The organism is Albidovulum litorale, assembly GCF_025751495.1.
Lineage (GTDB): Bacteria > Pseudomonadota > Alphaproteobacteria > Rhodobacterales > Rhodobacteraceae > Albidovulum > Albidovulum litorale.
In genome coordinates this window covers 850001-904226 of sequence record NZ_JAOWKZ010000002.1, presented here as the reverse complement: position 1 = coordinate 904226, position 54226 = coordinate 850001, and the positions used below count along the sequence as shown (strand labels likewise).

59 protein-coding genes, 1 tRNA gene, 2 rRNA genes and 1 pseudogene (2 of these 63 cut by a window edge) are annotated in these 54226 nt (G+C 61.8%); 36 read left to right on the top strand and 27 right to left on the bottom strand.

The window, feature by feature from the left end:
• The 3 genes in view from OEZ71_RS10295 to OEZ71_RS10285 are tightly spaced (each overlapping or abutting the next) and all read left to right on the top strand, a layout consistent with a single transcriptional unit that may run on beyond the window.
• Nucleotides 1–575: the 3' portion of a 2-dehydro-3-deoxygalactonokinase gene (locus tag OEZ71_RS10295; protein ID WP_263739856.1), read on the top strand. Its footprint begins 340 nt before the window's first position; 575 of the gene's 915 nt are visible here — the last part of the coding sequence; the start codon falls outside the window, past its left edge; the stop codon is at nt 573–575.
• Complete coding sequence (locus OEZ71_RS10290) at nt 572–1180, top strand: 2-dehydro-3-deoxy-6-phosphogalactonate aldolase (protein ID WP_263739855.1); 609 nt, start codon at nt 572–574, stop codon at nt 1178–1180. The genes OEZ71_RS10295 and OEZ71_RS10290 overlap by 4 nt, the downstream gene beginning before the upstream one ends.
• A complete protein-coding gene (locus OEZ71_RS10285) occupies nt 1177–2025 on the top strand; it encodes an SMP-30/gluconolactonase/LRE family protein (RefSeq protein ID WP_263739854.1) in 849 nt (282 codons plus the stop codon). Before OEZ71_RS10290 ends, OEZ71_RS10285 begins: the two co-directional genes overlap by 4 nt.
• Before the next feature lie 135 nt (nt 2026–2160).
• Here the strand turns inward: OEZ71_RS10285 and OEZ71_RS10280 are convergent, their stop codons facing one another.
• Nucleotides 2161–3051 carry a LysR substrate-binding domain-containing protein gene (locus OEZ71_RS10280; protein WP_263739853.1) on the bottom strand — a complete coding sequence of 297 codons (891 nt, stop codon included), beginning with the start codon at nt 3049–3051 and terminating at the stop codon, nt 2161–2163.
• 243 nt (nt 3052–3294) lie between these two features.
• Here OEZ71_RS10280 and OEZ71_RS10275 point away from each other — a divergent pair, with 243 nt between their 5' ends.
• Both OEZ71_RS10275 and OEZ71_RS10270 read left to right on the top strand, forming a co-directional pair.
• Nucleotides 3295–4224, top strand: a complete 930-nt coding sequence (locus tag OEZ71_RS10275; RefSeq protein WP_263739852.1) for a dimethylarginine dimethylaminohydrolase family protein — start codon at nt 3295–3297, stop codon at nt 4222–4224.
• Nucleotides 4225–4286: 62 nt separating this feature from the next.
• Nucleotides 4287–5171, top strand: coding sequence for a LysR family transcriptional regulator (locus OEZ71_RS10270; protein ID WP_263739851.1), 885 nt, complete (start codon nt 4287–4289; stop codon nt 5169–5171).
• Between the two features lie 6 nt (nt 5172–5177).
• Here OEZ71_RS10270 and OEZ71_RS10265 read toward each other — a convergent pair whose 3' ends face one another.
• The 4 genes from OEZ71_RS10265 to gpmI are packed head-to-tail and all read right to left on the bottom strand — an operon-like array spanning nt 5178 to nt 9657.
• Nucleotides 5178–5663, bottom strand: a complete 486-nt coding sequence (locus tag OEZ71_RS10265; protein WP_263739850.1) for an RNA pyrophosphohydrolase — start codon at nt 5661–5663, stop codon at nt 5178–5180.
• Nucleotides 5660–7000, bottom strand: coding sequence for a S41 family peptidase (locus OEZ71_RS10260; protein ID WP_263739849.1), 1341 nt, complete (start codon nt 6998–7000; stop codon nt 5660–5662). Before OEZ71_RS10260 ends, OEZ71_RS10265 begins: the two co-directional genes overlap by 4 nt.
• 3 nt (nt 7001–7003) lie before the next feature.
• A complete protein-coding gene (locus OEZ71_RS10255) occupies nt 7004–8137 on the bottom strand; it encodes a murein hydrolase activator EnvC family protein (RefSeq protein WP_263739848.1) in 1134 nt (377 codons plus the stop codon).
• Nucleotides 8134–9657 carry a 2,3-bisphosphoglycerate-independent phosphoglycerate mutase gene (gpmI, locus tag OEZ71_RS10250; protein WP_263739847.1) on the bottom strand — a complete coding sequence of 508 codons (1524 nt, stop codon included), beginning with the start codon at nt 9655–9657 and terminating at the stop codon, nt 8134–8136. Before gpmI ends, OEZ71_RS10255 begins: the two co-directional genes overlap by 4 nt.
• 134 nt (nt 9658–9791) lie before the next feature.
• On the opposite strand from gpmI, the gene OEZ71_RS10245 reads away from it, so the two are divergent.
• Entirely contained in the window at nt 9792–10403 is a 612-nt protein-coding gene (locus OEZ71_RS10245; protein ID WP_263739846.1) for a LysE family translocator, read from the top strand.
• Between the two features lies 1 nt (nt 10404).
• On the opposite strand, the pseudogene OEZ71_RS10240 reads toward OEZ71_RS10245, so the two are convergent.
• From OEZ71_RS10240 to OEZ71_RS10215, 6 genes and pseudogenes are all read right to left on the bottom strand, one after another.
• A pseudogene (locus OEZ71_RS10240) lies at nt 10405–10488 on the bottom strand (23S rRNA (pseudouridine(1915)-N(3))-methyltransferase RlmH); the annotation flags it as partial.
• 31 nt (nt 10489–10519) lie between these two features.
• The gene (locus OEZ71_RS10235) at nt 10520–11119 is read right to left on the bottom strand and encodes a 2-hydroxychromene-2-carboxylate isomerase (RefSeq protein ID WP_263739845.1); all 600 of its coding nucleotides are present in this window, start codon (nt 11117–11119) and stop codon (nt 10520–10522) included.
• A gap of 70 nt (nt 11120–11189) precedes the next feature.
• Nucleotides 11190–11660 (bottom strand): 23S rRNA (pseudouridine(1915)-N(3))-methyltransferase RlmH, encoded by a 471-nt coding sequence (gene rlmH, locus OEZ71_RS10230; RefSeq protein ID WP_263739844.1) that lies wholly within the window; start codon nt 11658–11660, stop codon nt 11190–11192.
• Complete coding sequence (gene rsfS, locus OEZ71_RS10225) at nt 11660–12130, bottom strand: ribosome silencing factor (RefSeq protein ID WP_412175618.1); 471 nt, start codon at nt 12128–12130, stop codon at nt 11660–11662. Before rsfS ends, rlmH begins: the two co-directional genes overlap by 1 nt.
• 57 nt (nt 12131–12187) lie before the next feature.
• Nucleotides 12188–13447 carry a mechanosensitive ion channel family protein gene (locus tag OEZ71_RS10220; protein ID WP_263740000.1) on the bottom strand — a complete coding sequence of 420 codons (1260 nt, stop codon included), beginning with the start codon at nt 13445–13447 and terminating at the stop codon, nt 12188–12190.
• 729 nt (nt 13448–14176) lie between these two features.
• Nucleotides 14177–14908 (bottom strand): Crp/Fnr family transcriptional regulator, encoded by a 732-nt coding sequence (locus OEZ71_RS10215; RefSeq protein WP_263739843.1) that lies wholly within the window; start codon nt 14906–14908, stop codon nt 14177–14179.
• An 81-nt stretch (nt 14909–14989) separates the two neighbouring features.
• Here OEZ71_RS10215 and OEZ71_RS10210 point away from each other — a divergent pair, with 81 nt between their 5' ends.
• Nucleotides 14990–15370 carry a hypothetical protein gene (locus tag OEZ71_RS10210; protein WP_263739842.1) on the top strand — a complete coding sequence of 127 codons (381 nt, stop codon included), beginning with the start codon at nt 14990–14992 and terminating at the stop codon, nt 15368–15370.
• 110 nt (nt 15371–15480) lie between these two features.
• Nucleotides 15481–15975, top strand: a complete 495-nt coding sequence (locus OEZ71_RS10205; protein ID WP_263739841.1) for a Dps family protein — start codon at nt 15481–15483, stop codon at nt 15973–15975.
• Between the two features lie 55 nt (nt 15976–16030).
• Here OEZ71_RS10205 and OEZ71_RS10200 read toward each other — a convergent pair whose 3' ends face one another.
• A complete protein-coding gene (locus OEZ71_RS10200; RefSeq protein WP_263739840.1) occupies nt 16031–16840 on the bottom strand; it encodes a response regulator in 810 nt (269 codons plus the stop codon).
• Between the two features lie 98 nt (nt 16841–16938).
• Between OEZ71_RS10200 and OEZ71_RS10195 the strand changes: the two genes are divergently transcribed.
• From OEZ71_RS10195 to OEZ71_RS10180, 4 genes are read left to right on the top strand one after another with little or no spacing between them, the layout of a single operon-like run.
• A complete protein-coding gene (locus OEZ71_RS10195; protein ID WP_263739839.1) occupies nt 16939–17085 on the top strand; it encodes a NepR family anti-sigma factor in 147 nt (48 codons plus the stop codon).
• Nucleotides 17082–17645, top strand: coding sequence for an RNA polymerase sigma factor (locus tag OEZ71_RS10190; protein WP_263739838.1), 564 nt, complete (start codon nt 17082–17084; stop codon nt 17643–17645). Before OEZ71_RS10195 ends, OEZ71_RS10190 begins: the two co-directional genes overlap by 4 nt.
• A complete protein-coding gene (locus tag OEZ71_RS10185; protein WP_263739837.1) occupies nt 17642–19441 on the top strand; it encodes a sensor histidine kinase in 1800 nt (599 codons plus the stop codon). Before OEZ71_RS10190 ends, OEZ71_RS10185 begins: the two co-directional genes overlap by 4 nt.
• Nucleotides 19386–21050 (top strand): phospholipase D-like domain-containing protein, encoded by a 1665-nt coding sequence (locus OEZ71_RS10180; RefSeq protein ID WP_263739836.1) that lies wholly within the window; start codon nt 19386–19388, stop codon nt 21048–21050. The genes OEZ71_RS10185 and OEZ71_RS10180 overlap by 56 nt, the downstream gene beginning before the upstream one ends.
• Before the next feature lies 1 nt (nt 21051).
• Here OEZ71_RS10180 and OEZ71_RS10175 read toward each other — a convergent pair whose 3' ends face one another.
• Nucleotides 21052–22080, bottom strand: coding sequence for an AI-2E family transporter (locus OEZ71_RS10175; RefSeq protein WP_263739835.1), 1029 nt, complete (start codon nt 22078–22080; stop codon nt 21052–21054).
• A gap of 202 nt (nt 22081–22282) precedes the next feature.
• Between OEZ71_RS10175 and OEZ71_RS10170 the strand changes: the two genes are divergently transcribed.
• Nucleotides 22283–22480 (top strand): CsbD family protein, encoded by a 198-nt coding sequence (locus OEZ71_RS10170; protein WP_263739834.1) that lies wholly within the window; start codon nt 22283–22285, stop codon nt 22478–22480.
• A gap of 197 nt (nt 22481–22677) precedes the next feature.
• On the opposite strand, the gene OEZ71_RS10165 is transcribed toward OEZ71_RS10170, so the two are convergent.
• The 4 genes from OEZ71_RS10165 to OEZ71_RS10150 form a co-directional block, all read right to left on the bottom strand.
• The gene (locus OEZ71_RS10165) at nt 22678–23664 is read right to left on the bottom strand and encodes a DUF3618 domain-containing protein (RefSeq protein ID WP_263739833.1); all 987 of its coding nucleotides are present in this window, start codon (nt 23662–23664) and stop codon (nt 22678–22680) included.
• Nucleotides 23618–24022, bottom strand: a complete 405-nt coding sequence (locus OEZ71_RS10160; protein WP_263739832.1) for a phage holin family protein — start codon at nt 24020–24022, stop codon at nt 23618–23620. The genes OEZ71_RS10165 and OEZ71_RS10160 overlap by 47 nt, the downstream gene beginning before the upstream one ends.
• Nucleotides 24023–24027: 5 nt before the next feature.
• Nucleotides 24028–24588, bottom strand: a complete 561-nt coding sequence (locus OEZ71_RS10155; protein ID WP_263739831.1) for a hypothetical protein — start codon at nt 24586–24588, stop codon at nt 24028–24030.
• Nucleotides 24589–24710: 122 nt separating this feature from the next.
• Complete coding sequence (locus OEZ71_RS10150; protein WP_263739830.1) at nt 24711–24914, bottom strand: PLD nuclease N-terminal domain-containing protein; 204 nt, start codon at nt 24912–24914, stop codon at nt 24711–24713.
• Nucleotides 24915–25055: 141 nt separating this feature from the next.
• Between OEZ71_RS10150 and OEZ71_RS10145 the strand changes: the two genes are divergently transcribed.
• Nucleotides 25056–25229: a DUF1328 domain-containing protein gene (locus tag OEZ71_RS10145; RefSeq protein WP_263739829.1), complete on the top strand. Its 174-nt coding sequence runs from the start codon at nt 25056–25058 to the stop codon at nt 25227–25229.
• A 437-nt stretch (nt 25230–25666) separates the two neighbouring features.
• Here OEZ71_RS10145 and OEZ71_RS10140 read toward each other — a convergent pair whose 3' ends face one another.
• Both OEZ71_RS10140 and OEZ71_RS10135 read right to left on the bottom strand, forming a co-directional pair.
• Nucleotides 25667–26557 carry a PRC-barrel domain-containing protein gene (locus OEZ71_RS10140; protein WP_263739828.1) on the bottom strand — a complete coding sequence of 297 codons (891 nt, stop codon included), beginning with the start codon at nt 26555–26557 and terminating at the stop codon, nt 25667–25669.
• An 88-nt stretch (nt 26558–26645) separates the two neighbouring features.
• Nucleotides 26646–27872, bottom strand: coding sequence for a DUF2254 domain-containing protein (locus tag OEZ71_RS10135; RefSeq protein WP_263739827.1), 1227 nt, complete (start codon nt 27870–27872; stop codon nt 26646–26648).
• Nucleotides 27873–28000: 128 nt separating this feature from the next.
• On the opposite strand from OEZ71_RS10135, the gene OEZ71_RS10130 reads away from it, so the two are divergent.
• Nucleotides 28001–29143 (top strand): AI-2E family transporter, encoded by a 1143-nt coding sequence (locus OEZ71_RS10130; protein WP_263739826.1) that lies wholly within the window; start codon nt 28001–28003, stop codon nt 29141–29143.
• Between the two features lie 86 nt (nt 29144–29229).
• The gene (locus tag OEZ71_RS10125) at nt 29230–29721 is read left to right on the top strand and encodes a hypothetical protein (protein ID WP_263739825.1); all 492 of its coding nucleotides are present in this window, start codon (nt 29230–29232) and stop codon (nt 29719–29721) included.
• Nucleotides 29722–30024: 303 nt separating this feature from the next.
• Here OEZ71_RS10125 and OEZ71_RS10120 read toward each other — a convergent pair whose 3' ends face one another.
• Nucleotides 30025–30180 (bottom strand): hypothetical protein, encoded by a 156-nt coding sequence (locus OEZ71_RS10120; protein ID WP_263739824.1) that lies wholly within the window; start codon nt 30178–30180, stop codon nt 30025–30027.
• A 173-nt stretch (nt 30181–30353) separates the two neighbouring features.
• Between OEZ71_RS10120 and OEZ71_RS10115 the strand changes: the two genes are divergently transcribed.
• From OEZ71_RS10115 to OEZ71_RS10035, 17 genes are all read left to right on the top strand, one after another.
• On the top strand, nt 30354–32120 hold the full coding sequence (locus OEZ71_RS10115) for an SLC13 family permease (RefSeq protein ID WP_263739823.1): 1767 nt from the start codon (nt 30354–30356) through the stop codon (nt 32118–32120).
• Nucleotides 32121–32309: 189 nt separating this feature from the next.
• A complete protein-coding gene (gene atpD / locus OEZ71_RS10110; protein ID WP_263739822.1) occupies nt 32310–33710 on the top strand; it encodes a F0F1 ATP synthase subunit beta in 1401 nt (466 codons plus the stop codon).
• Nucleotides 33700–34089 carry a F0F1 ATP synthase subunit epsilon gene (locus OEZ71_RS10105; protein WP_263739821.1) on the top strand — a complete coding sequence of 130 codons (390 nt, stop codon included), beginning with the start codon at nt 33700–33702 and terminating at the stop codon, nt 34087–34089. The genes atpD and OEZ71_RS10105 overlap by 11 nt, the downstream gene beginning before the upstream one ends.
• Nucleotides 34086–34379: an AtpZ/AtpI family protein gene (locus tag OEZ71_RS10100; RefSeq protein WP_263739820.1), complete on the top strand. Its 294-nt coding sequence runs from the start codon at nt 34086–34088 to the stop codon at nt 34377–34379. The genes OEZ71_RS10105 and OEZ71_RS10100 overlap by 4 nt, the downstream gene beginning before the upstream one ends.
• Nucleotides 34380–34395: 16 nt before the next feature.
• A complete protein-coding gene (locus OEZ71_RS10095) occupies nt 34396–34674 on the top strand; it encodes an N-ATPase subunit AtpR (protein ID WP_263739819.1) in 279 nt (92 codons plus the stop codon).
• 2 nt (nt 34675–34676) lie between these two features.
• Nucleotides 34677–35381, top strand: coding sequence for a F0F1 ATP synthase subunit A (locus OEZ71_RS10090; protein WP_263739818.1), 705 nt, complete (start codon nt 34677–34679; stop codon nt 35379–35381).
• Between the two features lie 2 nt (nt 35382–35383).
• Nucleotides 35384–35659: a F0F1 ATP synthase subunit C gene (locus OEZ71_RS10085; RefSeq protein ID WP_263739817.1), complete on the top strand. Its 276-nt coding sequence runs from the start codon at nt 35384–35386 to the stop codon at nt 35657–35659.
• Nucleotides 35660–35663: 4 nt separating this feature from the next.
• Nucleotides 35664–36446, top strand: coding sequence for a F0F1 ATP synthase subunit B family protein (locus OEZ71_RS10080; protein WP_263739816.1), 783 nt, complete (start codon nt 35664–35666; stop codon nt 36444–36446).
• A complete protein-coding gene (locus tag OEZ71_RS10075; RefSeq protein WP_263739815.1) occupies nt 36436–37995 on the top strand; it encodes an alternate F1F0 ATPase, F1 subunit alpha in 1560 nt (519 codons plus the stop codon). The genes OEZ71_RS10080 and OEZ71_RS10075 overlap by 11 nt, the downstream gene beginning before the upstream one ends.
• Nucleotides 37982–38872 carry a F0F1 ATP synthase subunit gamma gene (locus OEZ71_RS10070; RefSeq protein ID WP_263739814.1) on the top strand — a complete coding sequence of 297 codons (891 nt, stop codon included), beginning with the start codon at nt 37982–37984 and terminating at the stop codon, nt 38870–38872. Before OEZ71_RS10075 ends, OEZ71_RS10070 begins: the two co-directional genes overlap by 14 nt.
• Before the next feature lie 212 nt (nt 38873–39084).
• Nucleotides 39085–40308, top strand: coding sequence for a thiamine pyrophosphate-dependent dehydrogenase E1 component subunit alpha (locus tag OEZ71_RS10065; RefSeq protein ID WP_263739813.1), 1224 nt, complete (start codon nt 39085–39087; stop codon nt 40306–40308).
• A gap of 34 nt (nt 40309–40342) precedes the next feature.
• Entirely contained in the window at nt 40343–41314 is a 972-nt protein-coding gene (locus tag OEZ71_RS10060) for an alpha-ketoacid dehydrogenase subunit beta (protein ID WP_263739812.1), read from the top strand.
• Nucleotides 41271–41639, top strand: a complete 369-nt coding sequence (locus OEZ71_RS10055) for a type II toxin-antitoxin system MqsA family antitoxin (RefSeq protein ID WP_263739811.1) — start codon at nt 41271–41273, stop codon at nt 41637–41639. The genes OEZ71_RS10060 and OEZ71_RS10055 overlap by 44 nt, the downstream gene beginning before the upstream one ends.
• Nucleotides 41629–42183, top strand: coding sequence for a hypothetical protein (locus OEZ71_RS10050; RefSeq protein ID WP_263739810.1), 555 nt, complete (start codon nt 41629–41631; stop codon nt 42181–42183). Before OEZ71_RS10055 ends, OEZ71_RS10050 begins: the two co-directional genes overlap by 11 nt.
• Nucleotides 42184–42206: 23 nt before the next feature.
• Nucleotides 42207–42773: a hypothetical protein gene (locus OEZ71_RS10045; protein WP_263739809.1), complete on the top strand. Its 567-nt coding sequence runs from the start codon at nt 42207–42209 to the stop codon at nt 42771–42773.
• 36 nt (nt 42774–42809) lie between these two features.
• Nucleotides 42810–44237 carry an MBOAT family O-acyltransferase gene (locus tag OEZ71_RS10040; protein ID WP_263739808.1) on the top strand — a complete coding sequence of 476 codons (1428 nt, stop codon included), beginning with the start codon at nt 42810–42812 and terminating at the stop codon, nt 44235–44237.
• Between the two features lie 11 nt (nt 44238–44248).
• Nucleotides 44249–45214, top strand: coding sequence for a hypothetical protein (locus tag OEZ71_RS10035; protein ID WP_263739807.1), 966 nt, complete (start codon nt 44249–44251; stop codon nt 45212–45214).
• Nucleotides 45215–45310: 96 nt separating this feature from the next.
• Here OEZ71_RS10035 and OEZ71_RS10030 read toward each other — a convergent pair whose 3' ends face one another.
• Both OEZ71_RS10030 and OEZ71_RS10025 read right to left on the bottom strand, forming a co-directional pair.
• Entirely contained in the window at nt 45311–47767 is a 2457-nt protein-coding gene (locus OEZ71_RS10030; protein ID WP_263739806.1) for a cation-translocating P-type ATPase, read from the bottom strand.
• Nucleotides 47768–48011: 244 nt separating this feature from the next.
• Entirely contained in the window at nt 48012–49073 is a 1062-nt protein-coding gene (locus OEZ71_RS10025) for a hypothetical protein (protein ID WP_263739805.1), read from the bottom strand.
• Nucleotides 49074–49122: 49 nt separating this feature from the next.
• On the opposite strand from OEZ71_RS10025, the gene OEZ71_RS10020 reads away from it, so the two are divergent.
• Both OEZ71_RS10020 and OEZ71_RS10015 read left to right on the top strand, forming a co-directional pair.
• On the top strand, nt 49123–49392 hold the full coding sequence (locus OEZ71_RS10020) for a hypothetical protein (protein WP_263739804.1): 270 nt from the start codon (nt 49123–49125) through the stop codon (nt 49390–49392).
• A gap of 19 nt (nt 49393–49411) precedes the next feature.
• The gene (locus tag OEZ71_RS10015; protein WP_263739803.1) at nt 49412–50389 is read left to right on the top strand and encodes a ribose-phosphate diphosphokinase; all 978 of its coding nucleotides are present in this window, start codon (nt 49412–49414) and stop codon (nt 50387–50389) included.
• Between the two features lie 153 nt (nt 50390–50542).
• Here OEZ71_RS10015 and OEZ71_RS10010 read toward each other — a convergent pair whose 3' ends face one another.
• Complete coding sequence (locus OEZ71_RS10010) at nt 50543–50668, bottom strand: transposase (protein WP_263739802.1); 126 nt, start codon at nt 50666–50668, stop codon at nt 50543–50545.
• Here OEZ71_RS10010 and OEZ71_RS20255 point away from each other — a divergent pair.
• On the top strand, nt 50627–50746 hold the full coding sequence (locus OEZ71_RS20255) for a transposase domain-containing protein (RefSeq protein ID WP_412175623.1): 120 nt from the start codon (nt 50627–50629) through the stop codon (nt 50744–50746). The two genes, OEZ71_RS10010 and OEZ71_RS20255, sit on opposite strands and share 42 nt — an antisense overlap.
• A gap of 123 nt (nt 50747–50869) precedes the next feature.
• Here the strand turns inward: OEZ71_RS20255 and OEZ71_RS10005 are convergent.
• The 4 genes from OEZ71_RS10005 to OEZ71_RS09990 form a co-directional block, all read right to left on the bottom strand.
• Nucleotides 50870–50946, bottom strand: a tRNA-Met gene (locus tag OEZ71_RS10005).
• Between the two features lie 91 nt (nt 50947–51037).
• On the bottom strand, nt 51038–52036 hold the full coding sequence (locus tag OEZ71_RS10000; RefSeq protein ID WP_263739801.1) for a DMT family transporter: 999 nt from the start codon (nt 52034–52036) through the stop codon (nt 51038–51040).
• A gap of 182 nt (nt 52037–52218) precedes the next feature.
• Nucleotides 52219–52333, bottom strand: a 5S ribosomal RNA gene (gene rrf, locus OEZ71_RS09995).
• A gap of 70 nt (nt 52334–52403) precedes the next feature.
• A 23S ribosomal RNA gene (locus OEZ71_RS09990) occupies nt 52404–54226 on the bottom strand; it runs 1013 nt beyond the window's last position.

The following is a 54226-nucleotide window of genomic DNA, read 5'->3' as shown; positions in this document are numbered from 1 at the left end:
TGAGCCAGTCCAACCCGCCGGATGTGATGCGGGGCGAGGAGACACAGATCGCAGGCTTCCTTGCAACCCATCCCGGCTGGGACGGTATCCTGTGCCTGCCCGGCACACACAGCAAATGGGTGGAGGTGAGCGCGGGCGAGGTGGTGTCGTTCCAGACCTTCATGACGGGCGAGCTCTTCGCCCTGATCGGCGGTCAGTCCGTTCTGCGCCACACCGTCGCCACGGACGGCTGGGACGAGGCGGCTTTTGCCGAGGGCCTCGACGATGCGCTGGCGCGGCCGGAACGGCTGGCCACCCATCTCTTCCGTCTGCGGGCGGCGGGGATTCTGGAAGGGCTCGACGGACACGCCGCGCGGGCGCGTCTATCGGGTCTTCTGATCGGGGCGGAACTTGCCGCCGCGAAGCCTTACTGGCTGGGACGGCAGGTGGCGATCCTCGGGGCCGAAACCGTCGCGTCGGCTTACCACACGGCGCTGGCCGCTCAGGGGCTTGCAGCCGAGGTCGTCGCGGGCCGCGATGCGGTCTTTGCGGGACTCACAGCGGCTGCCTCTGAACTCGCGGGGAGGCGGGCATGAGCCGGGCCATCATCGCCATCCTGCGGGGCATCACGCCCGATGAGGCGGTCGCGGTGACCGAGGCACTGGTCGGCGCGGGGATCACCCGGATCGAGGTGCCTCTGAACTCACCCGATCCCTATGACAGTATCGCCCGCATGATCATGGCGGCGGATGGGCGAGCGGAGATCGGGGCCGGAACGGTTCTGAATGTGCCGTCAGTCGAACGGCTGGCCGGTATCGGTGCCCGGATGATCGTTTCGCCCGACTGCAATCCCGAGGTCATCGCGGCGACGAAACGGATGGGGATGCAATCCTATCCCGGTGTCTTTACCGCCACGGAATGTTTCACAGCCCTGCGTGCGGGGGCCGATGGGCTGAAGCTGTTTCCGGCGAACCTGATCGGCGTTCAGGGCTTCGCCGCAATCAACGCGGTCCTGCCCGCCGGAACCCGGACATTTGCCGTGGGCGGTGTCGGTGCCGGGGACTTCGCTGAATGGCGGCAGGCCGGGATCGCGGGCTTCGGCCTTGGAACCGCGCTGTACCGTCCGGGCCTGCTGCCCGATGAGGTCGCGCGGCGTGCGGCCGGGATCGTCTCGGCCTATGACCGGGCCTGGGTCAAGTGACCGTCACCGTCTTCAGTCCGACAGTCTGCGCACTTGGCGAGGGGCCGCTCTGGCATCCGCTCAGGGGGCAGCTTTTCTGGTTCGATATCCTCGGCAAGAAGCTCCTGACCCGGACAGAGGCGGGGGATGAGCGGCATTGGCAGTTCGACGCCCATGTCTCGGCAGCCGGTTGGGTCGACCGCGACACACTGGTTATCGCCGATGAGACGGGCCTGTTCCGCTTCGATATCGAAAGTGGCGCGCAGTCCCGATTGGCCGAGATCGAAGCGGACCAACCTTTGACCCGTTCCAATGACGGGCGCGCCGATCCATGGGGCGGGTTCTGGATCGGCACGATGGGAAAGAAGGCTGAACCGGGCCTTGGAGCCATCTACCGATATTACCGGGGCGAGGTGCGGCGGCTGGTGGGGGATGTCACGATCTCCAACTCCATCGCCTTTTCCCCTGACCGCGTCTGGGCCTACTACACCGATACGCGGGCCGGGCGGATCATGCGGCAGAAGCTGAGCCCGCAGGACGGATGGCCTGTGGGAGAGCCGGACTTTTTTGCCGATTTGAGAGGTACAGCGATTGAGGCCGACGGATCGGTGGTGGACAGTGCAGGGTGCCTTTGGAACGCGCAATGGGGGGCGGGCCGCGTCGCGCGCTATGCGCCGGATGGGACACTCTTGTCGGTGGTCGAGGTGCCCACCCCGCAGATCTCCTGCCCGGCGTTCGGCGGCGCGGATATGAAGACCCTCTACATCACCACGGCAGCAACCGGGATCGACACGCCACCCGCCGGGGCGACCTTCCGCGTCAGGGTGGACACGCCCGGACAGGCCGAACACCGCGTCCTTCTCTGAGAAAAACTTCCCGAAATATTTTCGTGCCGAAGACGGAAGTTGTATCGGGTAACGGCGACGGTATCAGCATCGTGTTAACCAATCCCTGAACCAGCGAGCCGAACCGATGACGACAAATGGATTTGCACAAGACCGTCAGTCGTGCATGTCCGGCAGTTCCTCGCGCAGCCACGACCGGAACGCCCCCACGGCGGGATTGTCCGCCTTGTCGGTCGGCACCACGAGGAAATAGGATCGCGGCGAACGGATCGCGAGGTCGAAGGGCCTGACGAGTGTTCCGGCCTCCATCGCCTCGTGGCAGATGAACTCGTCCCCCATGGCGATGCCTTGCGCGTTCATCGCGGCGGCATAGACAAGATTCATGTCGGCAAAAACAATGCCCTCCTGCGCGGCCTCTTCCCCGACCCCGGCAAGGCGGAACCAGTTCCGCCAGTCCTCGCGTTCATGCAGATGCAAAAGGCCAGCCCGCAAGACGTCGCGCGGGCCGTTCAGACCGCCGAGACGATTGATGAGCGCGGGGCTGCAGAGCGGCGTAAACTCCACCTCTTTCAGGAGTTCCACCTGCATGCCGGGCTGGTTTCCAGTACCGAATGTCAGGAAAAGATCAACATCCGGGTTCGACACGTCGTCCAGCCGCCGGGGTGTTACGATCGATAGCGAGACATCGGGGAAGCCTTCGCGAAAGCGGCCGATCTTGGGGCAAAGCCAGGTCGCGGCGAAGCCCGGGGTGCAGCTTACCGTAAGGGCACCGGTGACCCCGCGCCCCGCATTCCGGGCCGCAGATCCGGCAATGGCCGAGAGCGCCCGGCGGATATCTGAGGCATAGGCCATGCCCTGCGGCGTCAGTTCGATCCTTGTGCCGACCCGGTCGAACATGCGGAACCCCATCTCACGCTCCAGAAGGCGCAACTGATGACTGACCGCGCTGCGGGTCAGGTTCAGCTCATCCGCCGCCTGCCAGACAGTGCCGTGGCGGGCGAAACTTTCCAGCGCGCGCAGCGCCTGGGTCGAGGGGATACGGGCCATTTCTCACTCCGGTTCCGACCAGAAAGTCTATCGTGGTGCTGGCAGCTTACCAGAGAAAAGGTGAATGAAATTTGTCAAAGCCAAGAAAAGGTTTCACACCCTCCCGGCTGAAAAGGGCCTATGATCCGGTCTGCAAAACGTCGGCGTTCTGTCGGCAAAACGTATGGCAACCGCGCCGTTCACACATCTGCAATCAACCGAGGCCCGTATCCGCCCGGCGTCTGAACCCTGAAGGAGCAATCCATGGCCCTTGACCGCCTGCCCCATGCCGAAGGCTTTACCCTGCAGCGCCGCAATCCCAAGGGCGGCACGAAACCGATGGCCTATTGGGGCCTTCAGAACGAAACCGATCCGCTGACCGATGTGCTTCTGGGCTCGCCCGCGCATCTTTTCCACCGCGCGACCTCCAGCTTGTCGCGCAAGCATCTGCGCGAGGCGCCCTGCAACATTCAGGTGGCGCAGGCCCAGCATGCGGAGCTTGTCTCGGCCTATGAGCATTTCGGTGTGAAAGTGCATATGCTGCCGGCGGAGCCCGAACTGACCATGCAGGTCTATTCCCGCGATTCCAGTTTCATGACGCCCTACGGCGCCGTCATCACCGCGATGGCCAACTGGTGGCGGCGGGGCGAGAATTATGCCGCGCTCCGCGCCTATGAGGCGATGGGCATCCCGATCTATGACATGGTGACGGCAGGCACGTTCGAGGGCGGCGATTTCAACGTGATCGAGGAAGGTTGCGTTCTGATCGGCTGCGGCGGGGCCCGCACGCAGGAGGAAGGCGCGCGTCAGGTGGCGTCGTGGTTCGAGAAGGAAGGCTGGGAAACCCGCATCGCCTTCATCGACGAATACTACGTCCATATCGACCTGATGGTGGTGCCAATCGCTGAAAAGCTGACCGCCGTCTGCCTGACCTGCACGGACCCGAAGATCGTCGACTGGCTGAAGGCTAAGGGGCATGAGATCATCGACGTGCCCTTCGCCGATACGATGGCGCTTGGCTGCAATTTCATGGCCTTGGGCAATGACAAGGTGATCGCGCCGACATCGTCCCAGGCGCTGATCGGCCAGTTGAAGGCGCGCGGGTTCGAGGTGGCGGCTGTCGATACCGCCGAGATTTCCAAGACCGGCGGTGGCATCCACTGCATGGCGCAGGCTTTGCGCCGGGCGGCGTAAACCGGTTGTGGCCCGGCCCGGCCCCGGGATAGGTTCGGGACCGGGACAGAGGCGGGCCGCGCATGATCGACAAGCTGGAAATGTTCATTGCCCTCGCGCGCGAGGGGCATTTCGGGCGCGCGGCCGAAAGCCTCGGGCTGACCCAGCCGACACTTTCGGCCGGGATCAAGGCGCTTGAGGCGCAGCTTGGCGTACAGCTTGTCTGGCGGGGGTCGCGCTACGGCGGGCTGACGCCCGAAGGCCAGCGCGTGCTCGTCTGGGCGCGCCAGATCGTCGCCGATACCCGCACCATGCGCGAAGAGATGCGCGCGGTCCGGCAGGGGCTTGCGGGCAATCTGCGGCTGGCGGTGATCCCGACGGCGCTGACCACGGTCGCCGATCTGACCGGCCAGTTCGGTCGCGCCCATCCGAATGTGCGCTTCACCATCCTTTCGCGGACCTCGGCCGAGATCCTCGCCATGATCGAGAACCTCGAAGTGGATGCGGGGATCTCCTACCTCGACAACGAACCGCTGGGCCGGGTCACCACGGTGCCGCTCTACCGGGAAAGTTACATGTTCGTCTGCGGGGCGGATTCTCCTCTGGCGGGGCGGTCGGAAGTCGGCTGGGACGAGATTGCGGACGAACCCCTGTGCCTTCTGACACCGGACATGCAGAACCGGCGCATCATCAACCAGCATTTTCAGGAGGCCGGGCGCAGCGTCACCGGGGCGGTCGAGTCTAACTCCACCGTGGTCCTGATGTCGCATGTCGTGACAGGACGATGGGTGACGATCCTGCCGGTGCAGATGGCCGAGTTCCTTGCCGCCGGGAAAGAGGTGCGGATCGTCCCGCTGAAGAGTGGAAAGACGCGCCACGCCGTCGGCCTGATCGCGCCGTACCGCGAACCGCATACGCCGGTCCTTGCAGCCCTTTTGCGCGAGGCGCAGAGGATATCCCAGATCTGATGCGGGTCAGGCGAGATGACTGCGAAAGGCAGCGATGACCTCTTCATAGACCGCGCGTTTGAAGGGGACGATGGCGCCGATCATCTCGTCCGCCGTCACCCATTTCCATTCAGAAAATTCGGGGTGTTCGGTCGCGATGTCGATCTGCTCGTCACGCCCAGTGAAGCGGAACAGGAACCAGCGCTGTTTCTGGCCGCGATAGCGGCCGCCCCAAATCCTGCCGACAAGTTCCGATGGCAGGTCGTAGGTCACCCAGTCGGGGGACTTGGCGATGAACTCCACAAGATCGCCGGTTACGCCGGTTTCCTCCCACAACTCTCGGAGCGCGGCCTTGCGGGGTTTTTCACCGTCGTCGATCCCGCCCTGCGGCATCTGCCAGGCCGCGACCTCGCTGTCCTTGCGCTGACCGGCAAAGATCAGGCCGGCGTCATTGATCAGCATGACGCCGACACAAGGTCTATAGGGCAGGCGCGCGGCCTCGTCCGGGGTCATTCTGCCGCAGCGATGGCCGACAGGCCTTTCAGGATGTCGATGGCGTAGGCGAGCTGGTAATCCTCCTGACGCAGCTTGGCGGCCTCTTCGGCCTTGAGCTGTTCCTCTTCGAGTACCCGCTTCTCATCCTCGGTCATCGAGTCGTTGGTGATCGCGCCGCGCAGATCGGCCTCGGACCGGCTGCGGCTTGCGGCGGAGCTTTCTTCCTCTTGCGTCGCATCGGCGGGTGCCGGCTGCGGCTGCTCGACGACGATGTCGGGCGAGATGCCCAGCGCCTGTATCGATCGGCCCGACGGCGTGTAGTAGCGCGCCGTCGTCAGTCGCATTGCGCCTTCGCCCCGGAGCGGGATCACCGTCTGGACCGAACCCTTGCCGAAGCTCTTGGTGCCGACGACGATGGCGCGGCGGTGATCCTGCAGCGCGCCGGTCACGATCTCGGAAGCCGAGGCCGAACCGCCATTGATCAGGACGACCATCGGCTTGCCTTCGGTCAGGTCGCCGGGTTCGGCATTGAACCTTTCGCTGTCCTCGGGATTGCGACCGCGGGTGGAGACGATCTCTCCCTTGTCGAGGAAGGCGTCGGAAACCTGAATCGCCTGCGTCAGAAGCCCGCCGGGATTGTTGCGCAGGTCGAGGACGAAGCCATTGACCTTGTCGATGCCGCCGGCCTCTTCGACCGCCTTCTTCAGCCCGTCGGCCATATTGTCATAGGTCTGGTCGTTGAAGGTGGTGACGCGCAGCACGACGGTGTCGCCTTCGGTCCGCACACGGGCCGCCGTCAGCTTGATCGTGTCGCGGATGATCGACACGTCGAACGGTTCGTCCGTGCCCTGACGGGCGACGGTGATGATGATCTCGGACCCGACCGGCCCGCGCATCTTGTCGACCGCCTCGTCAAGCGTCAGGCCAAGCACGCTTTCGCCATCGACATGGGTGATGAAATCGCCCGCCTGAATGCCCGCATCATAGGCCGGAGTGCCGTCGATCGGCGAGACGACCTTGATGAAGCCCTCTTCCTGCGTGACCTCGATGCCAAGCCCGCCAAATTCGCCACGGGTCTGCACCCGCATGTCGTCGAACTGGTCCGGGGGCAGATAGCTGGAATGCGGGTCGAGCGAGGTCAGCATGCCGTTAATCGCCGCTTCGATCAGTTTGCCCTCGTCGACCTCTTCCACGTACTGGCCGCGAATGCGTTCGAAGATGTCGCCGAAGAGGTCGAGCTGTTCATAGACGGTGGGCTTCTGCGCCTCTTGCGCAACCAGCGGGCCGGCCACCTGTGTCGTCAGCAGAATGCCGGCGAGGGTGCCACCGACGGCGGCCATCACGAATTTCTTCATCGGTCAGTCTTCCCTTGTCTCGATGAACCACGGGGCCGGGTCCACGGGCTCCTTGCCCTGTCTCAACTCTATATAAAGCGTTTCCGCGCGCGCTGCGCCACCGCCTTCTTGGTCTTGGGCAAGATTTGCCGCTGCACCGGTCGACCTGTCGCCCATGAACCCGACCGGGGCACCGGCCTCCAGCACATCCCCGGTTTCGCCGAAGACGGTGCCGAGCCCGGCAAGGATCAGAAGATACCCGGAAGCGGGCTCCACGATCATCACATTTCCGTAGTCGAGAAGCGGCCCCCGGTAGCGGATCGTCGCCGGCCAGGGCAGGGTCACGAGCGCGCCGGGATCGGTCGCGATGACCAGCCCCGGGCGGATGATGCCCGCTGCGTCGGCTTCACCCGGGCGGCGCAGGACCCAGCCCTGCACCGGCAGCGGCAGGGTGCCCATCGCACCCGCAAAATCCTCCATCGGCGCGCCGATATCGGTCTCCATCTGCGACAGACTGGCGGCGAAGACATCAAGGCTTTCGGCGCTGGCGACCAGAAGCGTCAGTTCTTCGGGGTCTTCCAGAAAACGCTGCGGCAGGTCGGTGCGGTCCTGTATGGCCTTCGACAGGGCGGCGCGCGCCTCTTGCGCCGCCGTCAGACCTTCCTTCAGGACCGACGCCGTCCTGGCCTCTAGCGCGCGCAGGTGCTGCAGCTCTTCCAGCCGGGTGCCGAGCGCCTCTGCCTCGGCCTCAAGCGCGGGGGTGACGGACGACAGGACCATCGCCGCGCGCGCGGTTGCCACCGGGCCGTCGGGATGCACGAGCAGGAGCGGTTCCTTCGCCCGCTCAATCTCGGCCAGCGCGGCCAGAAGCCCGCCGATGCGGGTCCGGTTCGCCGCCATGTCGGCCAGAATCTCCTCTTCGCGGGCCCGGGTCCGGCGGTCAGCGTCGCGAAGGCCTGCGAGCCCTGTCTCATAGGCGCGGATCGTGCGGGTCAGTGCGGCAACGCGGTCGCGCCCGCCCCCGGCCGTATCGAGCGTGGCGATGGCATCGCGAAGGGCTGCCGCCGCCTGCCCGGCATCAGCAATGGCGGGGTCCTCGGCCGCCCATGCCGGGGCAAGGCCAAGACACAGCGCGACGAGGGCGGGGCGCAGTATCATGCCCGTCCGATCAGGGTCCCGCCGGTCATCTCGGGCGGCAGTGGCAGACCCATGAGGTCAAGCAGCGTCGGCGCAAGGTCGGCGAGGCGGCCGTTGCGAAGCGTGGCGTCAGTGGGACCGCCGACCAGCGCGACGGGAACCGGATTTGTGGTATGCGCGGTATGGGGACCGCCGGTTTCGGGGTCGATCATCATCTCGCAATTGCCGTGATCGGCGGTGACGATCATCGCGCCCCCGGCCTTGCCGAGCGCTTCGACGACGCGGCCAAGGCCCCGGTCGACCTCTTCGACGGCCCGGATTGCTGCCTGCAGATCGCCGGTATGACCGACCATGTCGGGATTGGCATAGTTCACGACGATAAGGTCATAACCTTTGCCGATGGCCTCGACGAACTTGTCGCTGACCTCCGGCGCCGACATTTCCGGCTGCAGGTCATAGGTCGCGACCTTCGGCGAGGGGGCCATGAAGCGGTCCTCGCCCTCTTCCGGCACTTCCCTGCCGCCGTTCAGGAAGAAGGTGACATGGGGGTATTTCTCAGTCTCGGCGAGGCGGAACTGTTTCAGACCGTGGCTCGCGACCCAGGCGCCGAGCGTGTTGACGACAGGGCGTTTCGGGTAGGCGGCAGCCATGAAGGCGTCGTGGGTTTTCGAATAGTCGACCATGCCGAGAAGGGCCGCCCAATGTGGGCGGTCGCCCCTATCGAAGCCGGTAAAGTCGTCCTCACCCACAGCCAACAGGATCTCGCGCGCCCGGTCGGCGCGGAAGTTGAGGCAGAAAAACCCGTCACCGTCCTTCGCGCCCCGATAGTCGCCGATGACATTGGGTTGGATGAACTCGTCTGTCTCGCCACGCCCGTAGGCGGCTGCGACCGCGTCCGTGGCCGAACCGGCAGTCAGTCCCTTGCCCCGAACCATCGCCGCATAGGCGCGTTCGACCCTTTCCCAGCGGTTGTCGCGGTCCATCGCGAAATAGCGCCCGGTCAGGGTCGCGACCCGTGCACCCTTGGGCAGACGCCCTTGCAGATCGGCGGCGAACCCATCCGCCGATTTCGGCGCCACGTCGCGGCCATCGGTGACGGCATGGAGCGCCACGGGCACACCAGCGCCCGCGATCATCTCGCAGGCCGCGATAACATGGTCGATATGGCCATGCACGCCGCCGTCCGAAATCACGCCCATCAGATGCGCTGTTCCGCCATCGGCCTTGAGGCTTTGGATGAAGGCAGAGATGGTCGCGTTCGAAAAGAACGACCGGTCCTCGATCGCGAGGTCGATCTGGCCGAGATCCATGGCGACGACCCGGCCGGCGCCGATATTGGTGTGGCCGACTTCGGAATTGCCCATCTGGCCCGAGGGCAGGCCGACATCGGGCCCGTGGGTCACGAGCTGCGCGTGGGGGCAGGTTGACATGATCCGGTCAAAGGCGGGCGTGTCGGCCAGAGCGACGGCATTTCCGGCGGTCTCGGCACGCAAACCCCAGCCGTCGAGGATACAGAGGACGACGGGTTTCTTTGCGGTCATGGCACGGCCCCAGTTCGGTTCAGCGCGGTTCTACGCTGATGGCCCGAAAGGAGCAACCGGCTCCCGCCGCGGCGGCATTGCCTTGCCGGGTGAGATGAGCGACGATGCGCGGCCATAGCTGCCCCGAGGATCACATGGATATCACGGCCCTTGCCATCTTTGCCGGCGCGCTCATCGTTGCGGCCGGCTCCCCCGGCCCGAGCATCGCGGCGCTTGTCGCCCGGGTGATCGCGCGCGGGCCGCGCGATGTCCTGCCCTTCCTCGCGGCGATGTGGCTGGGCGAGGCGGTCTGGCTGTCGCTCGCGGTCTGGGGTCTGGCCTCGCTTGCGCTGACCTTCCACGCGGCCTTCATCGTGCTGAAATGGGTGGGCGTGGGATATCTGCTCTTCCTCGCGTGGAAGATGTGGCATGCCCCGGTCGCCTTGGCCGCCGATGCGCTTCCGCCACGCGGGTCAGGCGCCAAGATGTTCGCTGCAGGCCTAGCGGTGACGCTCGGCAATCCGAAGATCATGGTGTTCTACCTTGCCCTGCTGCCGGCCATCGTCGATCTGAAGGCGGTGTCGGTGATCGGCTGGGCGGAACTGACCGCGACGATGTTCGCCGTCCTGATCGCGGTCGACCTCGCTTGGGTGCTGCTGGCGGCACGCGCGCGACTCCTTCTGAAAAGCCCGCCTGCGGTTCGGCTTGCCAACCGCGTCAGTGCGAGCGTCATGGCAGGTGCGGCGACGGCGATTGCGACGCGATAATTCAGACCCGGCGATACTCTGCCCCGGCAAGGATCGACGTGGCGCGGTAGAGCTGTTCTGAAAGCATTACCCAAAGCATATGCGGCAAGTCGTTGGAAGCGTTCATAGCCGTTGGATCATGCAACACGCCCTGCCTTGACCCAGCTAATCGCATCCTCCAGCCGGTCATCGCCCCAGAAAAGTTCGCCATCGACGACGAAACTCGGCGCACCGAAAACGCCGCGTGCGCGCGCATCGTCAGTGGCGGCAAGGTAAGCGGCACCGATCTCATCCGACTGCGCGAGCGCGACGACCCGTTCCATATCCTGTCCGATGGACGCCAGCGACGCCGCTAGATTGGGTTCGCTGCCAGCCGCTTCGCCTTCGTTGAACCAACGGTCGTAGGTTGCGCATATATAATCGCGGCACCAACCCTCCTGCCGCGCCAGGACTGCGATTCGGTTGGCGAGGTCGAATTCTTTCAGCGGATACGGCGCGGGCAGACGTGGCGCGAGGCCGTATTTCCCGGCCCGTCTCTCGATGTCGCGCCACATATAGCGCGCCTTGACCGGTTTGTTTGCGAAGGGAATGTTGTCCATTTCGATCATGATCGCCCGAACGCTGAAGGGGCGCCAATCGAAAGACAGCCCCGTCCTTCTCTCGATTTCAGGCAGGCGCGACACGGTAAGGAAGCTGTAGGTGCTCCCGATGGAAACCCAGAACTCGGCGGTTTTCATGGCTCATGATCTCCCTTGGCCGGTGCGCGTGCGGGCCAATCTGACGCTCTGCAATATTCCGGGCCTTGTATCACACTCGATGATAGGGTGCCCCGGCAAGGATCGATGCGGCCCTGTAGAGCTGTTCTGAAAGCATCACGCGCACCAGCATATGCGGCCAGACCATCGGACCGAAGGATATCGCCTGCTCTGCCTCGGCGCGCAGTCCCGGCGCGATCCCGTCTGCCCCGCCGATGACAAAGGCCACATCCTGACGACCCGCATCGCGCCAGCGGGCGAGCATCGCGGCGAAGTCGGGTGAGGAAAGCATCTTCCCGCGCTCGTCCATCGCGACGAGAAGCGCACCCGAAGGGGCCGCGCGCATCAGGAGCGGCGCCTCGGCCTCCATCCCGCCGCCCTTCTTGTCCTCGACCTCATGAACGGAAACCGGGCCGAGGCCAAGGGCCCGGCCCGTCCGGTCAAACCGTGTCAGGTAATCGTCGATCAGCGCGCGCTCGGGCCCGGCCCTGAGCCGGCCCACCGCACAGATATGGACCCGCATCAGACCTTGCGGGCTTCGGCCCCGCTGGCGGGCATCCACATCTTTTCAAGCTGGTAGAACTCGCGCACTTCGGGGCGGAAGACGTGGACGACAACGTCGGTCGCGTCGATCAGAACCCAGTCGCCCTGCTCCTTGCCTTCGATCTTGCAGGTCCGTCCGTATTCCTGCTTCAGCCGGTCCACCAGCTTTTCAGCGATGGCGCCAACCTGACGCGAGGAGCGGCCCGAACAGATGACCATGTGATCGGCAACGGAAGAGCGGCCGCGAAGGTCAATGACCACCACGTCCTCGGCCTTGTCGTCGTCGAGAGAAGAAAGAATCCGAGCGAGCAATTCGTCGCTCTGGACCTCAACGGGCGTCGCCGTCATCGGCACCGGCCCTGCGGCATTGGAACGCGCCGCCTTTGCAGTCTGAAACAGGACATTGTCCTCCTGGGTTGCGCGCCGATCCCGGGCCCCGGCGCAGGGCATGGATCTAAAGTAACACCGCAATTGTAAAATCTCAATGTGGCGGGTTTCAGGCGGCGGTCAGTCCTTGCCAGCCCCGGTTGCCGGCGATGGCATCGTGCCGCCCAGCACCTTGACTTCGCGCTGCGGGAACGGGATCGAGATGCCGTGTTCCTGAAACGCGTCCCAGAGCGCAAGGTAGACATTGCCACGGATATTGGTCAGCCCGTCGGTCGGATCGGTGATCCAGAAGCGCAGGATATAGTCGACCGAACTGTCACCGAACCCAGTGATGTGGCAGACCGGCGGCTTGAAACTCAGAACCCGCTGCACGCTCTGCGCCGCTTCGATGGCGATCTTGCGGACCTTGTGCGGATCGTCGGAATAGGCGGTGCCGAAGAAGATGTCGAGCCGAACGAACTGGTTGGAATGCGACCAGTTCACCACCTGCCCGGTGATCAGGTCTTCGTTCGGGATCAGGTATTCCTTGCCGTCCCGCGTGACGACGCTGACATAGCGCGCGCCGAGCGACTCGATCCAGCCGAACGTATCGCCGAGCGAGATCACATCGCCGGGTTTCACCGACTTATCGAGAAGGATAATGACGCCCGAGACAAGGTTGGAGACCACCTTCTGCAGGCCGAAGCCAAGGCCGACACCGATGGCACCCGAGAGGACTGCAAGGCCGGTCAGATCGAAACCAACCGCTTTCAGGCCGATGAAGAAGGCCGCCGAATACAGCGCGACCTGAAGGAACTTCACCGTCAGGACCCGCATCGAGGGGCTGATATCTTCGTTCCTGCTGATCCGCTTTGCGGCGGTGCCGGCGATCAGCCGCGCCCCGAAGAACAGAAGCCCGGTAACGAGCACCGCCTTGAGTATCGCCAGCAGTGTCAGGCGGAAGTCACCGAACTCGATCGCCAACCCATCAAGAAAGCGCGTCGCCTCGTCCAGAAGGCCGACATAGTAGAGCGTGGCATAGACCGTCAGGCCCCAGATCACGATGCGTCTCAGGAACCTGTTCTTAACCACCTGCGCGGCGATGCGGATGAAGAACCAGGCGGTTGCGATCGTAGCCGCGAGCGTCACCAGATACCGGCGCGACGGGAAGTTGTAGACATAGGCAAATCCGCTGGAGGCGAGCCAAGCGAGGATCGCGAAGAAGGCAAGCTGCGTGCGGTTGCGCAGAGCGATCAGCCAACGCAACTGCCATTTCGGCCGCCCCTCCAGCCCCCGGATCCAGTCGTCGAATTTCGGCCCGAAGCGGCGGGCCAGAAGCCATGCAAGAAGGAAACACACCAGTATGGCGGCCAGTTGGCCAAGCTGGTTCGGCAGCGACATCAGCCGCAGGTTCAGCTTGACCGCGGTCCAGAGCTCGTCGAGCCCGGTGACGATCGTGTCAAGTTCGCCGTCCATACACCCTCCCGCCGTTTCAACCTATGTGACAGCAAGGCGGGCAGGGTGGCAAGGCCGGAGCCTGAACGGCGGCAAGGGCCGCTCCGTCGTCGTGAATATCGCTATTGCGGGAAATTGGCCGGAGCGAGAGGATTCGAACCTCCGCCCCCCTGGTCCCGAAGCAAGGCCTGCCTGCTTTGCAGTCCTTACTTGTGCTTGAAATTTCTGTATTATCAATAGAAATCAGTTGTTTGCCTTACTGATAGTGCCATGCGTGATTTGGCAGCGCTTTACGGTACCGGCGATTTATCTGCTTACTGAAGGGCCAAATGATATGCCTACACCGACCCACCTGCACCGGCCCATGAAACTCACGAAGGGTGCCATTGACCGCCTAAAACCGGCCTGAAGGACCAGTGCGTCTGGGACGCGCAGGACAAGGGGTTCTCCGTCAGCATCACCTCCCGTATGGGCCTTTGCGCGCTCTTGCACCAGTCCTTCATCATGCCGTCGCGCGCCGCATTGCAGCTTCCCTGAACCAGTCATTTGCCGCGTCCGGACCATTACGGCCCAGGTGACCACAATTAAACGGGCGAATAAGAGGCTTTGGCGTCCGCTGAATGTACGACTGCTCCACTTGCACGGCTCACGTCGTTCTTTTGTCGGCTGATGATTTCACATCAAGGGCCGTTGCTGCGGGCGTTCAAGGTCGATCATCGCGAGGTCCGCCAACGCGCTGATTTTCTTAAGTTTCAAGCTGCCGTCGTTCCAATGTGCGAGCCCCATGGATCGAAGCGCCTTGAGAGTTTTATTCGTGTGAACAAGAGATAAGCCCAGTGCATCCGCGAGGTCCTGCTGTCGGAACGGCAACGGAACATCCCCATCCCTTCCCAATCCTGCAGCCCTTAGCCGTTCAAAGATGCGCACAAGCGCCCAGGCGATCCGCTGGGTTGCGTCCCGCTGGCCAAGCGAGGCGATGGTTTCGCCCAGGAAGTGCTCTTCCACCGCGGCAATCCACGTCAGGTCATAGGCCCGTTCAGGATGCTGGCGAAAGAGTTGCCAGAGGTCGTTCCGGCGAAAGGCGCAGAGCGTCATATGAGTCGTTGCCTCGACCGAATGTTGCATTTCCCCCATGATGCCGGCCTGAAGGCCGGTGAAATCCCCTGGGAAAAGGAAATTGATCACCTGCCTCTTGCCGTTCTCCAGTGTTTTGTACCGGGTGCCCATTCCTTCAAGCACGGTGTAAAGCTGCGGGCTGTTGGATCCTTCCATCAGGATCGTCGTGCCGGGATCGACGTTAAGCTCCCCTGTCTTGAACGAATGCATGAAGGCCAATTCTTCGTCGGTAAACGGGGTAAACAGGTTGCGTTTGCGCAATGGGCAGTTCTTGCAGGCGGTGCCGGGCATGAAGAAAACCTCTGGTGATATGTCACAGTTAAATGCGGCAGCCGGGAAATGGTTCCATCTTTGCCCCTTCGGGGGGTGCCGATGCAAAACCAAAACTCCGGTCGCACCGATGTCTATGTGATCGCGGTGCGCGATTTTGTCGTTCTGAAGGACCTTGAAGATACGGTGCGGGATTTCGATCCGTCAGCGCTCGTCCTAACCGCGACATGCTGTGATGCGGCCATCGTGAAGATACGGGCCCAGGACCGTCTCGCCGCCGTGTTCCTGGAGGCTGGGCCTGGCTATGTCGCGGCGGAGCGGATGGATCACCTAGTACAGTCTCGGGGAGGGCGCCTGGTATTGTTCGGGGATGATGCGGAAGATGAATGGGACGACGAGCGATCCGCACGGCGATGGCCGACATTGCAACGGCCATTCTCATCGCAAAGCGTACTTTCGCTGATCATTGCCGGCCGCGGCTAGGGAACTCTGCTGGCGATGGGACGTTCTGTCCAGGATGCGGATGCGTGATTGGCATCTGACGATTTCATGAAACCGCGCGCCCGATGGGCGCCCAGACGAAAGGAAGTCCTATGACTGACGCGCTGAATGTTGTGCCTGCCCCTGAAGCCGTCAAAACCGGTGTGCAGAAAGTCAAACCGGTCGCCAAGGCGCTGGCCGAAAAACTTGCCGACACCTACCGGCTGGTCTTCAAGACCCATGCCTATCACTGGAATGTCGAGGGGCCGCTATTCTATCCGATCCACAAGCCTACTGAGGCGCAATACGAAAACATGTTTGCTGCCGCAGACGAGATTGCCGAACGCATACGCGCGTTGGGGCAGCTCGCACCGGCGCGTCTGAGCGACGTGATCGAAGCCTCAGTCGTTAAGGATGCTGACCGGATGCCATCGGCGCTGGCGATGATTGAGGACCTTGCGGCCGATCACGAAAAGGTCGCGAAGCGGATGCACAGCGTTATCAAACTCGCCGACGAGCATGAAGATCCGGTCACGGCCGATCTGATCACAGCGCGGTCGGCCTTCCATGAACAAGCCGCCTGGATGCTGCGGGCGACTTCGAAATAGGCAAGAAGCAAAAAGCGGCCGGGCAATCCCGGTCGCTTGTATTATGCCCCGTCTCTCACGCCGCGAGCGTTTCCGTGGAAGAAAAGAACATAGCCTGGCTGACGGCCGAACGTACCTGCTCTTCCGAAAAAGGCTTGGTGATCAGGAATGCCGGTTCAGGACGGGCACCGGTCAGCAGCCGTTCCGGGAAGGCCGTAATGAAGATCACCGGGATATCGTCGAACTGCGCGAGGATGTCATTGACCGCGTCGATGCCCGACGAGTTGTCTGCAAGCTGGATATCGGCAAGGATGAGATCCGGCCGGTTCGACGACGCAAGTTTCACCGCTTCGGTACGGGTCCGCGCAATCCCGGTGACAGAATGACCGACATCCTGCACGATCGATACGATGTCCATGGCGATGATGGCTTCATCCTCGATCACCATGACCTTGCCGGCAATGGCGCTTTCCATTTCGCGGCGCGCGATATCAATCAGCTCGGCGGCCTCATCAGAACTGATGTCCATGATCTGGCCGATTTCACCGGTAGTGAAACCTTCGATAGCGTGCAACAGCAATGCCTCGCGCGTATTCTCGGTCAGTCCCGCCATATGGTCCTGCGCGCGGGCCGATAAACGCGTATCTGCCTCGCCCACCGGTGCCCCTGCGCTTGACCAGACAAGATGGAAGGCACGGAAGAGGCCGATCTTGGCATTCTGCCTGCCCTTTGCGGGAGTGTCGTCAAGCAGGATTGCCTCCAGAGTGGCAGCAGCAAACCGATCGCCGCTTTCCTGACTTCCCGTAAGCGCCCGCGCATAGCGCCGCAGAAAGGGCACGTTCGCCGCAACCGATGTGGCAAAGTCAGAGGTTTCGTTCGACGACATTTTTTTCTCCCATCGCGATTTTCTTGGGAACCAACGCCGTTCATGTGCGTTAGGTTCCATACGATCGTGAAAAATTCTGGCCAGACGAGTGCAGGCACATGAAGCAAAGCAATCAAACGTCAAAGCTGCAAGCGCAGATCGATGAGAACCTGAAACGCGTCTACCAGGAGGCGCTCGAAGAGAGCATTCCGGATCGCTTCAAGGATCTCTTGGATCAGTTGCGGCAGAAGGAAGCCAAGAAATGAGTTCGGCTCCCGACCCCAGGGACGAGCTTCCCGAACATCTCCCGGCACTGCGTGCCTTCGCGATCAGCCTTTGCGGAGACGTGTCCACCGCGGATGATCTCGTCCAGGATACCATCGTGAAGGCATGGACCAATATTGAGAAGTTCGCAGTTGGGACGAACATGCGGGCGTGGCTTTTCACCATACTTCGCAACACGTTCTTTTCGATCCGGCGCAAGCGTAAGCGCGAGGTGGCGGATTCTGACGGCGTTCACGCCGGCCGTCTTTGCGAGAAACCGGCGCATGATGGTCGGCTTGCCTTCAACGATTTCCGCCGTGCGTTCGATCAGCTGTCTGCCGAGCATCGCGAGGTTCTCATCCTCGCAGGGGCTTCTGGTTTTTCCTATGAAGATGTTGCCGAGATGACTGGCGTGGCGGTCGGCACGGTAAAAAGCCGCGTGAACCGGGCACGGGCGCGTCTTTGCGATCTTCTCGGTCTGGCCGATGGGGAAGACCCAATATCGGGCGCAGATGCTGCGACCATCGCGGTAGTTGGCGCGTCCGGAGTCCGGGCGGCATGACTGACACCGTTGCGACCAGTCGGATAACGCAACGACTAGGATTCCAAATCGCATTTCTTCTGGCTGTGGTCCTGCTGCCGCTGACGGCAATATCGGTAGTGCGGTCATCTGCGTTGGTCGCAGAAGCGCAGGCCCGATCCGAGGCAGCGCTCGTGGGTGAAACCATGCATGCGGCTGCACGGGAACTGCAGTTCATTCAGGAGGCCCGCGGAACTGTTGCCGCGCTTGCAGGCGCAATTCCCACTTTTGTTGACGACGTCGAGGCATGTTCCGCAATCATGCGCGAGATCGCGACGGAATCAGCACGCTATTCGCTGGTGGCGTTCATACCATCCGACGGCATCATGCGGTGTTCATCCAGTGGCAAGACGCATGACTTCTCTGACAGCGCCCTTTGGCAGCAGATCGATGAATCACCTGGACCGACGATCGTGGTTAATCGTCGGGGACCCGTGTCAGGCACGTCCATTCTGGGAATTGCGCATCCTGTGTTCGGCGAGGACGGTGAACGCCTGGGAACCGCGAGTGTTTCGGTTCCCCACGAGGCACTGAATGTACCGGAAACTGCGGACAGCCTTTCGGAACGCCCGCTTGAAATCGTGACCTTCGATGCGGAGGGCGAGGTTTTGACCGCGTCGGGTTGGGTAAGTGGTTACGACGAAGCGTTGCCCGTGGACCGATCACTTAAGGCATTGGCTGGTGAAAAACCCGTCGCCTTCACCGATAAATCCGTGGGCGGCATGGAGCGGGTCTTTTCGGTCGTGCCTCTCGTTCCGGGGGAACTCTACGCCTTGGGAACGTGGCCGTACGACGGAATCAGCAGCGTCGGCAATTCATTGTCGTCAGCGCCTTTCCTTCTTCCCGTTCTCATGTGGCTTGCAAGTCTGATCGTGGCATGGCTGGCCGTCGAACGCCTTGTCATTCGTCACATCCGCAAGCTCCGACATTCTCTCATTTCCTTTGCGGGCGGCAACCGGATCGTTGGTGATGTCAACGTGTCGGGTGCCGCCATCGAGATACGCGAAATCGGCGAAGCCTACGAAAGCATGACCGAAACGATCCTGCATGATGAGGCCGAGCTTGAGGACATGGTGCACCAGAAAGAGGTCCTGCTGCGTGAAGTGCACCACCGCGTGAAAAACAATCTTCAACTCATCGCGTCCATCATGAACATGCAGATGCGCAGAACTAGGTCGGACGAGGCGAAGCGGACTCTGAAAGGCCTGCAGGACCGGGTCATGAGTCTTGCGACAATCCACCGGGAACTCTACCAGACCGCCGGACTCTCGGACATTCACTCCGACGAGCTTCTGTCGACCATCGTCCGCCAGATCACCAACATGACCGACCGGCCAGACCGCAAGTTTGCTGTTGACGCTGAATTTGCCGACATACGCATGACACCGGATCAGGCTGTGCCGCTCGCGCTTCTGGTCGCGGAGTCGGTGACCAACGCGATCAAATACGCCGCCGGATCCGATGGCAAGCCCGCTCAGCTCTCGGTAAGCCTCACCCGCCTTTCCGACACGCGGGCCGTTGTCCGGGTGCGCAACTCCGTCGACGACAATGAAGCCACGTCGCCCGAAGAAGAACTGGATGCCGGAGGGGGCATGGCCCGTACGGGCCTCGGAACGCAGCTCGTTTCAGCTTTTGCCATGCAGCTCGGCGGTTCTGCTAACCGGGTTCACGCAGGCGGGTTCCACGATCTGACGGTCGAATTCGATATCCGCCCGCTGGCCGATGCAGAACAACGTCACGCGCCAGCCGACACTGCGTCCATGGAACCGGCAAGCTGAACGAAGCGTTGTCTTGGTGTGGACCCCACCAGTACGACTTGCAATGCTAAAAAGCTTTAAATACCAAGCGGCCCCGAGTTTCGATGTGCTGCTGACCGCCGATCAGGCCTACCCCGTGCTGGAACGGGAGTTTCTGAATGCACGGTCGGAGATCTGGGCGGGCTTTCGTGTATTCGATCTGGCTACCCTGATCAGATCGTCCGCCGGAAAGCGTGTCGCTGAAACCTGGTTCGACCTCATAATTCACACGTTGTCGCGCGGGGTAACCATCAACATCGTCATTTCGGATTTCGATCCCGTCGCTCGGCCTTCGCTGCATCGTGGCACCTGGCGGTCTGTGCGACGCCTGATTGCGGCTGCCGAACTGGCAGGCGCAAGCGACCGTCTGCGGGTGACGGCCGCCATGCATCCGGCGCGGACGGGACTTCTGCCCCGCATTCTTTTCTGGCCAGTTATCTTGCACCGCCAGTTCAAGGCTGCGCGCTGGCTGAACCGGCGGTCGCTGCCCGAGCGTCTGGCCGCTATCCGGGAGATGCCCGGTCTGGCAAAGCATCTCATCGCTTTAACCGACGGCCGGGTCCGCCCCAAGCTCTGGCCGATCCCGACTCTCCACCCAGCGACCCATCACCAGAAGATGGCCGTATTCGACCGCAAGAGGCTTTATCTGGGCGGCCTCGATCTTGACGAACGACGCTTCGATACCACTGCTCATGACCGCAATGCCGACGAAACCTGGCACGACGCGCAACTGAATCTGTCCGGACCTGCCGTCTCCGAGGCTCAGTCCCATCTCGAGTCCTTTCTCGATGTCACAGCGGGCCGGAGGCAACCCGAGCGTCAACGGCGGTTCCTGAGAACCATGTCGAGGCCCCGCAAGAACAACCTGATACATTTCGGGCCAGAGCCGGTCGTCGAGGAGATCGCGGTAGCGCATGAGCACTATGGCAAACGTGCACGTCGGCTCATTTATCTGGAAACTCAGTACTTCCGAGATCTCCACTTTGCCCGCTACCTGGCGCGGCGCACTTCCGAGAACCCCGGGCTGTCATTGATTCTGGTCCTTCCCGGCGCGCCGGAGGAAATTGCCTTCGAGCGCCGGATCGGCCTTGATGCGAGGTTCGGAGAGTTTCTGCAGGCACGGGCGCTGCGTATACTGGTCAAGGCCTTCGGGAAACGGTTGTTTGTCGCGGGAATGGCGCAGCCAAGACGCAAGAACGGCGGTAACGAAAACGGCCGTGCGCTGCTTCACGGTGCACCGATCGTCTATATCCACTCCAAGGTCTCTATCTTTGACGAATCCGCCGCGATTATATCGTCGGCCAACCTCAACGGCCGCAGCCTGCGCTGGGATACCGAGGCAGGTTTGTTACTGACCGATCGCAGCCACGTACAGCTATTGCGTAGCAAGGTGATGGGTCACTGGCTGCCAGAGAATGCACATCACGGCTATTTCGATCCCAGCCGTGCGGTTTCGACATGGCGCGCCTTGGCCCTTGCGAATGCGCGCAAAAACCCTGAACAAAGAGAAGGCTTTGTACTTCCCTACGATATAAAGGCAGCGGAGCGGGACGCCACCGAAGTTCCGGTTGTTCCGGCGGAAATGGTCTGACTTAAGCCGTTTCGTCTGGGGTCATGACCGGCACCGCGCTCTCGGAAATCGCGTCGTTTAGCACCAGAACCCACAGCAGCAGCGGGATCGCGACGATGCCGCCGATCGGTCCCCAGAGCCAGAGGCCGAAGATCAGCGACAGAAATACCAGAAGCGGGTTGACGGCCATGTGCCGCCCCACAAGCGCCGGCGTCACGAATTGACCCTCGATCGTGTTAAGCAAAAGGAAGGATGCCGCAGGGGCGAGCGACATCGCCCCATCGAACTGGGCAACCCCTACGAAAATCAGGGTGACGACGAAGACCGCCGGCCCGAGATAGACGACAAAGTTGACGATGAAGGCGACGACGCCCCAGATCATGGCGTCTTGTACGCCGATTGCCTGCAGAACGCCCGCAGTGATCGCCCCGAGCCCGGCATTGATAAGCGTGATCGTCGAGAAGTAGCGCGACACGTTGCGATCGGCGCGGCGCAGCCGATGGGCCAGTTCCGCCCGCCCGCCGCGTCCCGACAGGCGCAGCGACACCCAGTCGTAGATCTCGCTTCGTGTGAGCAGAAAGAAAAAGAGCGCGCCGGAGAAGATAAGGACCTGCGAGAGGATGGCTGGCGCGATCATCAGCGCGTCCGTGACCGTCGGAAATGCCAAGCCGTCTTCGGTGGCCGGTGCGGCCGGCGCGGCATTCGCCTCCGGCGCAACGGCGGCGGCGACACTGTCCGTGACCTCGGAAAGTCCGCGAAGCAGCCCCCTGAACCCCGCCACGACCTCTTTCATATCCGCCCATACCTTTGGCGCCTGCGAGACCAGTTGGGCGATGATCGGGTGAAAGGCCAGGACAAACGCACCAATCAGCGCCAGGGTTGCGGCAAGACCGATCAGGGCGCCCCAGACCGCGGAATAACCGCGCTGCTCCCAAAACTCGGCCAGCGGGGACAGTACAACGCCTGTGACCAGCGCAAGTGTAAGCGGTGCGAGTATGCCCTCGCCGAAATCCATGGCAGCGATCATTGCAATCGCCCCGAGGAAGATCATTGATAATTGAGAAAGTCGCGCGGTTCTGTCCAAGAAAAGTCGCCCCCGATATGTCAGGGATTAAACGCCCCTCGCTGCCATTCGGTTCCCTCAGCGAAAATCCGCACGCCGACAGGAGCCAGCCATGCATCCGTGGAACTTCGGCCCGGCAAAAACGTTGATCTGGCACACTCCCGTGTAGATCAAATCGAAGGAGGTTCTCATGAATTGGGACCAGATCGAAGGCAACTGGAAGCAGCTCAAAGGCAAGGCCCAGGCCAAATGGGGCGACATCACCGACGACGAATGGCACAGTGCCGAAGGACGCCGGGAACAGCTCGTCGGTCTTGTGCAGGAAAAGTACGGCCATGCCAAGGAAACAGCCGAACGTGAGGTCGACGAGTGGATGCGCGGCATCTGACACCCGGCATAGCGTAAATCCGGAAAGTGAGAACGCCGCCCCTGTGGCGGCGTTTTTCTATCTCGATCACCCTTAAGAAAACAGTCGCCATCAAAATGCGAAACCGGCGGTTGCGCTCCACAACCGCCGGTCCGCCCTGAGGCTTGCCGGATAGGGGACGACCCGGCAAGCGGGCAGCCAATTGATTTGAGGTCGACCTAGCTTTTAGAGGGCGTCCTGCCTGCTTCGGCGATCGCACGATCACGCAGGTTGTCACCTATCTCAGACGCCGCTGCCGGCGCACTACGCACCGCATCCTCGGCCGAGGTTTTCAACTCCTCCGCCACACCTTCGGCGACCCGTGTCATGCGACCTCGCTCCTCCTTCAGTAAGGCCGCCGCGCGTTCCATCAAACGATCGCGATCTTCGCCGAAGGCGCGATCTTCGATTCGCGTACGTGGCAGCGCGGCAGCGAATGCGGCGCCAAGCGCCATCGCCACTGCGCCCGCGATCATCGGATGCTCGTTGATCAGCCGCTCAGCTTCGCGGCCGCCTTTCCGTGCCGTCTGCGCTGCACGAAGATGTGCGCTGTAGGCGGCTTCGCGAGCCTCAATCACTCGTTCACGAGCGGCCTCCGACAGGGTGTCCAAACCCTGGCGCAGGTTGGCGCGCAAGTCATCGGTGAACGAAGCAATAATCTTCGCGCGATCGGCTGCGAAATCGCTGGCATTGCCGCTGTAGGACCGCGCATCGCTTTCGAGGCGGCGAAGCGCCTGCGACGCGGTGGTGCGCAGGGCATCGAGCTTGTCGAACCATTCGGTGTCACCGTCAGATGCATGACCGGCCGCGGCACCATGGGCAGGCATCGGGCTGCCGCCCTCGTCCTCCCAGCGGTTCATGACGGCTGCCGACGGTTCCGGCGATTCTTTCCGGCCTCCGAAGATAAGCCAGGCCAGACCGATCCCCGTCACCGTCAACGCGAGCGGGTTCGACCGCACGGCCCTGTCAATAGAACTGGTATAGGCAACGGCGTTCGTCTTGATGAGGCCGAGTGCCTCTTTGGCGAGATGGTCGACAGAAACACGGTCTTGCAACTCTTCCAATGTCTCGGAGAGACGGGCGCGATTACGCTCAAGTTCCGTTTCGATTGTTCGGCTGTCAGAGTGATGTGTCATGATTGAGTGCCTCCTTGAAGGTTTGCGCATCGCGACGGATGTTCGTGACCGTGCGGCGCGGCATGAGATTGGTGGATGAAAACGCATGGCGGCCGATGATCATCAGAAGACCGGCGATAACGAATAGGCCCGCAGCGACGATCAGGGCGGCCCAGCCGGGCGCGATGCCTTGTTCCGCCAATGCGACAACAGCTGCTCCGGCCAAAACATTCAGGCCGACGAAAAACACTGCTGCGGCAACCAGAAGAAGGATTGCACCCGAGGCGATCCTTCGGACCTTTTCTTCAGCCTCCGCCCGCGCCAAAGCGAGTTCGCCGCGCAGAAGCTGCGTGATCCCGTGGAAGGCGTCGGAAAGAAGGCTGGGTGTAGATCTGACCTTGGCGTCCATAACGGCTACCGTGTTTCGGTTTCAGGAGCGCCGTATTGCCCACCGGAGTTCTGAGCCCCTGATACCACCGGAACCGCGGGTTCGCCTGACGTCGAAACAGGCACCGGTACGGGGTATTCGGTCGCCGGATTGTTGTACTGGCGGCCGCTGGCCCGCGCGAACCTTGCGAGCGCAAAACCCGCGATAGCTGCACCCGCGACGAAGGCCCCCGGATGTGTACGCGCAAAGCGTTCCGTCTCATCGATGATCGAGGATACGCTTCGGCTGCGCAGATCTTCCGATAGCTCTGCGACACTGCCGGCAACGACGTTGAGGACGCGCCGCTCGATTTCATAGTCGGCATTGTCAGCGCGATGAAGGAGCGCGTCGTTAAGCCTCATGCCTTGGTTTGAAAGCTGGGCTTTGCCGTGTTCGGCGCGCTCGACCGCCTCGGCACGCAGAGTCTTCGCGGCGGACGATGCCGTTTTGGTCGCCTCGTCCTTTGCAGCCTTCAGCGCATCGGCACCGGCCGCGCGGGTGGTTCGCGCTGCGTCCTTGACGGTCTGTTTCAATGTTTCGCGTGTCATGAGTCGCCTCTTTCCGAAGATGTGACAGGTGAATGGCCTGCGCCGAACCCTCCGAAGGGTCCCGGCGCTGATCCCGCTTTGTGGGAAAACGTGCGGGCCGTGCCGCAGGGTTTCAGTCGTGGTTAAACGTGCCGAGCGGACGACCGCGGGCCGGCGATCAACCAGATCAGGAAGCCGATGAGCGGCAGGAAAAACACAAGCAGCACCCAGAGCGCCTTACGTCCATTAGCCGCGGTTGAACCGAGGATGGAGACGAGCGCCCAAACATCGAGCGCCAGGATGATGAGGCCACCAAAGCCCGAGAGAGAAAGCATGTTCATTTCCATGGCGAGTTCCTTTCGCGTTGTCATGGGAACAACCCGCCAACCGCATTCTGGTTCCCATTCCGCATGACAGGGAACCCGGCACGGCGCTCATGCGTTCTGTCCGCATACTCACCCATTGAGTGAAACAAAGGAGTTACAGACATGCTCGGTTGGGCCCTTACCTTCCTCGTCATCGCCTTGATCGCGGCCGCCCTTGGTTTTGGTGGCATTGCCGGCGCTTCGGCCGGGATCGCCAAGATCCTCTTCGTTGTCTTCCTCATCCTCTTCGTCGTCGCAATGATTGCCCGCGCCGCCAAGGGTAAACCGCCGGTTTAAGACCAGCGCAGCGACAACGTAACGCCGCATCCTCACAGCGGTACATAACCGGAGCAGGGTATCCTGCTCCGGTTTTTTGCCGTCCTATGCCTTTCGATTGGCAGGGGCGCGCGGCAACTCATAGACAAAGCCGTTAGGTGCAAACGACAGTCATGGCTTCGTTGCGCCCAACCAACCCCATTCGGCTGCGTCCAGACGCTCGCGTTTGCCGTCTGGTTGTATGGACGCCATACCGTAACGATAACAGCCTGCCGAGCGGGAAAAGCACCCGGACAAAGACCGTCTTTGCGGCCGCCCTGGCAACATCCCGTCGCTACGCATGGAAGTGGCGCGCGCTCCGTCAGAATGGCGACGGCCCGCCACTATGGGCGGGCCGCCGTTACTCAACGGTTCGGCATCAGCTGCCGAATACTACTCGTTACGTATCGAAGCTTCGATCATTTGTCGTAGGTCGGTAGCGCCTCAAGCTCTTCCTTGGTCATCGGAATGTAGACGCGCAGGTCATCGCCAGCCTTTTCGCGGAGGATGTCGATGTCGGCCATTGCGAGTTCCACCGGCTTCTCGCCGATGCCGAGGAACCCGCCCACGTCGACGATGCCGTGCGTGATCTTGCCGTTTTCGTTGATGATCAGTCGCGACACTTCGCCGATCCACTCGTCATTGGCGTCGTAGGCCGTCGCACCGGTCAGCATTTCCGTGGTCAGGTCCTCTTCGGCTGCCGCATCGTAGCCGTCACGCATAATCGGTTCGCGGGTGACGGCGTCGGCAGCTTCGCTTGCGACCTCGGCCGTGGCCTCGGCGGCGCTGTCAACGGCTTCGGCTGTAGCCTCGGCGGCGTTATCAACTGCCTCGGCCGTCGCGGCCGCTGCACTTTCAACGGCATTCTCGGTATTCTCCATCGCGGCATGGCCCCAGTGGTACTCGGGCGCTTCCTCGAAAGCGGCGCGGCCGGCATTCATGACGAGAAAGTAATCCGCTTCATCATCTGCGGTCGAACTGTCGGAAGCGAAGCGAAGCGCGTCCATGTCAACGGCGACCTTGCGTTCACCGATCCCAAGGAATCCACCGATATCGACAAGCACGGCGTCGACCGAACCGCCGCGCGAAAAGATCACGTCGTTGATCTCGCCGATATCCTCCCAACCGTCCTGAAGGCCGTCGAACGCGTCACCCTCGACAGCGGCTTCGCTTGCATAGACGCGCTTGCCGATAAAGTCGGAGGCGACAATTTCCATCGGGTCGGCTTCGGTGCGAAACGTCGCATCCTGAGCCACTGCGGACGACGTCGCAAGTGCCGCGAAAGCGGCAGAAATCATAAGCTTTTTCACGGGGATACTCTCCAATTTCTGTGTAGTTAACCAGCGCCTCAGCGCTTGAAGTGCCAACGTCCAAGGCAGGATGTGGTTCCGAAAAAAGTCACTCCAGAACCGCGTCCGGCAGGAACGTGCGCACCGCGGCAATGTCCGCAGGCATGTGCCCTGCACGTTCCATCTGTCGGAGAAGAAGGTCGGCATGTTCCTCGACGGCCCTTCGGGCATTGGCCGAAGCGACAGCATGGAGCCGCCGCAGGCCGCGCGCCAACCCTTCGGCCATCAGCACGTTGTCCGCAGATGCCCGGCGCAAGGGATTGTAAGCCGTATCCAGAAGTGAGGGAAAGGACGCCCCCGGAAGGATCACACGCGCCCGCCCCTCCGGGTCGCGAAGCACCTCCGGCCGTGGCTCGGAACCGGCGATTTCGGCCAAAGCGCCGGAAAGCATGTCGGATACCGCAAGCGCCGTGAGAGTGTCGTTCACGCCTGGCGACAGGGCCCGGAGCGCAATCTCGACCATAAGATTGATCGAGAAATGCACGGTTCCGGTATCTGACCGCGCCGGCTCTTGGCGCACCGTCTTACACAACGCGGTATGCACACTCTCGCGAAGGGGACGGTTCACACTCAGAACAACCGTATCCGGAAGCAGATAGTCGCCCTCGCCCTGCTCCACTCGCAATACGAGGTTTTCGGTGATGGCGGAGGCGAGCAGTGCGGATCGGTCAAGCCGTGCCAGATAGCCGGTATCTTTTACAGTCACCGCAGGCAAGAATGCGTTGTCGTCCGGCAGATCATCATCGTCGCCGCTGTTTTGTTTGAGGCGTGCCAACCCGTCTCTGAGCCGCACCGCAATCTTCGCCAGTTCGTCATCGATCGACACGGACTGCGCGACCGTGCGGACAAACCAGATCAACTGCACAACCGAGGCGGCGGCCAGAAGTCCCGCGATGAAGGTCGCGATCCGGGCGGGCTCGTTACCCGTTGTTCCCAGGACGACCAGCGCGTAAAGAAATGTCCCGCCAAGAAGGCCGGCTGTAATCTGGTTCGCGCGTTCTGTGGTGAAACGTTTCAGCAGCCGGGGACCGATGCTTGACGCGGCCAGCGTAAAGACGACGAGCGTCAGGGAATAGGTCAGCGACAAAGCGGTCATCGCCGCCGTCGCCACCGATGACAGGATGGCCCGCGCCACATCTGGCGACAGCGCGATCAGCCAATCCGGCGCATTGAAACGGTGTTCGATTGCAACAATCCCGGCACCGCTCAGGCCAATCGCGATGGCAATGGTTGCTGGCACTGTCAGAAGCGCCGTGAAAGGTGTGCGCCAGGTCATGGCAGATATTGGCCCCCTTTTCGGTATCAACTCCGCGCGTCTTTTTTGGTTCCCGAAATCCATTGCGCGACGGAACCGGAATGATCGATGCGCGTTGTCCTTCATTGCGGTCTGGCTGGGGGGACACCATGACGAGCCGACGGGCCGAGGCGGAAAACGAAGTCCAATCGGAGGCAATTGGCAGGAACCTTGCGGCGATCCGGCGCTATGTCGCCTTAATCGGTTTTGTCAGCGCCGGCATGGCACTTTACTTTGCAAAACAGATGGTCCTGCCGTTCATCCTTGCCATCCTCCTGGCACTCACGTTGAGCCCGGTGACCCGCGCATTGGCCAAGTATCGCATCCCGCCCGTTGCAACAGCGCTTGTTCTTATCACGGCCGTTTCCATCGCGGTTGCCAGCGGCGCGCTGATACTGAGCGGGCCGGTTTCTGAGTGGGTCGAGGATGCGCCAAGGATCCGGTCCGAACTCGAAACCCGCCTCAGCTCAATCACGGAATCAATCCGCTCGGTCAAGGATGCATCCGAACAGGTTGAAGAGATTGCGAAAACGGCAACCGATCCGGATGTCGTCAAAGTTGCCATCGAACAGCCCGGCATCGTGACGACGACCGTACTGGACATTGCATCTTTTGCGACAACTTCTCTTGTCGCTCTGGTCCTCGCGTTGTTCCTCCTGGCCTCGGGCGACATGTTCTATGTGAAGCTTGTCGAGGCGTTTCCACGCTTTGGCGACAAGAAGCGCGCGCTGAAGATTGCCTACGGGATCGAGCAGAGCATCTCTAAATATCTGCTGTCCATAACACTCATCAACGCCGGGCTCGGGATCATCGTCGGTACCGGGCTATGGTTGATCGGGATGCCGCAGGCGCCGGTCTGGGGCGCGCTCGCCTTCCTTCTGAACTTTCTGCCCTATATCGGTGCGGCGGCCGGTGTTTCGCTTTGTGGCGCGGTCGCGCTCGCCAGCTTCGACACGCTCGGCCACGCCCTTCTTGCGCCGGCGTTCTATCTGCTGGCGACCTCGCTCGAAGGGCAGTTTGTGACGCCGGTCATCCTCGGCCGAAGACTTGAGCTCAATGCGGTGTCGGTATTTTCGACGGTGGTTTTCTGGGCATGGATCTGGGGTTTCGCAGGTGCTTTGACGGCTGTTCCATTCCTCGTCTGCCTAAAGGTGATCTGCGATCACGTCCCCGCATTGTCCGTACTCGGCAGTTTCCTGAGCTCATCCGATATCCGTGGCCGTTACGACCCGTTGCGCAGCGAAGGGACGTAGCGTCACACCGGAACCACCTGTGATCCGGTGACGTTTATCACCCGACGGCTCACTGACGCCGCCGAGAAACAGTTAGGAGCAATACCATGTTCAACAAGACGACCCGAGGCATCCTCACGGCCCTTATCCTCTCCGCCACCGCCATGCCGGTCGCGGCCGAAACCATCGTGCGCGAAGTCGAAGTCACAGCCGACATGGATGCACTGCAAAACGCCGAGGCTGCAGAGCGCTGGACCCATCTGGCCGACGACCTCGAAAACGAAATTGTTGCCAATCTCGTTGGCATGACCGGCGAGGAAGGTGCAAAGGTCCTGATCGATATCGATGAGGTCGAACTCGCAAACAGCTTCCAGTCCGCGATGGGCGTTGCAGATTCCCGTCTTGTCGGAGACGTCGCTGTGACTCATGACAGCGACAACACGAAATTCGACGCTTACAAGCTCACTGTTACCTTCGAACAGGCCGGCCCGTTCTTCCTGCCGGGAACTGACCTGACCGCGATCACGACCGACAGCCAGGAATACTACGACGGCATGATCGCTGCCTTCGCCGACTACGTCGTACAGAAGTTGAAGTAAACTGGTCGTCTGACACCGTATCGACGCAAAGCCCGGGCGATCCTGTCCGGGCTTTGCTGTCGAGCGAGGTTTGAAATACTTCTTGACCGCATCGAGGACGAGTTTCGCGATTGGCAAAGTGGCGAAGTCTAGAGGTGAACTAAAAAAGGTTCGGCCAAGGCATTCCCTTACCCAGTGCAGTAGCCTGCCTCGCAACCCTGAGTGCCATCGGAAAACGCGCGCGCCTTTTTTTGAAAAAAGTCTATCTGGCAGTCATGCGCGCTGACCTGTCGTGGGGTCACAGTGGTTCCTCAGTAGGTTACATCATGCCTTGAATTTCCGATTAGCCAGCGCCGCCGAGTGCGATCGCAGCCGCAGCAAACGACCGATTTCCACGCCATGGATGAGATTCACATCGACCGATGAGTCCGGCGTTTGAATATCGGCTTTACCTTCAACACGGAACACCTTCGCATCCACGGCGTTGTTCCGCTTTGCCGCCGTCTCACCGATCCTACCGGCAGAAATACATACGAGCATCGCATTGGAGGGGAAAACTCAACTAGGGGTGTCGGCCACTTGGCCGCTCAGGACGGGCCGTGTACAAGGTCTTTGGCGCCAAACGCCGGCGAGACGACCTTTGGATCATCGCAATGACCGCCGACATCCTCATCGTGCTTTCCGTTCTCGTCGTCGCAATCCTCCTTTTGGCGACCGAATGGATTTCCGTCGACGTCGTCACGCTTGGCCTCGTTGCGGCGCTGACAGTCACGGGGATTCTGAGCCCCGCCGAGGCTTTCGCCGGTTTTGGAAGCGAGGTCATCGTCATCCTCGCTTCGATCATGGTGCTGGCGGGGGCAATCGTGAAGGCCGGGGCGATGGACCGGCTTGCCGAAACCGTTCATGCGTTCGCGCGCGGGCGGAAGACGCCGACGCTGCTTGCGCTCCTGTCGGCCTCCGCGGCCAGTTCGGCCTTCCTCAGCAACACCAACGTCACTGCGATTATGACCCCGGTCGCGCTCGGGGCCGCCCGCAAGGCCGGGCTGAGTGCGGGCCGCGTTCTGATGCCGGTGGCCTATGCGTCGATCCTTGGCGGCACCTGCACGATCATCGGCACGTCGACCAACCTCGCGGGCAGCGCGATGGTCGAGCGGCTGGGGATGGAACCGTTTTCGCTGTTCGAATTCCTCGGGATCGGCTTGATCGTTGCCGCTGTGGGCATCTTCTGGCTGGTCTTCGGTGCGCGCTGGGTGCTGCCGGTCCAGACCGCCGCAGAGATCGACGACCGACCGGAACCGCGTCGCTTCTTCACCACGCTATGCCTGCCGGATGGCTCATCCGCAATCGGTCGCCCGGTGCGTGAGGTCAAGTTCGAGGAGTTCGAAACCGACCTGCTTGCCGTCGTCAGGAACGGTGAACGGTTTGCACCCCATCATTCGCGAAAGCTTCAGGCGGGAGACGAGCTGATCGTCCGTGCCTCGCGCGAGGGGCTCGTGAAGCTGAAGAAGTCGCCGCACTTTACGCTTGAGCCTGACCGGCACTTTTCCGAACGCTTCCATGACCAGAAGGCCGATGTCTCGCTGGTCGAGGCGCTGATCGCACCGCAGTCGCGGCTTGTGGGCCAAACGCTGAAGCAGCTCGGTTTCTTTGACGAGTTCCGGGGGGTGGTGCTGGCGATCTACCGCCGCAATCTGAGTCGACCTGCCCGAATTGAGAACATGCGGCTTCGGGCTGGCGACGTACTGCTTCTGCAGGGGCCGGAAGAGGCTTTGGGCCAGCTTCGCGGCGGCAAGGATTTGCGCGTCCTCGTGGAGGTGGACGAGACCGCCATGACCCGCCGCGAGGGCCTGCTGACGCTCGGTGCCCTGACCGCTGCCATCGTCGCGGGCGCTTTGGGGCTGGTCCCTTTCTCGGTCGCGGTCCTGATCGCCGTGCTTACTGTCGTTCTGTCGGGCGGCATCACGATGGAGCAGGCCTACCGTTCCATCGACTGGCGGCTTCTGATCCTGATCGGCGGCATGACGAGCCTTGGAGTAGCGATGGAGACGAGCGGCGCTGCACGGTTCCTTGCCGATCACATCGTCGGGGTCGGCAGCGTCTTCGGCCCCCGGGCCGCCATGGCGGCCTTCGCCCTTCTGGCGATCGTGCTGACGCAGCCGATGTCCAACGCCGCCGCGGCGCTGACGGTCATGCCGGTGGCGGTCGCCGCCGCGCCAGGCCTCGGGCTGGAGCCGCGAACGCTGGCCGTTCTGGTGACGCTCTCGGCCTCGCTGTCGTTTATCTCGCCGCTCGAACCGGCCTGCCTTCTGGTCTATGACCTCGGCCGCTACCGGTTCATGGACTATGTCCGCGCGGGCACGCCTCTGACGCTGATCAGTTTGGTGCTGCTGCTGATCCTGGTGCCGGTCTTCTGGCCCTGAACGGCGGCGTTCTTGCGGTCGGGGGTATTGCATCTGCGATCTCCGACACTCCCGGTTCTGTGTCCGACAGGCCGCCTGGCGGAGCGATTGACTGAAATCAGGACGCGCGCCCGCGTGAAAACCTAGGATCATCAAAGGAAGTACCGGCTGCAGCCTACCCGTCCGACGGGCATGAGGGAGAGGTGTGTCATGGCTGACACCACGCGCATCGGCCATATCGTCGCGATTGAGGGCAGCATCGTCGACATCTGCTTCGAAGAAACCCTGCCCGGGATCGGAACCCGGCTGGTCACGTTATCCGATCCCACGATGACGATAGAGGTGGCGGCATTGCCCGACCGCGACACCGCGCGCGGGCTGGTGCTGAACCCGACCGCCGAGCTTCGCCTCGGCATGCCCGTGCGCAACACCTGCCAGGGTTTGAGCGTTCCCGTAGGTGAGGCGCTTCTCGGCCGCATGATCAATGTTTTCGGTGATGCGATCGACGGCAAGCCGCCGCTCGAGGAGATGCAGCGCCGACCGATTCAGGGGCGACCGGTTCCGCTTGCCCGCCGCCGCGCGGAAGGTGAGATATTTGAGACCGGCATCAAGGCCATCGACCTTCTCAGCCCGCTGGAACGCGGCGGCAAGGCGGGGCTCTTCGGGGGCGCCGGCGTCGGCAAGACCGTGCTCGTGACCGAGATGATCCACAACATGGTTGCGGAATACCACGGTGTCAGCCTGTTCTGCGGTATCGGCGAACGCTGCCGCGAGGCCGAGGAGCTTTACCGGGAGATGCAGGAAACTGATGTCCTCGACCGCACCGTCATGGTCTTTGGACAAATGAATGAAGCGCCGGGTGTCCGCTTCCGTGTCGGGCATGCAGCGCTGACCATCGCCGAGTACTTCCGCGACGAACTGCGGCGCGACGTGCTCGTACTCATCGATAATATTTATCGTTTCGTTCAGGCCGGTGCTGAAGTCTCGGGCCTTCTCGGCCGCATCCCTTCGCGCGTGGGCTATCAGCCGACACTGGGAACGGAGCTGGCGGGGCTGGAAGAACGGATATGCTCCACCGACCGGGGCAGCATGACCTCGATCCAGGCGGTCTATGTCCCGGCCGACGACTTCACCGATCCGGCGGCGAGCCACACCTTCTCGCATCTCTCCGCCTCGATCGTGTTGTCGCGCAAGAAGGCATCGGAGGGGCTCTATCCCGCGATCGACCCACTCAAGTCTTTTTCGAAAATGCTGACGCCGGGTGCCGTCAGCGACCGGCATTACCGGATTGCGCGGGCGGTCCGGAATACGCTTGCCGAATACGACGACCTCAAGGACATTATCGCAATGCTCGGGCTCGAGGAGCTGTCCGAGAAGGACCGCGCCACGGTCCGCCGCGCCCGGCAGATTGAGCGGTTCCTGACCCAACCCTTTTTTTCGACCGAGAAGATGACCGGCATACCGGGGCGGTTCATGCCCCTCGGCGACACGCTCGAGTCCTGCGAACGTATTCTTGGCGACGAATTCAAGGACCTTCCCGAACGTGCGTTCTACATGATCGGCACGGTAGACGAACTGACTGCAGGAGAGGAGGTGGACGATGCGGCTTAGGATCATCCTTCCCGAACGCATCTGTCTTGATCGGGAGGTCCGCCGGATCGTCGCCGAGGCGCCGGATGGTGCCTTTGGAATGCTACCCAATCACATCGATTTCGTCTCACAGTTGGCCCCTGGCATCCTTGTCTATGAAGATGCCGAAGGTCACGAACGTTATGCGGGAGTACATGCCGGCACCCTGATAAAGGTCGGCGACGACGTTCTGGTCTCGACGGTCGGCGCGGTGCTCGGCAATGATCTCGACATCGTGCAACAGCATGCCCGCGCGGCCTTCCGCGCGGCCGAGGAGAGCGAGCGCACCGCCCGCTCGGCGCTTGCACGGCTCGAGGCGCAGATCGTCCGCCGCTTTCTCGAACTGGAGAAGGTGTCATGAACGGCAACGGCAACGGCAGGCGTGACGCCGACGAGATCGTGCGCAAAGCCAGACTAAAGCAGGACGCACAGCGCCGGCCGCGCCGGAACGCCTGGTATGGGCTCGGCCTTTTCGGGCTGGTTGGCTGGGCGGTGGCGGTGCCGACGGTAGCGGGGATCGCGCTCGGTCTCTGGATCGACGCGCGAACGGCGTCCGGGACGTCATGGACCCTCGTCCTGCTCATTGCCGGCGCGGCGCTCGGCTGCCTCAACGCCTGGTACTGGGTCCAGCGCGAAGGGCGCGACGATTGAACCGGAGGTGGGTGGGATGACGGCAACACTTATCATGGCCGCAGTCGCGGGAACGGCGATCGGCATGCTCTATTTCGGTCTCCTGTGGCGGGCGACGCGCGCGTTCACAGTAACGGGCGGCTACAGCGCCTTCACGCTGGCGGCGCTAGCCCGGCTGGCGCTGATCCCCGCCGGGATCATGCTCGTCCTCACCCTAGGCGGCGGCTTGCCGGAGCTTGCAGGCGCGGCCCTCGGCTTCATCGCGGCGCGTGTGGTAATCGTCCGCGCCCTGTCGCGCGAACCGGGGGAGGGCTGACCATGCAGATCAGTCCGGACCAATGGATACTTGCCGAATGGCAGGGAACCAGGCTCAACGCCACGATCGCCTTCACATGGCTCGTGATGCTCATCCTGACCTTTGGCTCCTGGCTGATCACCTCGCGGCTGTCGACGGGTGAGTCGGTGTCGCGCTGGCAGGTCATGCTGGAGGTCATCGTCACCGGCATCCGCGATCAGATCGCCGAGATCGGCGCCGAAGAGGGAGACCGCTATCTGCCGTTTATCGGCACGCTCTTCCTGTTCATCGTCACCTCGAATCTTCTGTCGGTGGTTCCGGGCTACCGACCGCCGACGGGGTCGCTTTCCACCACGGCGGCGCTTGCGATCGCCGTCCTGATCGCGGTGCCTGCCTTCTCGATCGCGCGACAGGGGATCGTCGGATATCTGAGAACCTACCTGAGTCCGACACCCTTCATGCTGCCCTTCAACCTCGTCGCCGAGGTGTCGCGGACGGTGGCGCTCGCCGTCCGGCTTTACGGCAACGTGATGAGCGGCACGGTCATCGTCGGCATCATCATCAGCGTGGCGCCGTTCTTCTTTCCGGTGATGATGCAGGTGCTTGGACTGCTGACCGGCTTCATTCAGGCCTACATCTTCGCTGTCCTCGCGATGGTCTATATCGCCTCGGCCGCGCGAACACAGCCTTTACCCTCACCAGATGACGCAACCCGAAAGGAACCCTGACCATGGACGCATCAATCTGGATCGCCATCGTCTCCATCGTGACGGCGGGACTGACCATCACCATCGGCGCCATCGCCCCCGCGCTCGCCGAAGGCCGTGCCGCCGCGCAGGCGCTGACGGCAATTGCCCAACAGCCCGATGCAACGAACACGATCACCCGGACGCTGTTCGTCAGTCTCGCGATGATCGAATCCACCGCCATCTACTGCTTCGTCGTTGCGATGATCCTCTTGTTCGCCAATCCGTTCGTGGAGATTGCGGCGGCGGCCGGAGGATAGGATCGTGCAGATCGATTGGCTGACCGTTGCGGCGCAGCTTGTGAATTTCCTCGCCCTCATCTGGCTGTTAAAGCGTTTCCTTTACGGTCCGATCACCGGCGCGATGGCGCGGCGCGAAAGACGAATCGCGGATCGTCTCTTGGACGCCCGTCACGCGCGGGAAGACGCGGAAGCCGAGGCCGAAACGCTGCGACAACAGCAGCGAACCCTCGATGATGCCCGAGAGGGCGAATTGGCGAAGGTGCACGAAGAGGCTGAGGCATTGCGCAAACGTCTGGAACAGGAACTGCGCATCGAGGCCGAGCAGAAACATGCCGCATGGCTCGACCATCTCAAGGAGAACCGGGCAGAGATCGCGCTTCACATGCAAAAGCGCATGGCCGCCCATGTCAGCGATTCCGTGCGGCGCATTCTGTCGGACTTCGCCGATACCGATCTTGCCGATCAGGTTGCGACAGAATTCTCTCTTCGGCTGGCGTCTTTGGGGGAAGAGGAGCGTCTGCGGTTGGAACTGGCGGCGGTGAAGATGCACGAACCCGCTCTGCTCGAAAGCGGCATGGAGCTAGCCTCGACCGCGCGCGGGCGCATCACGCGCGCGGTCCACGAGCATATCGCGGAGGGGATCGAGGTCGAATACCGGACCGACGCGGATGTACTTCTCGGCATCCGCCTGACACTTGGCCACCAGGTCCTAGAATGGTCCGCCAGCCGCTATCTTGACCGGATCGAGACTCTTGTCGGCGAAAGCCTCGACAGCGCGGCCAGCGAGGCGGCCGATGCAGCTTGAGAACCCCACTATCGCCGAACGTCTCGCCGAGAGCCTATTCGACCGGATGGACCGGATGCTCGCGGAAGCCGAACCTGCGATCGAGATCGCCGACATCGCGCGCGTCCTCAGCGTCGGCAATGGCATCGCCCGGATTGCCGGCTTCCCGGACCTGTGCGCCGATGAGCTTGTGACCTTCGCCGGTGGCGGCATCGGCATCGCGTCGAGCCTCGCAGCGGATCGGGTCGGCGTCATCGTCCTCGGCGGCACCGAACGCATCCGGCCCGGCGATAAGGTCCACCGAATGCGGCGCATCGTCGACACGCCGGTTGGCGCGGCGCTTCTCGGCCGTGTGGTCGATCCTCTAGGCCATCCGCTCGATGGAGGAGGGCCTGTTCGCAGCCACGAACGGGCGCCGGTGGAGCGCACCGCGCCGCCGATTATGCGCCGCGCGCCTGTCTGCGCGCCCCTCCAGACCGGCATAACGGCCATCGACGCCGCAGTCCCGATTGGCCGCGGCCAGCGTGAACTGATCATCGGCGACAGGCAATCCGGCAAGACCTCCATAGCGATCGATGCGATCCTGAACCAGAAGCAGAGCGGCGTGATCTCGGTCTACTGCGCCATCGGTCAACGTGCCTCCGCCGTGGCCCGGGTGATCGACACGCTGCGCAGAGCTGGGGCGCTGGATCGCAGTATTGTCGTCGTCGCTAGCGGCGACGATGCACCGGGGCTGCAGTTCATCGCACCCTACGCGGCGACAACCATGGCCGAGCATTTCATGGACGAAGGGCGCGACGTTCTCATTGTTTACGACGATCTGACCCGGCATGCCCGTGCCTATCGCGAACTGTCGCTTCTCTTGCGCCGGCCACCGGGCCGCGAAGCCTATCCCGGCGACATCTTTTACATTCACTCCCGACTTCTCGAACGTTCGACGCGCCTTCGGGAGGAACATGGCGGGGGCTCACTGACCGCGCTGCCGGTGATCGAGACCCAGGCTCAGAACATCTCCGCCTTCATCCCGACCAACCTCATCTCGATCACTGACGGGCAAATCTATCTTTCACCCGAGCTTTTCGAGAAGGGCCAGCTTCCCGCGATCGACATCGGCACCTCGGTCAGCCGCGTCGGTGGCAAGGCGCAACTTCCAGCCTTCCGTGCCGTGGCGGGCGACCTTCGCCTTCATTACGCTCAGTTCGAAGAATTGGAAACCTTCGCCCGCTTTGGTACACAGATCGACGCCGAGACGCGCAACCGGCTCAACCGCGGGCGGCGGGTACGGGAAGTTCTGAAACAGCCAGAACATGTGCCGCTTGACGTGCCAGCGCAGATCGCCGTCCTGCTGGCCGCGACCGAAGGGCTCTTCGACACGATCCCAGCCGACCGTGTGGCCGAGGCGGGCCGCCGCGCGGCAAAGGCGGTGCGCGATGCCTGCCCCGATCTTTGTGCCGGGATCGAAGGCGGCGCCGAGCTCGATTCCGCGGACCGCGACGCGTTGATGACCGCGGTGGATACCGCCGTTGCAGACCTGCGCACGGAAGCGGAGAGCGGCAATGCAGTCGCTTGAGGCGCTTTCCGCACGGCTTCGCACGACGGGCGACATCCATTCCATTGTCCGTACGATGAAGTCGCTCTCATCCGCGAGCATTCGTCAGTATGAGCACGCGGTTGAAACGATGGAGGATTTTGAGCGCACCATCTCGCTCGGGCTGCAGATCGTCCTCGGTGATGAAGGGGGTCGCATCCGACCGGACCTGCCGGGCGATACGCGGCGCGGCTGCGCTTTGATCGTCATAGGTTCAGACCGGGGCCTCTGCGGGCGCTTCAACGACCGGATCGGCCAGTTCGCGCTGGACCGGATGGCCGGCGAAGCCAGTGGGAACCCTCGGCATCTCTGCGTGGTCGGCCAGCGGGTCGCAGCGCGGCTCAAGGCGGCCGGCCGCGCCCCTGACACGCTTTTTCTCCTACCTGGTTCCGTCGGCGGACTGGTGTCCACCGTCCATGCCCTCGCGGTAGAGGTCGAACGCTGGACAGCGGGCGACGTCGGCACCGTCTCGATACTCTTCAATCGCCGCGAGGGCATGGGGCCCGGTGCACCGACTGACTGGCAGCTTCTGCCGGTGCCGTGTGATTATCTCGAAGGCCTCGCCCGCGCCTCATGGCCATCGCGTCGCCTGCCGATCTACCGGATGGAACGCGGCAAGCTCCTGTCCTGGCTCGTTGGCCAGCGGATCTTCGTCCAGCTTTACCGTGCGCTGGCCGAGTCCCTTGCGAGCGAACACGCTTCGCGCCTCGCGTCGATGCAAAGGGCCGAACGCAATATCGGCGAGCATCGCGAAGGCCTGATGGGAGAGTTCCGGCAAAAGCGGCAAGAGGCGATCACGCGCGAACTGATCGACATTCTCGCTGGTTTCGAATCCGTGCGCAAAACCGAGAGCGGGTGAAGAAGCCAGAGGCGGTCGCCAGCGCCTGTTATGGTTGGGGGCATTTCGCATGCTGAACTGCCGGAGCGCGGTCGCGGATGATCACGAATCGGACCAGTTCGGCAGTCGACTGACGCGCGTCAATGACAACATTTGTCCCAAGGTTCACCCTAAAAAACAGTCCCAGCGCCTCATTGGCTTGGTGGTGCTGACTCTGTTGTTGGGAGGACGAAATGAAAGATCATGACGGACATGAGGTGACCTACCCTCAAGACGATGGTCACGTGCCTGAATCGGAAAGCCGCCGCGGCTTTCTCAAGCTTGCCGCACTGACCGGCGCCGCTGTTTCGGTTTCGACGCGGCGCGCGCTTGCAAATGGCGACATCGGCTATCACGCGATGGACCTGCCAGACGACAGGCTTATCGACATGTACAGGACCATCCTGAAGATCCGCTGGCATGAACGCACCCAGGCAGACCAGATGTTGGGGAACCCCGACTACCGAGGCTACAACCACTTCTATGCCGGGCAGGAGGCGGTTGCGACCGGCGTCTGCGCCGCCCTGCGCAACGACGGGCCGTTCGAGCAGATCGACCTCGTCTATTCGTCGCACCGGCCCTCGGGTCACGCCATCGCCAAGGGCGTGGATATCCCCACGATGGTCGCCGAAATGGACTTCCGTGCAACTGGCATGAACGGCGGCTACGCGGCCGAGATGCATATCTCCGACCCGTCGGTGGGCTTCATCGGCGCGGACGGGATGATCGGGCCCGCGCCCGTCATCGCCTCGGGTTCCGCCTTCGCCTTCCGGGCGCGGGGATCGGACCAGGTGGCGGTGGTGTTCGCGGGCGACGGCAACTACGCCGCGCCGCATTTCCACTCCACGCTCAACAACGCGAAGATCCTGGACCTACCGCTGATCTATGTGTGCGAGAACAACCTCTATCACCAGTACGCCCATTATTCCTATTCCTGCCCGCATACTGACATCGCCGACGCCGCTGCCGCCTACGGCATCCCGGCACGCACGGTCGACGGACAGGACGTGACGCAGGTCTACAACGTGGCCAAGGAGGCGGTGGACCGCGCCCGCGCTGGCGGCGGACCGACCTTCATCGAGGCGAAGACCTATCGCTACTATAACCACTGGGGCGCCCCCGGCGCGAAGGAGGGCGAGCTTGGCGCTTTCGGCTACGACCCGCTCGCCATCACCTCGTTCCGGCCTGAGCGCGAAGTCCGCGCCTGGATGCAGCGCGATCCGGTCGACATAGCCCGCAAGATCCTCGTCGATTGGGGCGTCTTCGACGACGTCCGCGCCGGCCAGATCGAGGACGAGGTCAAGGCCGAGATCGCGGAGGCCTTCGAATGGGGCCTCTCGCAGCCGCTTTGCACGCCCGAGGACGGCCTAAAGCACGTCTTCGCAGAGGGAACGGTCGCCATACGCCAGTTCGGCTGAGCCACCGCGACCCCGCATCTGAAAGGACACGACCATGACTGAGAAAAGCTGGATGTACGCGGTCCTCGAAGCCGTGCAGAAGGAAATGCAGGACGATCCTGCCATGACCTGGATATTCGAGCTGACGCCGCCTGTGGCCTCCAACCCCGGGCTGCCGGTGATCAACCTGGAAACCGAGTTTGGACGCAAGCGCGTGGTCAATACCGGCATCGACGAAAACTGGATGGCCTCGGCCGTTCTCGGTGCCGGTCTCGCCGGTTCGCGCTCGGCGACCTACATCCCCTATCAGGGCGCGCTGATGCCCCTGGAGGTGATCCAGAACGTCGCAGGAAAGCTCCGCCACATGACCGGAGGAAAGGCTTCGATGCCGGTCGTCTGGGTAATTGAGATGACCGGCCAGACACCAGGCTTCGCGGGGCAGCATTCCTGCTATGAGGAGGACAGCTTCTACATGCACATCCCAGGTGTGCGGACGGTCATCCCGTCCACGCCGTACGACGCGAAGGGGATGATGCACGCCGCGCTGCGCTCGCCCGATCCGGTGGTCTATCTCTACCCGGCTGGCCTTCGCACCCTGACCGAGGAAGTGCCCGACGAGCCCTACGAGGTGCCGCTCGACAAGGCGGCGGTTCGAATGGAAGGGGGCGACATCACCATCGTCAGCTCTGGCGGCGGCATGCCGGGCGTGCTGGAGGCTGCGGAGGTGCTCAAGGGCGAGGGCATGGGGGTCGAGGTCATCGACCTGCGGGTCCTGAAGGAGATGGACACCGAAACGCTCGTCAACTCGGTCGCCAAGACCAAGCGGCTCCTGACCGTGGACCAGTCCTACTACACGCTCGCGCCAGGAGCCGAGGTCGTCGCGCGCTGCGCCGAGAACGTCGAGGGCGCGAAGTTCAAGCGTGTGGCCTTCCCGGACGCGCCGCCGCCGGCATCGCCCGAGATGTTCCTCTGGATGCGTCCGAATGCCGAAGGAATCGCAGGAGCGGCCCGTGCCCTCGTCGGCTGAGGCGGAGCGCGGCAGGGGGGCGACGGTGGGCCCGGTGGACGCCGCCGCCCCACGCTGCGAGTCCTGCGGCAACGGTCGTCTCGCGCGTGACCGGATCAAGACCGCGCTCTGGTCCGGCGGCAGGCTTGTCGTGGTCGAGGACGTGCCCGCCTTCGTTTGCCGGCAGTGCGGCGAGCAGTTCTATGAGGACGAGACGGCGATGCGGCTAGACATGCTGAAGGGGGGCGGCTTTCCGTCTGCTGAGGCGGCACGTGAGCTGATCGTGCCGGTCTTCATCTTCGAGACGCCGAGGCGAGGGGATGGAGGCGGGAGCGATGAGCGTTAAGCGGCTCTTGTCTGCGGTTGTCGCGGTCGGTCTGTCGGCCGCGACTGTGCTGGCCCAGGGCGACGATTTCGCCTTCATGCCGGCCGGCGGCGGTTCAATCCTTTCGGAGTCGCTTCTGCCCGGCGACCCGGCGGGCCTCGCCGAAGCCGCCGCCCGCGAGGCGAGCGCCGAGGAGTGGGCCGCCTGGGCGCGCAAACGCAATCCCCACCTCACGGATGCCGCTATCGAGACCTTCGCGGGCTATGCCGCGCTGAATTTCCCCGTCGTCGCTGAAACGGCGCAGTCGCTCGTGGAAACCGGCGATCCCGGGCTCCTGCCGCCCGACGGCAAGGAACTGGCGATCGCCCAGTGCCAGTTCTGCCACTCGCTGTTCACCGGCTATCTCATGCAGGACCGGGATGAAACCAACTGGCGCGGCACCTTCAAGGCGCCGTTCCACGCCGAGATCCCGATGAGCGAGGTGGAGCGTGATACCTTCGCCCACTATTCCGCCATCAACATGCCGCTGAAATTCGATGACGTGCCGCCGGAACTCAGATTCTGACGCTTAGACGGGAGTCCGCGCCAATGAGATTGCTTCCCCACCGTCCCGTAATTCTTGCGACGGTCGTGCTCGGGGTCGGCATGGCCACCGTCGCGCTGGCGCAGGAGGATGTTTTCGACTTCATCCCGGAGGGCGGCAGAACACTTCTTCAGAACGCACGCGCGGATGGCTTGTCCGCGGTGCTGGAGGCTGCGATCGCTTCGGAAAGCGGCGATGCCGATGCCTGGGGCGGACGTCTGGAGGCCGCAAAGGCCGACGTGCCTGCGATTGAGGCGCTAGACAGCTGGCAGACCGATACTCTCGCGCATTACCTCGCCGCGAATGCGCCCCTCGCGGCCGATGCCGAACTGCCCCGCGACGGGCGCGATATGGCACTGGCGCTCTGCCAGTCCTGCCATATCATCACCGTCGTCGTTACCCAGGACCGGACGCAGGAGGCGTGGCTTCGTACCATGAACTCGCCCAGCCATGTCGAGATCGCGACAACGCCCGCCGAGCGCGAGGCGCTGGCGGATTACCTGGTGATCAATGCCGGGATTCCGATCGACCAGATCCCGCCGGAACTGCGCGCAGGCGGCGCTTCGTACTGAGGCGCAAGGCCATGGGGCGATGGAGGGCGTTCCTCGATGCTGTTCAACACGCTCGAATTCCTGTTGTTCCTGCCGATCGCGGTCGTCATCTTCTGGCGTTTGCCCGTGCGATTTCGGCTGCCATGGCTGGTTCTCGCCAGCATCGTCTTCTACGGCAGTTTCGGGTTGGAGAATCTCATCCATCTCAGCGCAATCGTCATCATAGTCCTGATCGTCGGGCACGTGCTAAAGGCCGAGTCACCGGTCGTGCGGTGCTTGGCGCTTTGGAGTGGGACGCTCGCTATACTCGCGCTGATGGGTCTCTTGAAATACTATGATCCGCTTGCCGCAGGCACCGGGGCCTTGCCGGCGCTCGGCCTGACCTCCCCTGTCGGCTTCTCCTTCTACGCCTTCACTGCCATTGCGCTTATCATCGACCGATATCGCGACCCTGGTGCACAGCCGAACGATGCGCAGGACGTGCTCTATCTGACCTGGTTCCCAAAGATCCTCGCCGGGCCGATTGAGCGGATCGGGCCGTTCGTGAACGAGTTGACCGACACGTCGCCGCTGACCTGGCCGCAATTCGCGACCGGATGCCAGCTCATTCTCTGGGGTCTCGTCAAGAAGGTTGTGATCGCCGACAACCTCGCGCCCTTTGTCGATCGCACCTATGCCATCCCGGCCTATGCAGTGCCGCTCGAACTGATCATCGCGAGCTACTTTTTCGCCTTCCAGATCTATTGTGATTTCTCTGGCTATACCGATATCGCACGCGGAACGTCGAGGCTGTTCGGGATCAACCTGTCCGAGAACTTTCGCCGATCGTATTTTGCGCATTCGATCGGAGAGTTCTGGTCGCGGCGCTGGCATGTCTCGCTCGCAGACTGGTTCCGCGACTACGTCTATTACCCCATCGCTGGACCGGACCGAAAAACCTGGCGGATGTATGCAGGGCTGATGATCGTGTTCATGCTTAGCGGCATTTGGCATGCCGGGCTGGGCTACGGCATTGGCTGGGGGTTCATCGTCTGGGGCCTCCTGAATGGAATTTATATTTGGGGTGAACGGGCGCTCAATCCTGTGCGGAAGAGGTTTCGGAAACTGCTTGGCAAGACCTGGGCGGCCAAGATACACACGGCGCTTGCCGTCTTAGTGGTGTTTCATCTGATCTTGATCAGTTGGGTGTTCTTCCGCGCGGGCAACCTCGGCGACGCCACGATGATCCTGACGCGCATCTGGCAAAATCTGCCAGAACTGCCCTCGCTTCTGCCCCGCTATCCCTTCACCTCCGAGCATGTGTTACTCGGCAGTCTCATCGCCGCTCTGCTTGCCGTCGAGACCGTGCTGGAACGCCACGGCATCGAGGACCGCTTCGCCGCCGCGCCGCGCGCCCTGCGCTGGCTCATCTGGTATGCCTGTCTCTTCGCACTGATATTCCTTGGCCGCTGGCAGAGCGAAGCCTTCGTCTACATGCAATTCTGAAAGGCCGCCGTATGAACAGCTTTCGCCGCAAACCGCCGAGACTGCCTGTGATCGGCCTTGCCGGATTTCTAGGGCTATTCTTCGCCCTTTATGTTGCCGCTGCCTCCGTCGCGGAAGTCCGCGTCGGACGGGAGGCGGGAGGTTCGGCTTTTCAAAAGATCCTTACTGTAAAAGACGGGCAATTCGACTGGATCGTCCTTGGCGCGTCTCATGCCCTGCCGCTCGCATTCGGCGATGTTGCCAAACGGCTGGAGGATGAGACGGGGCAGCGCATGATCGTACTGGCCGAAGTGGGGGCCGGGCCGCTCTTTAGTGATTTCGTTCTGCTGCAGGCGATCGAAGACCTGCGACCCCGTCGGTTGCTCTATATCGCGGATTCCTTCGCTTTCCACTCATCGCGTTGGAACGAGGAACGGATCGCCGACAGGAAGCTTCTGCGCAAGACGCCGCTCAGGCTGTCCACGCTGGTGACAATGAGTAATCTGGTCATCTCCCAAGATGTCCCCGCAAGCGCGCTTCTCGACTACGCTACGGTGTTTTCGAAACTGAACCCGCCCGACCGGTTCCCACAGGATGACTGGCGCGGGGCTGAACACTTCGACCGCGTCTTTCGCCCATCGCGTCACGCGACAAAGGCAAGAATCGACTACCTCTACCCCGAACCAGTCGATGACACAAAACTCGACCGGTACCTGGACACACTAGAAGGCATGATCGCCCGTGCCCGGGTAGCCGGGATGGAGGTTGCCATTGTCAGGCCGCCGGTTCCCGAGGCCTTCCGTGAATCGCTGCCCGGTGAAGCGGCTTTTGATGCCAAGCTTCGCGCACGCCTCTCCGGGCTGGACGTGCCGCTTCACGATCTGAGTGCGACACTCGACGACCCGGCGCTGTATTTCGACACCGATCACCTAAACCGCGACGGTGTCGAACTGCTGTATGAGCTGCACCTAAAGTCAATTCTCGCGGCTGACCGATGAAAGGTCTGAGTGGCGGATGCTTCGGGGTCTTTCTCTGGTCCGGCAAGCCGGGTCGCGACGAGAATACCGGCGGGAATAACTTGCCTTCGGTTTCATCTACTGCCGACAGTTCTCACTCTCGAAAAAGGCGGCGACCGCATAGATCGCGACTGCGGCGCTTGCGGCGATGATCCAATCCGCCAAGTGTAGAGGAGAAAGATGGAGCAGAGCAGAAACCGGCTGCAACTGCGTGGCCAACAATCCAGATACGACAGGAAGCAGGCTGGCCAGCACCGCGGGCCGAGTACGAAGGCGCGTCAAGGCGGCAGTTATGGCACCGCTTGCAATCACGAGAACCATGATCGCCATCGACCGCGCGTGAGGAACGTTTAGATCCGCGCCGAGATTGAATATGTAGCCGCCGAGGATGACCACGGTCGCCATCGTCCCGACAAGCACGATCCTGAACCATTCCGGCGGCGAAAAGAAGCGCAGCCGTCGCCGTTTGCCTGCGAGGCCCAGTACATCTCGTGATGGAAAGTTCTGGAATACAAGCATGGCCGTCGGATGCATGATCAGCTCGATCCAAACGATGTGGATCGGCAGGTAGAGCAGCGGATAGCCGAGAAGAGGGATCAAAGCGGCTGTCGCGACCAGGGGTGCGTGCAGCATCAGAAGATACGCGAAGCTGAGCCGCAGATTGACGAAGAGCTGTCGTCCCTCTGCGATTGCCCGGACGATCGTCTTGAAATTGTCGTCGAGCAACACGATTGGCGCCACTTCGCGCGCCGATCGCGTCCCGCGTTCACCCATCGCGATACCCACGTCCGCGCCGCGAAGCGCCGGTGCATCATTCACGCCGTCCCCGGTGACCGCGACCAGTTCGCCCCGCGCCTGCAACGCCTTGACCAGAGCCAGCTTTTCGGCGGGCGTGCACCGCGCCACGACGTCAAAGTCAATCCGCCCTCGGGTTTGCTTGCGTTGCGCTTCCAGACCGGCACCGTCGATGACCAAAGGCTCAGGGCCGCCGATCCCGATCTCACGCGCGATCGCCCTGGCGGTTCGGGCATGATCGCCGGTGATCATGATGACGCGGATTCCGGCACGCTGCGCCTCGCCCACGGCCTCACGGACACCGGGCCGCACCGGATCGGAGAATGCGAGGATGCCTGCGAAGGCGAAGCCGGCTTGCGGCTCCTCGTCGGTCCACGAGCTGAGCGAATTCGTGGCGACGGCGATCACCTTGTGCCCATAAGACGCAAGCTCATGTGTTTGTCGAAGCCAGGTTTCGCGGTCCTCGGTCGTCAGGTCGCACATGGCGAGAACGGTCTCGGGCGCACCCTTCATGGCTGCGCGCCAGCCTTGATCTGCCACCCGTACGATGGCTGTCTCCCGCAGGCGGTCCTCTGTGAAGGGGAAGACGGCTTCAACCGCGACATGCCAGGCGGACGCATGCTTCAAGAGGATCTGATCCAGCGGATCTGACGTTTCCGCGCGGGATGCCGTGGCACCGATCGCGAGAACGTCCTCGCGACACAGGCCGGCAGCCGGGACCACATGATCAAGCGACAGGCGCCCCTCGGTCAGCGTGCCTGTCTTGTCTGTACAAATGCAGGTGACGCGGCCGATGTTTTCGACGACCACCGCACGACGGACCAACGCCTGCTGGTTGGCCAAGCGGAAAACGCCCAGCCCGAGGAAGAAAGAGAAGACAACAGGAAACTCCTCCGGCAGAGCCGCAATCGCCAGGGTGATGGCGCTTAGCAGGGCGTCCACTATTCCGTAGCCTTGGACATACCGGATGACTGCAAGTGCCGTGCAAAGGAGAAGGGCGATCACGAGGAGAATACGCACCAGATGCCCAATAGCGTCCTGCAGGGGCGTCAGTTCGTTTCGTGTCGAACTCGAAAGACGTGCGATCTCACCGTAGAGCGTCTCCTTCCCGGTCAATGCGACACGAAGCCGGGCTTCACCGGTCAGGAGACGAGTCCCGGCCATTCCCCAATGCGTAGCCTCGATCCCCACGCCCGCCGCATTTTGCGGTGGCCGGGAGATCGATTCCTTGCGGACCGGCATGGCCTCGCCGGTCAGGGTGGACTCATCGACCTGCAGAGCAGTGCCGGAGAGGAGCAGGCCGTCAGCCGGGAAGTAAGCGCCAGCCGGTACGATCACAAGATCGCCGGGCACAAGGCCCACCGCAGGCAAGTCCCGTTCTGACCCATCCCTGATCACCCGCGCTTGCGACGCCAGCCGCGCCCGCAAACCTTCCGTCGACGCCTCTGTCCGCCGGTGCAGGTAGATGTCCATCCCGGCAATCGGGATCAGCGCGGCGGCAAGAACGGCCGCCTCTGTATAATCACCCAGACCGATAAACAGGGTGGCGGTCCCGACGAGAAACCAGATCATCGGGTCTTTAATCGTATTGCGAAGAACCTCAAGCCAGCCTGAAGAGCTGTCTGCAAGGATGGCGTTCGGTCCATACTTGGCGAGCCGCTTAGCCACCTCGGGCCCGTAAAGACCAACGTCCCGGCTCCACAATCCCTCAAGCCGTTCAATGGGGGCGTTGCGTTGCAATTATCTGACCGCTCATCATTGTTGGGAGAAGAAAAGAACCGAAGTGAACTGATGCAGTGGATGCCGATCCCCGGCCATTCAAAGTTCCGCGAAATCTCAAACCCCAGTCAACGATGGCGGACCCTGTTCAGCATTGACGATTGTCAACGCAATCCGTCGATTCCCGCTTTGCCCGGTTCTCGGTTCGTGCTGCACCACCGCTAGGCCGACACGAGATCACAACCCGCATGCAAAGCATGTCGGTTCAGTTGGAGCGTGCTTGTGCAACCAAATGTACGGCCGCATCGACATTTTGTTTCGTTTTCGCGCGCCACTTCTCAGGGGTTGTGACTTCGGCATCCCTGAAGTGGTCGGCGGCGATGCGTGCCCGCGTCAAAAAGGCGACGACACCATAGGCAAACAGCAGTTCGCGAGACGGGTGAATCATTGTCTGGGACAGCTCGGCGAGTAGAACCGAACGGATCCAACCTGATCCCATCAGGCTACATTCAAGACCAAGTCCGTTGATCTCGTAAAACGGATCAAGCAAGCGTATTCCATGGTCGATTTCCAAGCGATCAAACACAACAGGCGGCCTGATCAGGCAGACATGCTGGGTTCGCAGATCGCCGTGTCCTTCGACTATGAGCCCTTGTCGGCCGCGCTCGATCATCTCACTGCAACAGGCCTCGAGTGCCTTTGCCGCGAAACCGAAGGTCTGCTCGGGGACCGGCACCATCGTTTTGGATGCCATTTCACGCAAATGCGCCGCCGCGATCTCGCTGTCTGACACCAAACGTCGATAGAAGACTTCACCAGCATCGGGTGATTTCGGTTGGCGCCGGTAGAATTCAGCCAACACGTCGCAGAATGCTTTGACCTCGCTACACTGAGGTGGGGGCCCGTCGACGAGGCGGACGTCCAGCATCTCGGATGCCGGTAGCCGCCGCGACTCGATCAGCCAGTCGACAATGCTCCCCTCCGCGCCAAGAACCAACGACCCGTCGGGCCTCCGGACGATGGGCGTCAAACCACGATAGAGATCGCCTGAGAGTTCTCTGTTCAGCCTCAATTCCTCGCGGCAAAGGTGCGTTCGGTTTTTCAGGGATTGTTGATCAACATGAACCAAGCGGACCGGCTTTTTCAGCTTCCATGCAGAATTGCGCGTCAAGTAGACCAGCGAGGCATGCGTTTCGATGCACTCCGGTCGAGGTTCGCCGGGCCAAGCCCTGCCACTTTCCAGAAAGGCCCGCAACTCGGCAAGTTTGTCCGCATGCGATGCCGCCTCGCTTCTGGCGGTTTTCACGGTCGTCGAAACCGCGCGCACTGCCTCAATCCCAGAGTTCTTGAATTGGCTTTCGCACGGCGCGCTTGACGTGCTGGAACTCGCCCCAGGAGACATGGCGGCGGAGCAGATCTATTACTGCCGAAGCGGCAGGTTCAGAATCTTCGAGCGGCGCTTTCTGACAGCCGGGATCGTCACAAAGGTCATTCAGCCATTCAGCGAACGCCTGAGGGACATGACCAACCGTCGGAATCCCTGCGACAGCCATTCGGATTCCTTTCCTGCGCAGCGAGGTGTTGTCTTTCTTATTTCACAAGCAGGGCAAGGACGCATTGACGGTCGTCAACACGCTTTGCCCTGAGAATCGACATAGATGGGAGATGCTGTTTTTTGCGCTCGATAGATCGAAGGCACTTGGCCACAATATCGCCAAAGCGGGTGGCTTTGATGTCGCGCCGCACGAAGAGCGGGAATTCGACGGCGGCGAACACAAGGCGCGTCCGCTCACAGAGGTAAACGGCCACGATGTCTTCGTATTGCACACATTGAACGGAGAAACCGGGGCATCGGCCAACGACAAGTTACTGCGTCTTTTGTTCTTTCTCGCAGCGTGCCGCGATCATGGCGCCGCGCGCGTCACCGCCATCACCCCTTATCTTCCGTATTCCCGAAAGGACCGGCGGACGAAGCCGCAGGATCCGGTGACGTCCCGCTATGTTGCGCAATTCTTCGAAGCAATCGGTGTTGATTCACTTATGACGCTGGAGGTCCACAACCCGGCAGCGTTCGAGAATGCTCATCGCTGCCGGGTGCTGCATCTCTCGACTGGGAGCATGTTCGCTGGCGAGATCACCGCACGTCCCACGGCTCGGACTCAGGCAGTTGTCTCACCTGACCCGGGCGGCGTGAAGCGCGCACAACTAATGCGCGAGGCGCTTCAAGAGGCAACAGGCAAAGACGTGCCGTTCGGCTTTATGGAGAAACGCCGGAGCGCTGGCGTAGTCTCTGGCAGCCATTTCGCGGGCAATGTGGACGGATGCGTCGTCCACATCGTCGATGACATGATCTGCGGCGGTTCCACGACCCTGCGAGCAGCAAGTGCAGTGCGCGCACATGGTGCGGTTGAAGTGCACGCGTTCGCAACACACGGGTTGCTGACAGAAGATGCCGTTGCCGCGCTCTCCGAAACATCTTTGGTTGACACGATCACTCTGACCGACAGCACCACTCCCAATCCTGCGTGGGCCACCCGCTTTGGCGACAGACTTCGCATCCTCTCCTGTGCGCCCATGATCGCCGATGCCATCAATGCTGAGCACAACTCGCTGCCAGTAAGTGCGCGGTCGGTGCAGAAATGACCTGCAGCACTATTGACGGGCCGGTTTTGTCGTGAAGTTGTCGCCTGAATGCAGGGGTGTGCTAGCTTCGCATGGTCTACTCAGCCAATGCAGCAAACTGCGCAAACGGACAGAATCCAGCGTCATCAGGCCCTATCGTGTCATGTTCCCAATCTAGATGCCCTTGAGCATTGCGGCGACTGACACAAAGGACTTGAAGCCGAGTATCGGCCGGGTCCGTTTCTTGATAAAGCGGTTATCCTGATCGAAACGGCGAAGCTCAACGCCGTCGATCCTCATGTCCGGCCCGCCGACACCCTCGCCCACATCACAGACTACAAGATCAAAAAGGTCGACAACCTGCTGCCGTGGCGCTGAAACGGGTAGCGGTCACGCTGGACGCTTACGACGCTCTTGCTACCACTGTGCTTCCACAGGTGTTGGAAATGCATACGCCGCCCCGTGGGGCGGCGCGTAAGCGTCTGATACCGCGTAGGAACTTGGTTGCGGGGGCAGGATTTGAACCTGCGACCTTCAGGTTATGAGCCTGACGAGCTACCGGGCTGCTCCACCCCGCGCCAATTCGGGGACTATGTAGTTGTGCTTGGCGGCGGGCGCAATGGCAAAATGATGATTTCTTTTAATTATCCCAGAGGGACCGGGATACGATCAGCGCTGTCGCAGAACGCCGAGACCTCGGCGGCGGACGATCCTGCGTCCACGGGCGACTTCACGGAATACGATCAGTAATCCTGCGCCAACGATCATGGAAAGGCCGATCCACGTCGTGAATGCCGGCAGGGCGCCGAAAAAGACCCAGCCCCACAATACGGCCCAGAGCATGTAAGTATATTCGAAGGGTGTGACCACGCTTGCCTCGGCCAGACGGTATGCCTGCGAGAGGGCGAAGAAGCCAAGCGCTGACGTCACGCCGATTGCCAGCAATAGCATCCAATCTCTGGGATCGGGCCATTTCCACTCACGAAAGAGAAAGGCGAAACTTGGATGCGGCGATTGCATGTCTACGAGGGAAAAGACGACACCCAGACTGCTGCCCGCCGCGAGGTAGATCAGCAAGGTGACGACCGTCATTGTGCTGCCGTTTGTCCGGTGCCCGAGTTTTCGCGTCGCAATAATCGAAGCCGCGTATGTAATAGCTGCAAGGAGCGCGAGGACTGCGGCGGGTTCGAATACTCCGCGCCCCGGCTGGACGATCACGGCAACGCCGATGAGGCCGATGATGACGGCTAACCAGCGGAATAGGCCGATACGCTCGCCAAGGAAAACAACCGCCAGAAGCGTCACGAAAATTGGTGTCGTGAACGTAATGGCTGCCGTTTCAGCAAGACCGATGGTCGCCAGCGCCATGTAGTAGACCATGTAGGACGCGAAGGCCGCGAGTCCCCGCAACAGTTGTAATCGCCAGGACCCGATCTTGAGCGGCCACAACTGTCCTTCAAACCTTGAAATAATCAGCACGATCGGCAGCGCGAAGGCGCTGCGCAGAAACACCACCTGATGCACGGCGTAATCACCGCTCAGCATCTTGATGATGACGTCCTGGATCGGAAATATCGTTGTGGCACCAAGCAGATAGAGAATACCGGCAAGGGGACGTTCGAGCGAAGCCGCGGGTTCGGCGGATTTTGGTTCCGGTATTGCTGACACGCGCGATCCCTAACAGCCACTCGGCTCATGCTGGCGATATTGCCAGTGACGTCTGTGCGATCCACGACACCGGAGCGTCGCAAGCGGGAATCTTGCTTCCGAAACAAAAAAACCGCCCAACGGGCGGCGGCGAACAGTCTGGAAAATACATCGTAGAGAGATACGTTTGTGCTTCTTACTAGGTTTGGCGGTGACCTACTCTCCCACGTCTTAAGACGCAGTACCATTGGCGCAACGGCACTTAACGGCCGAGTTCGGGATGGGATCGGGTGTTTTGCTCGTGCTATGACCACCAAACCGAGAAAGAAGCACAACAATCAGCGTCCAAGTCCGCTGTTCGATCAGAGAAGTCTGGCTTCTGCTGGATCAAATCAAGCCTATCGAGCAATTAGTACCGGTCAACTGAACGCCTCACAGCGCTTACATCTCCGGCCTATCGACGTGGTGGTCTTCCACGGCTCTCAAGGGATACCTGGTTTTGAGGGGGGCTTCCCGCTTAGATGCCTTCAGCGGTTATCCTGTCCGTTCATAGCTACCCAGCACTGCCGTTGGCACGACAACTGGTCCACCAGTGGAACGTTCACCCCGGTCCTCTCGTACTAGGGGCAACTCCTCTCAAGTATCCTACACCCACGGCAGATAGGGACCGAACTGTCTCACGACGTTCTAAACCCAGCTCACGTACCTCTTTAAATGGCGAACAGCCATACCCTTGGGACCTGCTCCAGCCCCAGGATGAGATGAGCCGACATCGAGGTGCCAAACGATGCCGTCGATATGGACTCTTGGGCATCATCAGCCTGTTATCCCCAGCGTACCTTTTATCCGTTGAGCGATGGCCCTCCCACTTGGGACCACCGGATCACTATGGCCGTCTTTCGACTCTGCTCGACTTGTCAGTCTCGCAGTCAGGCTGGCTTCTGCCATTGCACTCAACGAGCGATTTCCGACCGCTCTGAGCCAACCTTCGCGCGCCTCCGTTACTCTTTGGGAGGCGACCGCCCCAGTCAAACTACCCACCACGCAGGGTCCCGGACCCGGATAACGGGCCGCGGTTAGACATCAAGAGTGCGAAGGGTGGTATCTCAAGGGAGGCTCCACGGAAACTGGCGTTCCCGCTTCAAAGCCTACCACCTATCCTGCACATCACAATCCTGATGCCAGTGCGAAGCTATAGTAAAGGTGCATGGGGTCTTTCCGTCTAACCGCGGGAAGTGTGCATCTTGACACACAGTTCAATTTCGCTGAGTCCACATTTGAGACAGCGGGGAGATCGTTACGCCATTCGTGCAGGTCGGAACTTACCCGACAAGGAATTTCGCTACCTTAGGACCGTTATAGTTACGGCCGCCGTTTACTGGGGCTTCAATTCGGAGCTTGCACCCCTCCTTTTAACCTTCCAGCACCGGGCAGGCGTCAGACTGTATACGTCGCCTTACGGCTTCGCACAGCCCTGTGTTTTAAGTAAACAGTCGCCACCCCCTGGTTTGTGCCCCCCGCCCATAGTTGCCTACAGACGGGGCTCCCTTCTCGCGAACTTACGGGAGCATTTTGCCGAGTTCCTTAAATGTGGTTCTCTCAAGCGCCTTGGTATTCTCTACCAGTCCACCTGTGTCGGTTTAGGGTACGATCTAATGGAGGGCTATTTCCAGGAACCTGTTGGCTGCTCACCCAATCCGATAAGGGCAAACAACGGCTCAGATCCGTCACATCCTCCTGGCCCAGGAATATTAACCTGGTTCCCATCGACTACGCCTTTCGGCCTCGCCTTAGGGGTCGGCTTACCCTGCTCAGATTAGCTTTAAGCAGGAACCCTTGGACTTTCGGCGACAGGGTCTCTCACCCTGTTTGTCGCTACTCATGTCAACATTCTCGCTTCTGATCACTCCACCGGATGCCTTACAGCCCGGCTTCACAGTAAGCACCTTTCCGATCGGAACCTTCCCGAAGGAAGGCTAAAATCGGACGGTGCTATATCACAGAACGCTCCGCTACCACGCACATTGCTGTGCATCCTAAGCTTCGGCTCGTGGCTTGAGCCCCGTTACATCTTCGCCGCAGGACCTCTTAATTAGACCAGTGAGCTGTTACGCTATCTTTAAAGGATGGCTGCTTCTAAGCCAACCTCCTGGTTGTTTTGGAAGTCCCACATGCTTTCCCACTTAGCCACGAATTGGGGGCCTTAGCTGT

Excerpts from the sequence above, each read along its gene's own strand:
- OEZ71_RS10270 (WP_263739851.1), top strand. The coding sequence starts at position 4,287 with ATGATCGACAAGCTGGAAATGTTCATTGCCCTCGCGCGCGAGGGGCAT.
- OEZ71_RS10090 (WP_263739818.1), top strand. The coding sequence starts at position 34,677 with ATGCAGATCAGTCCGGACCAATGGATACTTGCCGAATGGCAGGGAACC.
- OEZ71_RS10190 (WP_263739838.1), top strand. The coding sequence starts at position 17,082 with ATGAGTTCGGCTCCCGACCCCAGGGACGAGCTTCCCGAACATCTCCCG.
- OEZ71_RS10245 (WP_263739846.1), top strand. The coding sequence starts at position 9,792 with ATGGATATCACGGCCCTTGCCATCTTTGCCGGCGCGCTCATCGTTGCG.
- OEZ71_RS10290 (WP_263739855.1), top strand. The coding sequence starts at position 572 with ATGAGCCGGGCCATCATCGCCATCCTGCGGGGCATCACGCCCGATGAG.
- OEZ71_RS10085 (WP_263739817.1), top strand. The coding sequence starts at position 35,384 with ATGGACGCATCAATCTGGATCGCCATCGTCTCCATCGTGACGGCGGGA.
- OEZ71_RS10135 (WP_263739827.1), bottom strand. The coding sequence starts at position 27,872 with ATGACCTGGCGCACACCTTTCACGGCGCTTCTGACAGTGCCAGCAACC.
- OEZ71_RS10165 (WP_263739833.1), bottom strand. The coding sequence starts at position 23,664 with ATGCGCAAACCTTCAAGGAGGCACTCAATCATGACACATCACTCTGAC.
- OEZ71_RS10125 (WP_263739825.1), top strand. The coding sequence starts at position 29,230 with ATGTTCAACAAGACGACCCGAGGCATCCTCACGGCCCTTATCCTCTCC.
- OEZ71_RS10115 (WP_263739823.1), top strand. The coding sequence starts at position 30,354 with ATGACCGCCGACATCCTCATCGTGCTTTCCGTTCTCGTCGTCGCAATC.
- OEZ71_RS10060 (WP_263739812.1), top strand. The coding sequence starts at position 40,343 with ATGACTGAGAAAAGCTGGATGTACGCGGTCCTCGAAGCCGTGCAGAAG.
- rlmH (WP_263739844.1), bottom strand. The coding sequence starts at position 11,660 with ATGCGGGTCCATATCTGTGCGGTGGGCCGGCTCAGGGCCGGGCCCGAG.
- OEZ71_RS10160 (WP_263739832.1), bottom strand. The coding sequence starts at position 24,022 with ATGGACGCCAAGGTCAGATCTACACCCAGCCTTCTTTCCGACGCCTTC.
- OEZ71_RS10040 (WP_263739808.1), top strand. The coding sequence starts at position 42,810 with ATGCTGTTCAACACGCTCGAATTCCTGTTGTTCCTGCCGATCGCGGTC.
- rsfS (WP_412175618.1), bottom strand. The coding sequence starts at position 12,130 with ATGCCCTGCGCCGGGGCCCGGGATCGGCGCGCAACCCAGGAGGACAAT.
- OEZ71_RS10010 (WP_263739802.1), bottom strand. The coding sequence starts at position 50,668 with ATGAGGATCGACGGCGTTGAGCTTCGCCGTTTCGATCAGGATAACCGC.
- OEZ71_RS10185 (WP_263739837.1), top strand. The coding sequence starts at position 17,642 with ATGACTGACACCGTTGCGACCAGTCGGATAACGCAACGACTAGGATTC.
- OEZ71_RS10150 (WP_263739830.1), bottom strand. The coding sequence starts at position 24,914 with ATGGAAATGAACATGCTTTCTCTCTCGGGCTTTGGTGGCCTCATCATC.
- OEZ71_RS10065 (WP_263739813.1), top strand. The coding sequence starts at position 39,085 with ATGAAAGATCATGACGGACATGAGGTGACCTACCCTCAAGACGATGGT.
- OEZ71_RS10205 (WP_263739841.1), top strand. The coding sequence starts at position 15,481 with ATGACTGACGCGCTGAATGTTGTGCCTGCCCCTGAAGCCGTCAAAACC.
- OEZ71_RS10145 (WP_263739829.1), top strand. The coding sequence starts at position 25,056 with ATGCTCGGTTGGGCCCTTACCTTCCTCGTCATCGCCTTGATCGCGGCC.
- OEZ71_RS10215 (WP_263739843.1), bottom strand. The coding sequence starts at position 14,908 with ATGCCCGGCACCGCCTGCAAGAACTGCCCATTGCGCAAACGCAACCTG.
- OEZ71_RS10100 (WP_263739820.1), top strand. The coding sequence starts at position 34,086 with ATGAACGGCAACGGCAACGGCAGGCGTGACGCCGACGAGATCGTGCGC.
- OEZ71_RS10045 (WP_263739809.1), top strand. The coding sequence starts at position 42,207 with ATGAGATTGCTTCCCCACCGTCCCGTAATTCTTGCGACGGTCGTGCTC.
- OEZ71_RS10200 (WP_263739840.1), bottom strand. The coding sequence starts at position 16,840 with ATGTCGTCGAACGAAACCTCTGACTTTGCCACATCGGTTGCGGCGAAC.
- OEZ71_RS10075 (WP_263739815.1), top strand. The coding sequence starts at position 36,436 with ATGCAGCTTGAGAACCCCACTATCGCCGAACGTCTCGCCGAGAGCCTA.
- gpmI (WP_263739847.1), bottom strand. The coding sequence starts at position 9,657 with ATGACCGCAAAGAAACCCGTCGTCCTCTGTATCCTCGACGGCTGGGGT.
- OEZ71_RS10180 (WP_263739836.1), top strand. The coding sequence starts at position 19,386 with ATGCAGAACAACGTCACGCGCCAGCCGACACTGCGTCCATGGAACCGG.
- OEZ71_RS10035 (WP_263739807.1), top strand. The coding sequence starts at position 44,249 with ATGAACAGCTTTCGCCGCAAACCGCCGAGACTGCCTGTGATCGGCCTT.
- OEZ71_RS10130 (WP_263739826.1), top strand. The coding sequence starts at position 28,001 with ATGACGAGCCGACGGGCCGAGGCGGAAAACGAAGTCCAATCGGAGGCA.
- OEZ71_RS10280 (WP_263739853.1), bottom strand. The coding sequence starts at position 3,051 with ATGGCCCGTATCCCCTCGACCCAGGCGCTGCGCGCGCTGGAAAGTTTC.
- OEZ71_RS10210 (WP_263739842.1), top strand. The coding sequence starts at position 14,990 with ATGCAAAACCAAAACTCCGGTCGCACCGATGTCTATGTGATCGCGGTG.
- OEZ71_RS10175 (WP_263739835.1), bottom strand. The coding sequence starts at position 22,080 with ATGATCTTCCTCGGGGCGATTGCAATGATCGCTGCCATGGATTTCGGC.
- OEZ71_RS10070 (WP_263739814.1), top strand. The coding sequence starts at position 37,982 with ATGCAGTCGCTTGAGGCGCTTTCCGCACGGCTTCGCACGACGGGCGAC.
- OEZ71_RS10170 (WP_263739834.1), top strand. The coding sequence starts at position 22,283 with ATGAATTGGGACCAGATCGAAGGCAACTGGAAGCAGCTCAAAGGCAAG.
- OEZ71_RS10050 (WP_263739810.1), top strand. The coding sequence starts at position 41,629 with ATGAGCGTTAAGCGGCTCTTGTCTGCGGTTGTCGCGGTCGGTCTGTCG.
- atpD (WP_263739822.1), top strand. The coding sequence starts at position 32,310 with ATGGCTGACACCACGCGCATCGGCCATATCGTCGCGATTGAGGGCAGC.
- OEZ71_RS10255 (WP_263739848.1), bottom strand. The coding sequence starts at position 8,137 with ATGATACTGCGCCCCGCCCTCGTCGCGCTGTGTCTTGGCCTTGCCCCG.
- OEZ71_RS10055 (WP_263739811.1), top strand. The coding sequence starts at position 41,271 with ATGCCGAAGGAATCGCAGGAGCGGCCCGTGCCCTCGTCGGCTGAGGCG.
- OEZ71_RS10275 (WP_263739852.1), top strand. The coding sequence starts at position 3,295 with ATGGCCCTTGACCGCCTGCCCCATGCCGAAGGCTTTACCCTGCAGCGC.
- OEZ71_RS10015 (WP_263739803.1), top strand. The coding sequence starts at position 49,412 with ATGCTGTTTTTTGCGCTCGATAGATCGAAGGCACTTGGCCACAATATC.
- OEZ71_RS10195 (WP_263739839.1), top strand. The coding sequence starts at position 16,939 with ATGAAGCAAAGCAATCAAACGTCAAAGCTGCAAGCGCAGATCGATGAG.
- OEZ71_RS10095 (WP_263739819.1), top strand. The coding sequence starts at position 34,396 with ATGACGGCAACACTTATCATGGCCGCAGTCGCGGGAACGGCGATCGGC.
- OEZ71_RS10260 (WP_263739849.1), bottom strand. The coding sequence starts at position 7,000 with ATGAAGAAATTCGTGATGGCCGCCGTCGGTGGCACCCTCGCCGGCATT.
- OEZ71_RS10105 (WP_263739821.1), top strand. The coding sequence starts at position 33,700 with ATGCGGCTTAGGATCATCCTTCCCGAACGCATCTGTCTTGATCGGGAG.
- OEZ71_RS10155 (WP_263739831.1), bottom strand. The coding sequence starts at position 24,588 with ATGACACGCGAAACATTGAAACAGACCGTCAAGGACGCAGCGCGAACC.
- OEZ71_RS10220 (WP_263740000.1), bottom strand. The coding sequence starts at position 13,447 with ATGTCGCTGCCGAACCAGCTTGGCCAACTGGCCGCCATACTGGTGTGT.
- OEZ71_RS10265 (WP_263739850.1), bottom strand. The coding sequence starts at position 5,663 with ATGACCCCGGACGAGGCCGCGCGCCTGCCCTATAGACCTTGTGTCGGC.
- OEZ71_RS10235 (WP_263739845.1), bottom strand. The coding sequence starts at position 11,119 with ATGAAAACCGCCGAGTTCTGGGTTTCCATCGGGAGCACCTACAGCTTC.